Origin of the sequence: Streptomyces sp. GESEQ-35 (assembly GCF_017948485.1) — a bacterium.
Lineage (GTDB): Bacteria > Actinomycetota > Actinomycetes > Streptomycetales > Streptomycetaceae > Streptomyces.
In genome coordinates, this window is record NZ_JAFFSX010000012.1 from 115,344 (window position 1) to 172,054 (window position 56,711).

Consider the following 56,711-nt stretch of genomic DNA (forward strand, 5'->3'; position numbering starts at 1 on the left):
GCTCCGCGAGGTCTTCGACGTGCCGTACGGCGAGATCGCCGAGGCCGTCGGGAAGACCGCCGCCGCGGTGCGGCAGATCGCCCGGCGCGCCCGTGAGCATGTGGCGGCCCGGCAGCCGCGGGTGCGGGTGAGCCGGTCGGAGCAGCAGGCCGTGGTGGATCGGTTCCTGGCCGCGCTGCGCACCGGGCAGCTCCGGGAACTGATGGAGATCATGGCGCCGGACGTCGTCCTGATCACCGACGGCGGCGGGGTCGTGGCGGCCGCGCTCGCTCCGATCCACGGTGCCGGGGTGATCGCCCAGCTGCTCGCCCGGGCGAAGAGCCGGGTGGTGGCCGGCTTCGAGACGACACCGGTCTGGCTCAACGGCGCCCCCGCGGGCCGCCTCGACTTCGACGGCGAGCCCTCCGCGGTGAGCCTCACGGTGGAAGACGGCCGGATCACGCGGATCTACGTGGTGCGCAACCCGCGGAAGCTGACGCGGCTGGATCAACCGGCCGAACTCGCCAGGTGATCCCGCTGCCGCACCTCCGTACCGTTACGCCGTGTCCTGGGTCCCCGTCGCCGTGACCTCCCGTACCCACGGGGTCTCCGCGTCGACGCGGCTGCTCTTCTCGACGTCCCAGGTGCCGTAGCGCGGGTTGAGGTCGACGTTCAGTTCGTCGGAGGCCTGGGACAGGGCCGTCCAGAACGCGGGCTGGCTGGTGTCGGTGCCGAGTCTCTCGGCGAGTTTCTGGGCCTCGAGCTGGAGGCGCAGGTTCTCGTCGAGACGCTCCGGGGGGACGCCGTACTGCTGGAGCCAGGTCGTCTCCAGCGCCTCGGCGCCGCCGGCCTGTTCCTCCAGGGCGCCGCGCATCTGCTGGATCTCCTTGCGGGAGACGGTCACGCCCGCGTCCTGGGCGGCGCGGTGCAGCACCTGGTCGAGGACCATGCCGTGCAGGGTGTCGCGGGTGAGGCTGCCGGTCTTGGCGATGGCCTGCTCGTACTGGGCCTCGTCCGGTACGACCGCCCGCTGGGCCTCGCGCACCTCGCTCACCCTGTTCTCCAGCTGGGAGACGGTGATCCGCTGGCCGCCGACGACGGCTGCCGCGCCGGGATGCGCATCGTTTCCGCAGGCGGTGAGGAGAGGGGCCGCGGTGACGATCGCGGCGGAGAGGAGGAGCGCGGTGCGACGGCGGCGGTGCAAGGAAGCCTCCCGAGGAGATTGTGCGGCGGTGCACAAAGTCTTGCGGTGATCGATGTTAGGCAGTGGCCAAGCTCTGGCCAACCCATTCGACCAACGATTCACCAGGACTTCGGGCACCGGCGTACATATCGGGTGCGCCCGAACGCCGATGTCAGCCCCGTACCTGTCCCAGCCATTGCAGTGTCCGGCGGATGTCCATCGCGAGCGGGTGGCCGGGGCCGTTCAGTCGCTCCACGTCGAGCACCAGCCGGGCGAGTGTGTCGTGGGCGGCGGGGCGGTCGCCGAGGGCGAGGAGGAGGTGGCCGATGCGGCGGCGCACGTCGTGGGAGAGCCGGGGGTCGCCGGCGACGTACTGGTTCTCGTAGTACGGCAGCAGTGCGCGGTACTCCGCGAGCGCCGCCGCCGGTTGGCCGAGCTGTTCGAGGCACTGGGCGGCTTCGTAGCGGAAGCGCAGGGACTGCGGGTCGGACTGGCCGGCCTCGGCGGCGCGTTCGTCGGCGAGGAGGCGCAGTTCGGGCAGCGCACGCCGGTACTGGCCGTCGTCCATGAGCGTGGCCGCGTACTGCTTGCGCAGGGTGCGTACGACCGGGGAGTGCCCGCCGTGCTGTTCGGCGGCGACGGGCAGGATCGCGCCGAGGATGTCGACGGCCTGGGTGATACGGCCCTCGTCGAGGAGGCGCTTGACCTCGTCCACGGCGCCGGCGACGTCCGGTTTTTCGGCGACGGGTGTGACGGGGGCGGGCTGGGGCGCGGGCGTGCGGGCGCGGTCCGGCCAGGGGGCGTGCGGGCGCAGGAAGGGGCGGGTGGGGTCGAGGGGTGCACCGGTGGGCGTCCCTCGCGCGGGCAGGAGCAGCGCCAGGTGCTCGTACACCTCCTGCGCGGAGGCGGGCCGGTGCTGCGGGTCCTTGGCGAGCAGGCGCAGGACGAGTGCTTCGAGCGCCTCCGGCACCTCGGGGCGCAGCCGGCGCACGGGCACCGGCGGCTCGTACAGGTGCCGGTGCAGCACGCCGAGCGCCGTCGACCCGGAGAACGGCACGTCGCCGCTGAGGAGTTCGTGCAGCAGCACCCCCATCGCGTACAGGTCGGTGTACGGGCCGACCGCGCCGCCCATCGCCTGCTCCGGGGCCATGTAGGCGGGTGAGCCGATGGGTGAACCGGTGTGGGTGAGGCGGGTGGTGTCGGTCTCCATGACGGATGCGACGCCGAGGTCGAGGACGGTGACCGTGCCGTCCTGCTTCACCATCACGTTGCGCGGCTTGAGGTCGCGGTGGACGATCGGCACGGCGTGCACGGCGCTGAGCACGGCGCACAGTTGGGCCGCGACCGCGACGGTCCACTGCCACGGGTACGGGTCGTGCGCGGCGAGATGTGCGGCGACGTCGACTCCGTCGACGTACTGCATGACGAGGAACAGTTCGTCGCCCACGCTGCCCGCGTCGTGCACCGTGACCAGCCCGGGGTGGTCGACCTGCGCGGTCACCCGGCACTCGCGCTCGAACCGGCGGCGCAGCTCGTCGGCCTGCTCGCCGGCCACCTTGTCGGGGCGCAGCAGCTTCACCGCCACGCGCCGGTCGAGCCGTTGGTCGTAGGCCGTCCAGACCTGGCCCATGCCGCCCTGCCCGATGAGGGTGGACAGTTCATAGCGGCCGGCGACGACACGTCCTGTCGCCACGGTCACCTTCCGCCCTCGTGGTTGCCGTCGTGCTTGCGCAGGTAGTCACTGAGCTCGTCGAGTTCGGCGCGCACCTGGTCGATACGGGCGGGGGCGGGGCGCTGCGGCGGGGTGGGTATCGGCGGCCGGTCCGTGGGGGTGGCCTGGGGCATCGGGGGCGGGTGGTGCGGGGCGGCCGGGGTCTGCGGTGCGGTGGTGGCGGTGTACGGCGCCGGCGGCCGGGGGTAGCCGTGCCCCGGTACCGGTGTCTGCCCTGCGGCGTACGCGCCGTGGCGGAGCTGGTGGAAGTGGCGTACGTCCGCCGCGATGTAGTAGGCGATCGCCCCCGTCAGCGAACCCAGCAGCAACAGGAGGCCGAGCCAGCCGCCCACGGTGTGTATCTCGTCGCCGGGCTCGGAGCCGAGCAGCACGACCACGAGGATGTCGGTGACGATCAGGGCCCCGAGCAGCAGCCAGTCGCGCAGCTTGCGCGTCACGATCGCCAGGCGCAACAGCATCACCCAGGCGAGGAAGCCGAAGCTGATGATCGAGAGCGCCACGAACACCACACGCAGGAAGATCAGCCACAGCGTCGGGGGCGGCTGCTTCACCGGCTGCGCGTAGCCGTGGCCATGCATGACTGCTCCTGGTGCCTGAAGTGGGCGTACGAGACCCTCCGGCATCGTCCCGCGCGGGCGCGACGTCGGTGGTGCGATTGTCGGTTCGAGCGTATAGGCCGACACGGACAAGCGGTCCCCGGTTGTACCGAACCGTTGTCGTCCTGACCACTCCGGACGCCCTCGTACGTACGCCCCCCCCCGCACCGCCCCTCACACCATGTGCCGCATCCACACGTTGGGTTCGACGTACACGGCGTACCCCTGCTCCGGTTCACACCGCACGGGCACCAGTCCGCCCGGCACCTCGATGTCGCCGGCGGTGTCGAAGGGCAGGCCCGTCCAGCTGCGCCACTGCTCCAGTGATCCGGCGACGGTCATGGACGCCGGGGCGATGGAGTCGATGACGGCGCCGGCGCGGGCGTGGACACGCAGCCAGGGGTCGTGCGGGAGTCCGTCGGGGCGTACGCGGCGGGCGTACTCCTCGATGGGCGTGCGGGGTTCGAGGTGCTTGGCGCTGGGGCGGACCGGGGCGACGACCTCGGCGAAGCCGTGCGCGCGGGCGCCCGCGCGCATCGCGGACAGCATGCGGCCGGACACTCCGCGGCCCTGGACGTGCGGGGCGACGGTGATCGAGATGGCGCTGACGGTGTCGGGGCGTACGCCGCGGCGCAGATCGCCGAAGGCCCACACGAGCACCTCGTCCCAGCCGCGCGCCGGCAGCCGGCCGCGTCCCTCGGCGGCGAGCGCGAACGGCACGCTCTGGGCGTGCGCGACGATCTCACCCGTCTCGTCCTCGGCGAACAGCACATACTCGGGGAGTTCGGCCGCGATGCGCGGATAGTGCGCGTCGCCCACAGCGTCGTTGATCACGAACTCCGGCCAGCTGTTCGCCATCACGGCGACCCGCTCCCGCGCCTCGGGCCGCTCGGCGAGGCTCCATACCTTCAGCTCCATGCGGTCACCGTAGGCGCGGAACGAAAAATACCGGGATCGGTTTTTCGCGCGACCTTAAGCTCACGCCGTGACCGACCGAACAGCGCAGATCCTCTCGCAGCTCCCCCGTAAGAAGAACGTGACGCCGGTGAACGAGGAGGCGGACGCCCGACTCGCCGCCGGGGACGCCACCTTCGTCGGCGACCTGGGCGTCGCGCTGATGAAGGAGCACGCGGCGGACTCCGGCGTCTGGCAGTACCGCGGCGTCTTCGACCATCTACTGCAGCTGCTGGCCACGACGCCCGGCGACGGACACATCGAGCAGGCGCTGCGGCTGGTGACCGCCGCGGCGTCCGTCGTCCCGAAGCGCCATACCCGCTACGCCGCCTCTCTCCTCGCGTCCTGCAAGGAACCCGAGGAACTGGTCCGCGTCTTCGCCGGCGGGCAGGTCGGCGCTCCCGAGGAGCTGCGCGCCTGTCTCGTCCAGGAGTTGGTGCTCAGGGGCGTGGCGATCGAGGAGCTGCCGGAGGTCGCCCGGTGGGTGCGCTCCCCGCACGGGAGCCATCACCCGCTGCGCCGGCTGCCCTTGTCGCTGTCGGTCCTGGAACACGGTCCCCCGCTGCCCGGCTACAGCATCAACGGGAGCAGCGCTTCGCTGCCGTACGGCGACCGCGGCACCCCGGTGCGCCCCCACGGTCGTACGACCGTCCCCGCGGTGACGGAGACGACATCGGAGCCGACCGCTTCGGCCATCGGCGCGGCGGCGGCCAACTGGGCGGCGGAGTCCAACGGCCGTATCGAGGCCCGTACGTTCGAGTCGGCCGAAGCGGTCGACGCGGCTGCCGTGCCGGGTCTGCTGCGGGCAGTGGACCTGGAGTGTCTGCGGGGAGCCGGCGCGGGCAAGGGCGTGGCCGTCTCCTCCTGGGGTCCGGGCCGGGCCTGGGAGGTGCTGTTCGCGGCGGCGTCGAGCGGCGGTGCCTACAACCACGGGGAGTTCGGGGCGTACGGCCGGCTGGCCGCGTGGCGGTCGGTGGCCGGGCTGGTGGGGGTGGCCGAGGACGCGCCGTTCGACGTCGTGGAGCGGCGGGCGCAGGACGTTCAGTGGTACGGCTTCGGCACCGACACCCCGTGGTTCGAGAACGTCGCCTGGGACATCGCGCTGGTGGCAGTCGACGCGGGGCGCCGTGTCGCGGTGCTGGCCGCGACGGACACCGACTGAGCCCGGCCGGTCAGCCTCCGCACTGGCGCAGCATCATCTCCTTGTCGGGTGCCGTCACCGGCATCTCGTACTTCAGGGAGACCTGCGCGAAGCGGACCACGTACGCGCAGCGGATCTGCTTGCTCGGGGGGAGCCAGGACGCGGGGCCGGAGTCGCCCTTGGAGCTGTTGGAACGGCCTTCGGCCGGGATCAGGTTGAGCGGGTCGTTGGCCAGTTGCTCGCGTTTGTCCTCGGACCAGCGTGCGGCGCCCATCTGCCAGCTGTAGGACAGCGGCACCATATGGTCGATCTGCACTTCGGTGGCCTTCTGCTTGCGCCACTCGATGGTCGTCGCGGTGTACGGCTCGTGCAGCGTCATGGAGATGACGACGCAGTCCGAGCCGGAGCGGAAACGGACGTCCTCCCCGTCCCGTTGGAGGAGGTCGTTGCGGGTGTCGCAGCCGTTGCGGGCCAGCGGCACACCGTCCGCCGAGTCCATCCAGGCGTAGCCGAACTCGTCGCGTTCGTAGCCCGTTTTCGGGCCGCGGCCCTTGGTCGCCACCTTCTCGATCAGCGTCCGCGCCTTTGCCCGGTCGGCGTCGGAGGTGAGGGGCGCGAGGCCCGGTTTCGTCCCGTCCGGGTTGTCCAGTGGGCTGGTACCGGAGCCGGAGTGCTCGTTGGAGCTCGATGGCTCGCTGTCCGCCTCGGGCAGATCGACGTTCTCGCAGCCCGCGAGCAGTAGGGCCATGCCCAGCATTACGGCGGCGGTCGCCGCCCCACCCCTGAGTTGTTTCACGTTGTCCCACGGTAGCGGCCTAGAGGTCCAGACCATATAGGGCTTTAATGCGCATTTCGAACACGTCGGGCGTATCGTCGGTGCTGAGTCACCTCCGGAAGGAGATCTGGATGGGCATCTTCGACAGGTTCAAGAGCAACAAGGCGGCGCAGGAGAAAACCAAGGGCATGTCCGACGCCGCGGAAAAGAAGGTCAACGAGAAGACGGGCAACAAGTACGAGAGCCAGGTCGACCAGGCGCAGCAGAAGGCAGAGGGCGCCATGGGCATGGACCGGGACAGGCCCGAACAGCCGTAAGGCCACCAGACTCACGGAGGAGGCCGTCCGCGGAGACTCACCCCCGCGGACGGCTTCACCTGCTCCTTGGGGCCCTACGATCCCAGGATCGACGCCAGGAACTCCCCCACCCACCCGAGCAACTCCCGTCCGACCAACGGCTTCCCGCCCACCTTCGCGGTCTTCGGGCGCGGCACCAGCACCTGGTGGGCGGCCGGCTTGATGACGGTCCCCGGATAGAGCCGCTTCAGGCGCAGTTCCTGCGACTCGCGCAACTCCACCGGTGCGAAGCGGATGTTGTTGCCCTGGAGGACGACCTCGCCGACGCCGCACGCGCGCGCGAGCATGCGCAGTCCGGCCACCAGCAGCAGGTTCTCGACCGGCTCGGGCAGCTTGCCGTAGCGGTCGACGAGTTCCTCGCGTACGGACTTGACGTCCTCCTCCGTGTTGGCGGAGGCGATGGACCGGTAGGCCGCCAGGCGCAGGCGCTCGCCCGGCGCGTAGTCGTGCGGGACGTGTGCGTCGACCGGCAGCTCGATCTTGACCTCCAGCGGCGGCTCCTCCTCCACACCGCCCTCCAGTGAGGCCCGGTAGTCCGCGACCGCCTCGCCGACCATCCGTACGTACAGGTCGAAGCCGACGCCCGCGATATGGCCGGACTGCTCGCCGCCCAGGAGGTTTCCGGCGCCGCGGATCTCCAGGTCCTTCATGGCGACGTACATGCCCGCGCCCATCTCGGTGTGCTGGGCGATGGTCGCGAGCCGCTCGTGGGCGGTCTCGGTCAGCGGCTTCTCCGGCGGGTAGAGGAAGTACGCGTATCCGCGCTCGCGCCCACGGCCCACCCGGCCGCGCAGCTGGTGCAGCTGGGAGAGACCGAAGTTGTCGCCGCGCTCCACGATCAGGGTGTTGGCGTTGGAGATGTCGATGCCCGACTCCACGATCGTCGTCGAGACGAGCACGTCGTACCGCTTCTCCCAGAAGTCGACGACGACCTGCTCCAGTGCCTGCTCCGACATCTGGCCGTGGGCCGTCGCGATCCGCGCCTCGGGGACGATCTCCCGCAGCCGCGCCGCCGCCCGGTCGATCGACTCGACGCGGTTGTGGATGTAGAAGACCTGGCCCTCGCGCAGGAGTTCACGGCGGATGGCCGCGCCGATCTGCTTCTCCTCGTACGGCCCGACGAAGGTCAGCACCGGGTGGCGCTCCTCCGGGGGTGTCGTGATCGTCGACATTTCCCTGATGCCGGTGACCGCCATCTCCAGGGTGCGCGGGATCGGGGTCGCGGACATCGTCAGCACGTCGACGTTCGCGCGCAGCTTCTTCAGCTGCTCCTTGTGCTCGACGCCGAAGCGCTGCTCCTCGTCGACGATGACCAGGCCGAGGTCCTTGAACTTGGTCTCGGCGGAGAACAGCCGGTGCGTGCCGATGACGATGTCCACCGAGCCTTCGCGCAGGCCCTCCAGGGCGGCCTTCGCCTCGGTGTCCGTCTGGAAGCGGCTCAACGCCCTTACGTTGACCGGGAACTGGGAGTACCGCTCGCTGAAGGTCCCGAAGTGCTGCTGCACCAGGAGCGTCGTCGGGACGAGGACCGCGACCTGCTTGCCGTCCTGGACGGCCTTGAAGGCGGCGCGGACCGCGATCTCCGTCTTGCCGTAGCCGACGTCGCCGCAGATCAGGCGGTCCATGGGGACCGTCTTCTCCATGTCGTCCTTGACCTCGGCGATGGTGGTGAGCTGGTCGGGCGTCTCCACGTACGGGAAGGCGTCCTCCAGCTCGCGCTGCCACGGGGTGTCCGCGCCGAAGGCGTGACCGGGCGCCGCCATCCGCGCGCTGTAGAGCTTGATCAGATCGGCGGCGATCTCCTTGACCGCCTTCTTCGCGCGGGCCTTCGTCTTCGTCCAGTCGGCGCCGCCGAGCCGGTGCAGGGTCGGGGCCTCGCCGCCGACGTACTTGGTGATCTGCTCCAGCTGGTCGGTGGGGATGTACAGGCGGTCGCCGGGCTGGCCGCGCTTGGCGGGCGCGTACTCCACGACCAGGTACTCACGGGTCGCGCCCTGCACCGTGCGCTGCACCATCTCGATGTACCGGCCCACACCGTGCTGCTCGTGCACGATGTAGTCGCCCGCCTCCAGGGTCAGCGGGTCGATGGTCTTGCGGCGGCGGGCGGGCATCCGGGCGCCGTCCTTGCCGGCCGCCTTCTGCCCGGAGAGGTCGGTCTCGGTGAGGACCGCGAGCTTCAGCGCCGTATCGACGAATCCGTAGTCGATCGAGCCGCACGCCACATGGACGACCGACGGGGAGATCTCCCCGAGCTCCGCGTCGAGCCGGGCCGCGATGCCCTCGCCGCCCAGCACCTCGACCGTACGGGCCGCCGGGCCGTGGGCCTCGGTGACGTACACCGTGCGCCAGCCGTCGGCGAGCCAGCCCTTGGTGTCGGCGAGGGCACGCGCGGTGTCCCCGCGGTACGACTCCGGCGCGTGCATGCCGAGCTTGAGCGTGTCCGCGTCCAGCTCCTCGTCCGCCGCGAACGGCGACACCGACCACCACATCATGTCCAGCTCACGTGCCCGCTCCCGGACGTCCGCGATGGACCACAGGGAGGCCGCGCCGACGTCGATCGGCGCGTCGCCGCCGCCTGCCGTCGCCGCCCAGGAGGCCTGGAGGAACTCCTGCGACGTCGCCACGAGATCCGAGGCACGCGTGCGTACCCGCTCCGGATCGCATACGACGGCCATGGCGCCCTTCGGCAGTACGTCGATCAGCAGCTCCATGTCGTCGACCAGGACCGGCGCGAGGGACTCCATGCCCTCCACCGCGATCCCCTCGGCGATCTTGCCGAGCAGCTCGCCCAGCTCGGGGTGGGCTTCGGCGAGGGCACGCGCGCGTGCGCGGACGTCGTCCGTGAGCAGCAGTTCGCGGCAGGGCGGGGCCCACAGGCCGTGCTCGGCGACCTCCAGGGAGCGCTGGTCGGCGACCTTGAAGTAGCGGATCTCCTCGACGTCGTCGCCCCAGAACTCCACCCGCAGGGGGTGTTCCTCGGTGGGCGGGAAGACGTCCAGGATGCCGCCTCGTACGGCGAACTCGCCCCGCTTCTCGACGAGCTCCACGCGCGCGTACGCGGCGGCGGCGAGGGCGTCCACGATGGCGTTCAGGTCGGCGGTCTGACCGGTGCGCAGGGCGACCGGTTCGAGGTCGCCGAGGCCCTTGACCTGGGGCTGGAGCACGGATCGTACGGGCGCTACGACGACGGAGACCGGGCCCGTCTCGGGGTCGTCGGCCCTGGGGTGGGCCAGGCGGCGCAGGATGGCGAGGCGGCGGCCCACGGTGTCGCTGCGGGGGCTCAGGCGCTCGTGCGGGAGGGTTTCCCAGGACGGGTACTCCGCGATGCCCTCCGGGGGGAGGAGGGAGCGGAGGGCCGCCGCCAGGTCCTCGGCCTCGCGGCCCGTCGCCGTCACCGCGAGGACGGGGCGGCCGGACTCGCGGGCCAGGGCGGCCACCGCGAAGGGGCGGGCCGCCGGGGGGCCGACGAGGTCGACGTGCATGCGGTTGCCGTCTGCGGCCGCCTTGGTCGCTTCCGTGAGGGCGGTGTCCTTGACGATGGCGTCGAGCAGACCGTGCAGGCTCATGTGGAGGGGGCTTCCGTCCGGGGGGTGGGCAACGCGAAGGGCCCGACTCGTCGCACGGGCCGGGGGTCCTCCAGCGTACGTCGGCGGCGGCGCGGGCGTCGGGGGCTGTGGATAACGTCCGCTTCTTGGGTGCCCGGCGTCGGTGTCGGCCCACCACCCGACTCGGTCGGCTGAAAAGGTCGGCTCGAAAAGCCACAGAACGAGAGCCCGGCGCCGAAGAGTCCCCCAAGACTCCCCGGCACCGGGCCCTTCCCCCGCAACCCCCGTATGCGGTGGCTATTCGGTCGCGATGGCGTTCAGGACGTTCATGCGACCCGCCCGGAACGCCGGGACCAGTGCGGCGAACAGGCCCACGAAGGCCGAGCCGATGAAGACGCCGCCGATGGTGACCCAGGGGATCTCCAGGACGTTCAGGCCCTCCAGGGCGAGCAGCTTCTGCGCTGTCGCGCCCCAGCCCATTCCCAGCCCGAGGCCGAGCAGGGCGCCGAACAGGGCGATCACCACCGACTCCATACGGATCATCCGGCGCAGCTGGCGGCGCGAGAGGCCGATGGCCCGCATCAGGCCGATCTCCCTCGTGCGCTCCACCACCGAGAGGGCCAGGGTGTTCACCACGCCCAGGACGGCCACGATGATCGCCAGGGCGAGGAGGCCGTAGACCATGTTCAGAAGCTGGCCGACCTGGTCCTTCAGTTCCTGCTTGTAGTCGGTCTGGTCGCGGACCTGGTACTGCGGGTACGGCTCCAGGGACTTCTTCAGGGCGGCGTACGCCTGGTCCTGCTGACCGTCCTTGGCCTTGGCGAACATGATCTCGTTCGGCGGGATCTTGTCGGCGGGCACGTACTTCCGCATCGTCTCGATGCTGGTGTAGAGCGCGCCCTGGTCGATGGCGGTGTCGTCGTCGGTGATGGCGGCGACCTTGAGCTTCGCCGTCTCGCCGCCCTTGAAGGCGACGGTGATGGTGTCGCCGACGCGGACCCCGTGCTTCTTGGCGTAGTCGGTGCCGACCGACATGGCGTCCTTGCCGTACGCGGCCGTCAGGGTGCCCGCCGTGGTGGGGCGGCGCAGGTCCTCGGCGTACGTCGGGTCGGCGGCGGTGAGGCCGGAGTCGTCGGTCTTGCCGTCCGGGGAGGTGAGCGTGGCGTCGACGTCCTTGTAGGAGGTGACGTGGGCCAGGCCCGGGCTCTGCTCCATCGCCTTCTGGGCCTGCGGCACGATCCGCTGGTTGCCCTGGACGATGAAGTCCGCGCCGACCGACTTGTCGAGCTCGCTGGTGGCCGAGGCGACCATCGAGGAGCCGACGACCGACAGACAGGCGACCAGTGCGAGGCCGATCATCAGGGCCGCGGCCGTGGCGCCGGTACGACGCGGGTTGCGCAGCGCGTTCCGCTCGGCCATGCGGCCGACGGGACCGAAGGCCCGCAGCAGCACCGCGCTGATCACCCGGACGACCGCTCCCGCCAGCAGCGGACCGATCACGACGAAGCCGATGAGGGAGAGGACGATCCCGGCGCCCAGCATCAGCGCGCCCTCGCTCGCCTTGTCGGCGGAGGCCGCCGTGTACAGGGCGAGCCCGCCTGCGCCCGTGAGCACCACGCCGATCACGCCCCGGATCCAGCCCGCCTTCACATCGGCCGGCATACCGGCGTCGCGCAGCGCGGCCATCGGCGAGACCTTGCCGGCGCGGCGGGCCGGCAGGTAGGCGGCGAGGACGGTGACGACGACACCCAGGATCACACCGGCGATCGGGGTGCTGATCTTCACGGTGAGGTCGTCGGTGGAGAGGTTCATGCCGGCCATCGACATGAGCTTCATCAGGCCGATGGCGATACCGACACCGGCGGCCACACCGAGGAGGGAGCCGACGACGCCCAGGAACAGCGCCTCGACCAGCACGGAACGGTTGACCTGCTTACGGGACGAACCGATGGCCCGCATCAGGCCGATCTCGCGGGTGCGCTGGGCGACCAGCATCGAGAAGGTGTTGATGATCAGGAAGATGCCGACGAGGAAGGCGATCCCGGCGAAGCCGAGCATGGCGTACTTGATGACGTCCATGAACTCGCCGACGCCCTCGCGGTTCTCGTCCGCGGCCTCCTGCTGCGTCTGGACCTTGAACGTACCGTCCAGCGCCTGTGTGACGTTCTGCTTGAGCTGCGCGTCGGAGACACCCGTCGCCGCGGTGACGTTGAACTGCGTGAACCGGCCGGTGGAGCCGAGGAGTTCGCGCTGTGCGGTGGCGGTGTCGAAGTAGACGACGGAGGCGCCGGGGTTGGTCACCTTGAAGGTGGCGATGCCGACGATCTTCGCGGTGAAGTCACCGGTCTGCGCGATGGTGCGCAGTTCGTCGCCCAGCTTCAGGTCGTGCTTGTCGGCGGTGTCGGCGTCGACCATCACCTCGGTCGGCCCGCGCGGGGCGTGTCCGGAGGTGACCTCCATCGAACGCAGGTCGTTCTTCGTCCAGTTGCCCGCGATGGTCGGGGCGCCGGTCGTGGACCCCATGTTCTTGTTGTCGCTGTTGACGACGGTCACGTTCATCGAACTGACCGCGCCCTCGGCCGAGTTGACGCCGTCGGCCTGCCGGGCCTGCGCCAGCAGCGAGGCGGGCAGCGACTCGGGAACGCCGTTCTGCGGGGTCTCGTCGGTCTTGGCCTCCTTCGGGGAGACCGTCACGTCGGACGAGGTGGTCGCGAAGAGCTTGTCGAACGTCGTGTTCATGGTGTCGGTGAACACGAGCGTCCCGCACACGAACGCCACCGACAGCAGCACGGCCACGGCCGACAGGGCCATCCGCCCCTTGTGCGCAAAGAAGTTGCGCATCGAGGTCTTCAGGACGGTCATGACGTACGCCCCCGGGCGTCGAAGTCCTTCATCCGGTCGAGGACGGCGTCGGCGGTCGGCTTGTACATCTCGTCGACGATGCGACCGTCGGCGAGGTACAGCACGCGGTCGGAGTACGAGGCCGCGACCGGGTCGTGGGTGACGATCACGATGGTCTGCCCGAGCTCGTCGACGGAGCGCCGCAGGAAGCCGAGCACCTCGGCGCCGGCTCGCGAGTCCAGGTTTCCGGTCGGCTCGTCACCGAAGATGATCTCGGGCCGGGCGGCCAACGCCCGTGCCACGGCGACACGTTGCTGCTGTCCGCCGGAGAGCTGGGTCGGCCGGTGCTTGAGCCGGTCACTCAGCCCCACGGTGTCGACGACCCGCCCCAGCCACGCCTTGTCGGGCTTCCGCCCGGCGATGTCCATGGGCAGGGTGATGTTCTCTATGGCGTTGAGCGTCGGCAGCAGGTTGTACGCCTGGAAGATGAACCCGATCCGGTCCCGGCGCAGCTGCGTGAGCTTCTTGTCCTTGAGCCCGGTGATCTCGGTGTCGTCGAGGTAGATCTGCCCGGACGTCACGGTGTCGAGCCCGGCGAGGCAGTGCATGAGAGTGGACTTGCCGGACCCGGAGGGGCCCATGATCGCGGTGAACTGTCCGCGAGCGATGTCCACGTCCACCTGGTCGAGGGCGACGACACGGGTCTCACCGGACCCGTACGCCTTGACGACCTGCCGCGCCCGCGCGGCAACGGCCGTACGCCCTCCAGTGCCCCCGTGCCTGGGAATGGTCACAGCCGATGTCACGGTATGTCTCCTATGTCGGTCAGCGTATGAAGCGTGCTGGTTCAGCGGGTGGTGCGCTCGTGCGTGAGATTCGGTACGCCCATGAGTCTGGTGTCGGGAGGGTGTCCGGCGCGCTGGTGCCCGGCCCCGTCTTTTCCTGGGGAAAACCCCACCCCCGCGGGTTCGGTACAGCGCCCCCCTCGGCGTAAAGCCAGGTTAAGGACGACCGGCTCCCCATCTCGTCCTCCGCCGGTACGAACCCTCCCCGAGCCCTAGTGCGGAGAGACCCCTAGGGGCAGTCCACCCTTCGGTGGAGCGCATCTCGGGGTTCACTCCACCCTCGGGCGCACTGAGCCTCCACCCTCCCGCGACGTGAGGGTCAAGTGGGAGAGTGGTCGACGGCAGATAGATGCAGGGGGAAGGAATCCGGTGGGCGGCAGTACGACACCTGCGATACGCGACACCGACCAGCGCACCGGAACCGAGAGGCGGGGAGCCGTCGTAGCGGCCCTGATGCTCGCGATGGCGCTGGCGGCCCTCGACTCCACCATCGTCTCCACGGCCGTACCGCAGATCGTCGGTGATCTCGGCGGCTTCTCCGTCTTCTCCTGGCTCTTCTCCGGCTATCTGCTGGCCGTCACGGTCACCCTCCCCGTGTACGGCAAGCTCTCCGACACCTTCGGCCGCAAACCGGTGCTGATCGCGGGCGCGGTGGTGTTCCTGCTGGGCTCGTTGCTGTGTGCGGTGGCCTGGAACATGTGGGCGCTGATCGCGTTCCGGGTCGTGCAGGGCCTGGGCGGCGGGGCGCTTCAGGGCACGGTCCAGACACTGGCCGCCGATCTCTATCCCCTGAAGGAACGCCCGAAGATCCAGGCCAGGCTGTCGACGGTGTGGGCGGTGTCGGCGGTCGCGGGACCGGGGTTGGGCGGGGTCCTGGCGGCGTACGCGGACTGGCGCTGGATCTTCCTGATCAATCTGCCGATCGGCGCGGTGGCGCTGTGGCTGATCGTCCGGCACCTGCACGAACCCAAACGCGAACGGGCCGCACGCGCGCGTGTCGACTGGGCGGGCGCGCTCGCGGTGTTCGCGTGCGGCGGCGTGCTGCTGACGGCGCTGGTGCAGGGCGGGGTGGCGTGGCCGTGGCTGTCGACACCGTCGATCGCCCTGTTCGGTACGGGACTTGCGCTGGTGGTGGTGGTCGTCCTGGTGGAACTCAGGGCGGCCGAGCCGATCATCCCGGGGTGGGTGTGGCGTCGCCGTACGATCGCGGCGGTGAACCTGGCGCTGGGCGCGCTGGGGTTGCTGATGGTGGCGCCGACGGTGTTCCTGCCGACGTACGCGCAGTCGGTGCTGGGCCTGGCCCCGGTGGCCGCCGGATTCGTGCTGTCGGTCTGGACGTTGAGCTGGCCGATCTCGGCGGCGCTGAGCCAGCACGTGTATCGGCGCATCGGCTTCCGCAATACGGCGATGCTCGGCATCGGCACCGCGACACTGATCCTGTTCGCGTTCCCGTTCCTGCCGTATCCGGGTCAGGCGTGGCAACCGGCGTTGCTGATGCTGTTGTTGGGGGCAGCGCTGGGTCTCTTCCAACTCCCGCTGATCGTGGGCGTGCAGTCGACGGTGGGCTGGTCGGAGCGGGGTACGACGACGGCGTCGGTGCTGTTCTGCCGGCAGACGGGCCAGACGATGGGCGCGGCCCTCTTCGGAGCCGTCGCGAACGGCGTGCTGGCCTCCCGGCTCGGCGGCGCGAGCGACCTGGACTCGGTCACGCGGGCACTCGACTCGGCCACGGCGCCGGAAGCCACCCGGCGGGCCATCGCCGACGCGGTGCACGCCGTGTACCTGGGGGCGTCCTGCGCGGCGGCGCTGGCCTTCCTGGTGCTGTTGCTGCTGGCGCCGAGGCGCTTCCCGGTCCTTACGGAAGACGGACGGTGACCTCGGGGTTGGCCGGTGACGGGCCGTCGAGCAGGGGCTGCGGGATCCCCTTGAGGTGCAGGTCGAAGAAGGCCGTGACGTACGCGCGCGTGAGGGCCAGCGAGCGCTCGTAGGGCAGCGGTTCGGCATCCGGGATGCCGGCCAGCCGCGCGAGGAACGGTACGTCGGTGAAGGAGCCGTGGTCGGCTCCGGCGACGGTCAGCCAGCGCTTCCAGCCGTCGAGGTCGGCCCAGGCCTGGTCCCAAGTCCCGTCGAGGGCCCTGCCCTTGGCCCCGAACATCAGGAAGGGACGGCCGTCGAGGCCGGTGGCGGGGACCGGAGCGAAGAAGGTGCCGTCCATGTTCGCGCCGGCCCGCACGCGCGGGTCGGCGGCCATCGTCGCGGCGGCGGCGTTGCCGCCGATGGAGTGCCCGGCCATGCCGATGCGCTGCGCGTCGATCACGCGCGCGTACCGCCACGCCGGGTGGCGGCCGGTCAGCCGGTCGAGCACGAAGGAGACGTCCTTGGCCCGGCTCCCGGCGACGGTCGCGCCGCCGATCGAGGAGAACTCATCACAGATGGCGCAGGGCAGGGTCTGCCCGTCCGGGAGGGTCGTACCTGCGTTCTCGTACGGGTGATCGACCAGGGCGACGACGTATCCGCGACTGGCGATGTCCTCGGCGAGACCCGTGAGGGTCGAGCGCGGGAACGTGAATCCGGGCGAGAGCACGACGAGCGGGAACCTGCCGTGCACCGGCCGCGCGTCAGTGTGCGCCCAGGTACGGACGCCGCTGATCACCTCGGGCGGGACGGTGGAGTCCGGAGCCCTCAACTCCAGCAGGTGACGGGCCTCTTCGGCGGTCATGTAGGGAGCCGTCGGTCCGCCCGTCCCGGGCCGCGCGGGGTAGTACATGGACACCATCAGCTGACGCGGTCCGGCGGACGGCACCCACGGATCCGGGCGGTCGGCGTCGACGAGGTGCAGCGTGCTGCGGCCGACGGCATGCGGTCCGGTGGGGCGGGGCAGTTGGGCGGACGGGGTGACGGACTCGACGGACTCGGCGGACTCGGCGGACGACACGGGTGCGGCGGCCGCGGAACCCGCGCCCACGACCGGCAGTGTCAGGGCCGGTCCGAGCACGAGCAAGGCGGACGCCGTCAGCGCCGATAAGCGTGATCTGTTCATGCGGAGGACGCTAGGTCGCGGGCCCCGGGAAGGGCGTCACCCCGAGGGTCTAGGTCAGGAGTTCCGGACGGCGGACCCAGGTCCTCCCCCAGTCGGACAGGCCCCTGACGCGCCCTCTTACCCTGTCCCCATGCCGACCCTGGAACGTCTCCGCCCGGACCACGCGGACGCCCTGCTCGCCTTCGAGCGCGAGAACCGGGAGTACTTCGCCCGCGCGATCCCGGACCGCGGGGACGCGTACTTCGCCGACTTCGCCGCTCGGCACGCGGCCCTGCTGGCCGAACAGGACGCCGGGGTCTGCCACTTCCACCTCGTACTGGACGACGCGGGACTCCTCGTCGGGCGGGTCAACCTGGTCGATGTGGCCGACGCGTCCGCCGAGTTGGGCTACCGGATCGGAGAGCGGGCGGCGGGCAAGGGAATGGCCACGGCGGCGGTGGCGGAGGTGTGCCACCTGGCCTGTACGACGTACGGGCTGACGTCCCTGGTCGCCATCACCACCCTGGACAACTTCGCGTCCCGGACCGTCCTGGAACGCAACTCCTTCACCGCCGTGGAGAACATCACCGTCGACGCCCGCCCCGGAATCCGCTACCGCCGCTCGCATCTCGGACACTGACAGGGCGGAAAGCGGCCGGCGAGGTCGATGGGCGCGTCCTTCCTGGACGGCTGGTACGTCACTTCCGGCCCCCAGGTCCGCCCACCGTCCCGGGACACCCGCAACGTCATCGACGCCCCGATGAGCCCGTTTTCCTTCTCCTCGTCCCACTGCTCCACGCCAACGCCTTTCACTATCCGTGTTGTTGCCTGCACAGAGTGACGTCACCGTGGGTACGCTCGGAAGGTGGCTGAGCGTGACAACGGGGTCCGCACGGAGGGGGTTGCACGGGTGGCGATCGAGGACAATCCGCGTTCGCGGGAGCAGTACGGGGCCGAGCTGAAGCGGAGGCGGGAGGCGGCGGGGCTGACGCAGGAGGAGCTGAGCCAGCGTGCGGTGATGTCGCGCACGCACATTGCGCATATCGAGGCGGGGCGGCGAAGGCCGGATGTGGAGGATGCGCGGCGGTTGGATCAGGTGCTGGATGCGGATGGGTTCTTCGAGAACTTCCTGCCCATCCTGGACGGTCGCAAGGTGGCGGAACACTTCGAAGAAGCCCTGGAGTTCGAGGGCAAGGCCACTGAAATCCGGGAGTACGCACCCAAGTTGGTGCCGGGCATCCTTCAGACTCCGGCGTACGCGCGCGAGGTACTCAGCTCGGGTGCCTCGCCCAAGAGCACCGAGGAACGTGACGAGCTCCTCGTCACACGCCTGGAACGTGCCCGCATCCTTGAGAACTTCCACTCACCGAAGGTGTGGACGCTGCTCGACGAGGCGGTTCTACGGCGGCCCGTTGGCGGCCCGGCTGTGATGTGCGAACAGCTCTGTCACATCGCAACCCTTGGCGAGAGCCACCGCATTCGAGTCCACGTGCTCCCATTCTCGGTCGGCTACCACGCCCTGCTGGAGGGCTTCGTCTCACTTTTGTGGTTCGAGGACCTCCCACCCATCGCCTATGTGGAAGGCTTGAAGTCGGGCCGGGTCTGGGAACTCCCGTCCGTGGTCCGCCAATGCCAGGTGGCCTACGATCATGCGCTGGGCGACGCGTTGTCGCACCGCCAGTCCCTGGCGTTGATCAGGTCGGTCGCGGAGGATTACGCGAATGAAGCGCAACGAGCACAGCATCCCTGACGCCTCTGTCCTGACCTCGTGGCGCAAGTCGAGCTACAGCGGGGGGAGCAGCGGCGACTGCGTCGAGGTTGCCGACTGGCGCAAGTCCAGCTACAGCGGCGGCAGCAGTGACTCGTGCCTCGAAGTGAACGACGTGGCCCGCCCCACCCACGTCCCCGTCCGCGACAGCAAGACCCCCACCGGCCCAGCGATCGTCTTCTCGGCCTCCACCTGGACCGCCTTCGTCACGTCCCTCACCACGGCCCCCTAGGGACACTCATCCTTCGACGACGCCAGAGAGAAAGCCTGTCCAGCCACACCCGCCACGCCGGCTCCGGACCATCTGTCCAGTCATCCGGGCCGAACAGGACGAACCCAGCACCGAAAGCGACAATAACGCCATATCCCAGCGATGGTGCGAGAGCGACGGGTCCTCTGCCCATCACCTCCGTTCCGAGCTTCCACAGGCCGACTGCGGCAAACGCCCATCCAAAGACCTTGGGAAAGAGATCCCAGGCGAAGTACCCAAGCCCCCCGTTGCCCAGCAGCGACCAGAGCAGCAGACCGAGTCCCGCCCAGAGCAGGCCCAGTCGCCAAGCGAGATCCGCACCCATCGGCGTCAACTCGAACGTCTCCGCGCCAACCGCGATCTCGACGACGCGACCGTGCCAGATCTTGAGGTCCGCCTCGATGCCCACCTGTGCCGCGCTGTAGACCTCGCTGTGGACCTGGTGCATCTCAAAGCTTCCCGAGGCTCTCCGTACCGTCAGCTCGTAAATGGTCTGCTTGCTCTCCTTGTCCCCTTCCTCGTAGGAATCCTTCTGCGCGACTTCCCCGGTCTCCTGCCCGACGCAGTCCGCTGTTCGCGCAGCCTCGGCCGCCCCGCAGGACTGCGCCCGCTGGTACGCGCGAAGGTCCTGGAACGGCCCCCAGGACAGATACGCCCCCACCATCAGGGCGCCTGCGGCCAGCACGAACCCGACCAGCCTCAGTGCGGTGAAGTAGGGGGGATCCGGTCTCCTCCAGTGAGTGGCCGTGCCGCCGAGAGAGCGCGACTCCCCCACAAGGACCCCGCCGTCACGCCGCGGCACGTCGCGAACCCCGCTCGCGTTGCCTTCCGCCCGGTTCGCTCCGGCCATCGCCATCGCGGGTTCGGCCACCCGCTGCCTGCGCTCTTCCTCCTCGGTGAGGAAGTTCACCTGACGGCGGAGCGTCCTGACCTCGGCCTCCAGGCGGAGGATGGTCGCGGCCATGTACTCACGCTGCTCCTCACTGTTCTGGAGCTGGAGTTCCAGGTCTCGTACGAACGCGGAGGCCGCGGTCAGTTGCCGCTGCTGCCACTCGTTCTGCCGCCGCAGCTCCAGAACACCGGCTTCACGGGCGGTGGCAGTATCCCGGGCCGTCCTCAGCGCTCGGTTCAGATCGGCAACAGCGCTGTCGAGTTCCTCCCGCTCGGTGAGGGCGTCCGCCAGTTGCGTCCCCGCCTCTTCCAGCCGCCACTCCAGGTCGTAGCGGGCCCACCGCTGCTGGTAGGGCTTCTTGCCCGCGGGCCGCAGCGCGGCCTCGTCCTCCGATTCCTTCAGGGCGTCCATGTACAGGCCGAAGGCGCGCGCTCTGTCCCCGGCCGGCACCGGCACCCCGGCCACGCGTTCACGGGCCTCGTGAAGTGCGGTGAGCCATTCCTTCGCGGGCATCAGCTTGCCGGCCAGGATCCGCGACAACTCCGACTTCTCCGTGGCCAGCGCGCGGGCCGCGTCCTGCCGGGACGGCCACAACTCCCCCACCACGCCACGCGCGTACGTCGCCCAGCCCCGCACAGCCGGGCCGAGATCGGGATCGAGTTCCTTCAGCGGACGTCCCCGGCGCCGCCCGGGCTCGCGCCCCTGTAAGCCCGACGTCATTCCCGGTCCTTCAAAATTCCTGGCCACAACGGTAGTTGCGGCTTTCGCACAAATTCTCGGCGGGCTCATGCTCTCAGTTGTCCGCATCGGATGCGGCCGATCCGTGAACCCCGAGGAGCAGTGCGCCATGCGCAAGAACCCCCGCTGCGACCGCCGTCGCCCCCTATGTCTGTCCCGTACCGCGCTCAACGGCCTGATCACCGGCGCCGCCACGGCCGTCGGCGCCGCCGCGTGCGGCTGGCTCCTGTCGTGGCTCTACGACATCTTCTGAGAGGCATGTCACTGTCCGCGACGGCACCCGGGACACCCTGTCCCGACCGCTGCCCCCTAGGGCTCCCTCCCCACCCCCCTTCCGGGGTCGGCCCTCCCCACGCACGATGCCCGTCACGCCCGTTCGTCGTCTGCTGGAGGCATGGGAATCAGCAGGCGTACGGCGATGACGGCGGGCGTGGGAGCAGCGGCGGCTGTCGCGGTCGGGAGCGGCGGGGCGGGCGCGGAGGAGGCAGGCGCGGCGCCCGTCGTCATCTCCGTGCCCGGCGAGGCCCCGTTACGGACGAACATCCCGGTCGTCCGGGACCGCCGGGCCTCCGGGGGCCGTCTGCTGGCGCTGCGGACAGCCAAGAAGCCGTCGGCGCACGGCTGGTACGCCACGTACGCGGTGCACGCCCCGCACCCCGGCATCCACACCCTCACCGCCATCGCCACCGCCCCCGTCGAGACCCCGCACACCGAGGCCGTCGGCTCGTATCTCCGACTCGCCGTCAACGACGGCCCCTTCACCGACCTGGCCCGGTCCCAACCGCACTGGTACGAGTCGAAGCCCGCATGGGGCGACCTGTCCGTGCTCGACCTCGGTCGGGTGGAACTCCGGCGCGGGGAGAACACGTTGACCCTTCGTGTCGATGAACCCGCCGTCCTCGACACGACCACCGCCTACGCCCTCTCCCTCGACCACCTGACCCTCCGCCTCCTGCACCGTCACCCCGCCCTGCACCGGCTCTCCGTCCCCCGCCACCGCGACGGCGAACCCGCCCACCTGCACCTGTCCCTCGACGGCCACGCCACCCGCCCGCACACCGTCCACTACTCGGTCACCGACTACGACGGCCACCGCGTCGCCGCCGGACGCGCCACCGTCCCCGCAGGCCGGACCAGCACCACCGTCGCGCTCCCCGAGGGCCTCCCGCCCGGCCACTACCGCGTCCACGCCGACGACGTGACCGGCGCCTTCGCCCGCCTCCCCGCCCGCCCGGCGCCCACCGGCACCGCCAACCGCTTCGGCGTCAACGTCTGGCACTCCTCCCTCGTCCCGCCGTCCCGGCTCGCCGAATTCGCCGCCGCCGTAAGGGACATGGGCGCGGGCTGGGTGCGCGACGGACAGTCCTGGCCGACCGTCGAGCCCGTCCCCGGCGCGTACGACACCGCACGCCACGACCGTGCGATCCGCACCCTGCGCGCCCACGACCTCGCCGTCCTCGACGTCCTCTCCCCCGCCCCCGAGTGGGCGATGACCGACGCCTCGCTACCGCTGCCCGCCGACTTGCGGCACGCGTACCGCTACGCCCGCCGCCTCGCCCAGGCCGGCCCGGAGGCGCTCCAGCTCTCGAACGAACCCGACGTCGACACCACCCGCAGCACCGGCGACGCCCACGCCGCGTTCGTGAAGGCGGCCGCGCTCGGCGTCAGGGACGCCTCGGAGACACCGCCGCTCGTCGTCCTGCCGGGGATCGCGCAGGTGGGCCCCTTCCAGGACCTGATGCTGGCGAACGACGTCGTCCGGTACGCCGATGTCTGGGCCTTCCACGGCTACCCGGACCCGACCGTGCCGGGCGAGCCGCGGTTCCCGGGTGCGGCGGACGAACAGCACGCGCTCGCCCGGCGGCACGGGGCGGACGTACCTCTGTGGATGACGGAGTGCGGCGCGTTCCTGGAGGCACGCGCGCGTGCGGACCTGACCCCCGCGCAGGAGGCCGTACAGGCGCGGTATCTGGTGAAGTCCATGGTGGAGGGGCTGGCGGCCGGGAACGCGCGACAGTTCTGGTTCGCCGGGCCGCCGGTGCACGACGACGGCGTGTACTTCGGGCTGCTCGACCGTGAGTTCGCACCGCTGCCCGCGTACAGCGCCTTCGCCGCGCTGGCGTCGCTGCTGGGGGCGGCCCGGTTCGTGCGGGCCGGGCAACTGACGGGAGGCGTAAAGGCGTTCGTCTTCGACAGCGGGCGCGGTGAGCTGGTGACCGTTGCGTGGGCCGAGGCGAGAGGTGTGCGGCTGACACTGCCCGGTGTGGCGTACGACGTCATGGGGCGCCGGATCTCCGGGAGCGTGACCGCCTCGCCCGATCCGGTCTACGTCGTCTCACGTGCCGATTCCGAACCGTGCGGGACGCCTCCGGGCGGCCGTCCCCTCTCCCGGGCCGAGCACATCGTCCTCAGCCAGCGCTACTCCGCCCGCAACGCGGCCCCCGGCAAGGACAACGGGGACGCGCCGCCGCCGAACGGATATCGCCTGGGCCGTCGTACGCGCATGGCCGTCGACGTCTACAACTTCGGCACAGAGGCTTTGCATGTGACGGTCACAGGGCGTGCGGGCGGTGGGTGGTCGGTGCGGCCGCAGGGCGGCGCGGGGCGGGTCCGGGTGCCTGCCGGTGGCCGGGTGGGCGTCAACTTCTCTGCCATGGCGGGGAGTTCGGTACGGCGGCGGGTCGATCACCGGGTGATCTTCCGTGCGCGGCTCGACGATCACTCCGACGTACCCGACTCCGTAGCGCTCGTTCACCTCAAGTAATCGTAAAAAGTCTGAGTTAACGCGGGTAACACCCCAGGTCAGCGTAGCAAGCGCATACCGACCACTCAGTTTGCTGAAAACCTCGACCGTCCCGGCTACCTACGAGTAGCGTGCGCACTCCGCTCGCCCCCCACCTCCCTGCGGTCCGTCACCCAGCGGACCCGAACCGCGCAAGGAGCACCGGGATGTCCTACGACCCGTACACCTACCCGTGGGCACCATCGCCCCCACCCGAACCGCCCGCCGCCCGGCGGGTGCCGGACCGGCCGCCGCTCGGGCACCACCGCGATCTGCGGGTCCTGCGCACCGCCTACCGCTGGCAGCGGCGGGTGGCCACGCTCACCGCGCTGGGCTACTTCACGCTGTTCCTGATCCTGTCGGCCTTCGCACCGGGGTTCATGACCAGCACCGTCACCGACGGACTGCCCGCGGGACTGCTGCTCGCGCTGCTCCAACTGCCGGTCACCTGGCTGGCGATCGGGCTGTACGAGCACACGGCCCGCCGCCGTGTCGACCCGCTCGCCGAGCGCATCCGCAAGGAGGCAGCGCTGGACGCGAAGCGGGAGGGGACGGCGCGATGACGACGGACCTCGGCAACAGCTCCATGTCCCTGGTGGCGTTCTCCGCCGTGGTCACCATCACCCTGCTGCTGTGCGTGATGACCGGGCCCGACCGGGACGACCTCGACGAGTTCTACACCGGCTACGGCTCCCTGTCCGCCATGCGCAACGGGCTGGCCATCGCGGGGGACTACGTCTCGGCCGCGACCGTACTGGGCACCGTCGGGGTGGTCGCGCTCTACGGCTACGACGGCATCGTGCTGGCCCTCAGCACCGCCCTGTCGCTGATGCTGCTGATGTTCCTGCTGGCCGAGCCGCTGCGCAACGCGGGCCGGTTCACCATGGGGGACGCGCTGGCGCGTCGTATGCCGGGGCGGGGTGTGCGCGTCACGGCGTGCGTGGTGACCATCGCGGCGCTGCTGCCGCTGATGCTGGTGCAGCTGGCGGGGACCGGGCAGCTGATGGCGTACATCCTGGGGTTCTCGGGTGACTCGCTGAAGACGGGCTGCATCGTCGGGGTGGGTGCGCTGATGATCAGCTATGCGGCGATCGGCGGGATGAAGGGCACGGCCCTCATCCAGATCCTGAAGATCGTGATGCTGCTCGGTTCGGGCGGCGTGATCGCCGTACTGGTGATGAACCGGTTCGACTGGGACGCGGGCGCACTGTTCGACACGGCGGCGGCGCAGAGCGGCGTGGGGTCGTCGTTCCTGGAGTCGGGGCTCCAGTTCTCCGGCGGGCCGCATCCTCAACTGGACATGATCACGTCGCAGTTCGCGGTGGTGCTGGGCGGGGCGTGTCTGCCGCACGTCACGATGCGCATGTACACCGCGTCCAGCGCGCGTCAGGTGCGGCGTTCGATGTCCTGGGCGGTGTCGTCCGTGGTGCTGTTCGTGCTGGTCATCACGGTCGTCGGCTTCGGCGCGACCGCGCTGATCGGGCGGGCGGCGATCGTGCAGGCCGACCCGCAGGGCAACTCGGCGTATCTGCTGGCCTCGCGGGCGGTGTTCGGCGCGGACGTGTCCACGGCGGAGACCCTCCTCTTCACGACGGTCACCACGGCGATCTTCCTCACCCTGCTCGCCTCCGTCGCCGGCATGATCCTCGCCTGCGCCAACTCCCTGGCCCACGACGTCTTCGCGAGCCGCGTCAGCGAACTGTCGCCGCGCCGCGAGATGCTGCTCGCCCGTCTCTCCGCGCTGGCGGTCGGCGGCACGGCGATCCTGCTCGCCACGCTGGTCCAGCACCGCAGCCTGCAACCCCTGATCACCCTGTCCTTCTGCCTCTCCGCCTCTGCCATCGCCCCCGCCCTCGTCTACGGCCTCTTCTGGCGCCGCTACACCCGCACCGGCATGCTCTGCACACTCATCGGCGGCACGCTGACCGTGCTGCTGCTGATGCCGGGCACGAACCTGGTCTCCGGATCGCCGTTCTCGGCCTTCCCCGAGGCCGACTTCAACTGGTTCCCGTTCACCACCACCGGGCTGGTCTCCATCCCGGCGGGCTTCGCCTTCGGATGGCTGGGGACGGTGGTCTCCGGGCGGCGCAAGGCGGAGGAGCACCGGCGGCAGTACGAGGCGGTGGAGGGGTGGATTCTGGCGGGAGCGGTACGGCGGGGTGAGTGACCCGGGGCGGGGCCGGGGCGCACGACGGACTCCGCGCACCCCGGCCCCGCTCCCCGCTTCTCACTCCGCCGTCGCACGCCCCTTCAGCGCGTTCAACGCGGTCAGGCTGTTGCGTACGCGGTCGATGTGGGCGCGTACCTCGTCCCAGCGCTCCCCGTGCTCACGCAGCACGCGCTCGGTCTCGCGGGCGATACGGTCCTGGTGCGCCCGCGCCTCGGCGAGCACCTCGTCGGCCCGCACCCGCGCCTCTTCCTGGCACCGTTCCAGGGAGCCCTTGGCGTCTTCCGAAGCCTGCTCGGCCTCGGCGAGCGCGGCCTCGGCGAGCGCAACCCGTTCGGCGGAGCGCGCGTCCAGCGCGGCGACCCGTTCGGCCTCCTCGCTCTCGAACTCCTCCCACCGCCGGGCGTGCTCCTGGGCCTGCTCGGCCAGCACCCCGGAGGTGCGCTGCCGCGCCTCACGCAGCGGAGCGAGGGACTCGGTACGGCTGTCCCTCACCTCGCGCCGGGCCGCGAGACGGAGCTCGTCGGCCTCGGTGCGCGCGACGAGGAGGGTCTGGCGGGCGTGTTCCAGGGCTTCGTCGATTGCGGCGTCCGCGTCCGCCTGTGCCGCGGCGTGCAGGCTGGTCACGTACGCCTGCACCTCCTCCGCACAGCGCTGCGCCTCGTGGCGCGCGCCCTCCCGTACCGCGGTGCCCTCCTCCTCCACCAGCTGGAACAGGCGCTGCGCCCCCGCCCCGAGCGCGTCGTACGTCTGCGGGCACAGCTGCGACACCATCTCGCCCAGCCGTGCCGCCTCCGCGTCCATCTCCCTGGCGAGCACGGTGAGACGGGCCGCGCGTTCCCAGGCGGCGTCCCGGTCCTGGGAGAGCGCCGCGACGTACGCGTCAGCGTGTTCGGGACGGTAGCCGCGCCCCCGTACGGCCACGAAGCCATGTGGCGACACCGGTGCGCTGCTCATCCTGGGGACCCCTCTCCATCCGACAGTCACGAAAATACCTATTTCGCGCATATCCTGATGGATCGGATGGAAGTGTTCATAACGCGACACTCCGCGCAAGGGTCACGGTCGGCCCGCATCGGCCCCCTTCACCGCTCAGCCCCAGGTGGTGCCGGCGGGCTCCCTGATGGTGGTGTTGATGCGGTTGAACAGGTTCGTCAGCGAAATGGTGAGGATCAGCGCCGACAACTCCGTCTCGTCGAAGTGGTCGGCGACCTCGTTCCACAGCGAGTCCGGCACCGATTCCTCGGACAGGTCCGCGAGCCGGGTCACCGTCTCGGTCAGCTGAAGCGCGGCGCGCTCGGCGTCGCTGAAGAAGGGCGCGTGCCGCCAGGCGGCGACGGCCGCGATCCGCTCGTCGCTCACGCCGGCCTTGCGCAGGTTCACCATGTGCCCGTGCACACAGGCGCCGCAGCCGTTGATCTGGCTCGCGCGCATCCCGACAATCTCCTGTAGCTCCGTGGGCAGACCGCTCTGGGCGATCGCCTGGTTGAGGGTGCCGATGCCCTTGAGGGCGTTCGGCAGGACGTACGCCGGGTTCTTCATCCGTGCCTGCATGATGCTGCCTCCTTGAGTCAGTGCTGCGATGCGCTGCTTTCACTTCACTGACGGAGCGCGGGGGCCGACTGTGACGCGGTCCGCGAAAAATCCCGTGCCCGACCCCGCGTACACGAACGAGCCGGGCCCGGTCACAGGACCGGGCCCGGCTCGTCGGGTACGTACGTCTTCAGCGGCGCGTCACAGCAGCCCGTCCCACATCTGCTCCAGCAGCACCGACCACCAGCTCTCCGGCGAACCCAGCGCCGCCGGGTCGAGCGAGGCCAACTGCGCCTGGAAGTCGACGGTCCAGCGGCCCGCCTGCTCCTGGTTCAGCCCGAACCGCAGCCGCCACATCCGGCCGAGCAGGGCCAGGCACCGCTGGAACTCGGGCAGCCCCGTGTTCACGAACTGCGGCGGTACGGACCCACCGCCCGGCCCCGCCTCCACGGGTACGGCGACGATGTTCGCCGTCCCGTACTGCACGCAGATCGCCTTGCCGAAGTCGCTGCCCATGACGAGGTACGAGCCCGCGTCCGGGGCCGGCTGCACCCTGCGCTCGGCCGCCAGCTCCGCCAGCGTCGGGACCGGCCGGCCCGGCTGGGCCTGCGCCCAGAAGAACGGGCCCATGTCCATCGGCAGCCCCGCCATCACCAGCGAGTGCGCCACGACCGGCGGCACACCCTGCCGGGACACCGCGGCCTGCTCGAACCGGAAGATCCCCGGCCCGAACGCGCCCGCCAGCTCCTGCCCGACCCCCTCCGGCGGGATCGGCGGCGCGGACTGCACCTGCGGCAACGGCGCCCGTACGGGGGCGGGGCGCGCGGGCCCGTCGGCGACCTGGTGCAACTCGCCCTGGTGGACCAGCAGTTGCTGCATGCCCTGCTGCCTGCTCGCGTGATCCGTCCCGTACGGCGCGATGCTCGTGATCCGCGCCTGCGGCCACTGCTCCCGGATCATCCGCGCACAGTACGCACCCGGCAGCTCACACGACTCCAACTCCGTGTGCAGCTCCAGCACCTTGTCCGGCGGGATGTTCATCGCCCGCAGCTCATGGAAGATCTGCCATTCCGGGTGCGGTGTCCCCGGCGCCGAACGCCGGATCAATTGCTGCTCGGAACCGTCCTGCGCGCGGTAGCGCAACACGGCCTGGTAGCCGGGGCCGACGGTCGGCTGACCGACGGGCTGCTGCGGGTAGCCGTAGGCCGGGGGTTGCCCGGGTGCGGGCCCGCCGGGGGGCATGGGCGCGGGCGGTACCTGGCCGGGCGGGGCCGCGTGGGGGGCGCCGGATGCCATGCCGGGGGCGGCGGGGAAACCGGGGGCGCTCGGTGGCATGCCAGGAGCGCCGGGGGCGCCAGGGGCGGACGGTGCGCCCGGGGCTTGCGGCGGCGGAGGTGCGCCGGGGGCGCCCACCGGGGGCGCGGACAGCACGGTCTCCGCGTAGTGCACGGCTCCATCGCCGCCCCCCGAGGAACCTTGCGCGCCTGGGGGCTGGGGTGCACCGGGGGTCCCGGAAGCGCCGGGCGCCTGCGGAACGCCGGGGGCACCCGGAGGGCCGGGCGGCATGGGCGCACCCGGCGGATTCGGCGATGCGCCGGGTGCGTTCGGAGGGCCAGGCGGATGCGGCGTACCCGGAGCCTGCGGGGCACCGCCCGCACCGGCCGGTCCCTCGGAACCGTCGGGTCCCAGCGCCGACACGAGCTGGGTCGGCACATAGCCGGACGGAGGAGGAGGAGGAGGAGGCGGAGGCGTACCCCCGGCCCGCGCACCCGGCGCCCCAGGCGCACCCGGCGGAGGCGGCGGCACCGCCCCGCTCCGCGCACGACGCTGCGCAGGCGCCGCCTTGCTCGTGGCGGCGTCGGCGATGTCCTCGGCGCTCGGCGCAAGCGGCCGCCCCGGCGCACCCGGACCACCCGGAGGCTGAGGCGCCCCCGCAGCACCGCCGGGCCCCTGCGGATAGCCGTACGAGGGCGCACCCGGAGGCGACGTACCCGCACCCGCACCACCCGGACCCTGCGGATACCCATACGTCTGCGCAGGCGGCGGCGTACTCCCCTGCGGCGCACCCGGAGGCGGCGTACCCGGCACACCCGCACCCTGCGGATACCCATACGTCTGCGCAAGCGGCGGCGTGTTGCCCTGCGGCACACCCGGCGGCGGCGCACCCGGAACCCCAGGCACGGGCGCGCCCCCCGGTCCGCCCGGCGCACTCGAAGAGCCGTGCGCGTTCGGTGGCGGCGGTGTCTCGTCGTCGGCCCCGCTCAGCGGCGGGGAGAACACGGTCTCGGGCAGCGGCACCGAACGGTCGTCACCCGCATCCGCGTTGGTGTCGGTCCCGGCCCACGGAGTCGCCCCGGCAGGCGCACCCGCGCCTCCACCACTCCCCGGCACACCATCAACAGCACCGTCGGTACCGGCCGAGGCAGCCCCGTCACCCGCAGCCGAAGCCGCAGCCGACGCCCCCGAACTCCCGCCACCCCGCCGATCCGGAATGCCCAACTGATCCGCCGCCTCCTGCAACCACTCCGGCGGCGTCAGCAAGAACGACGTCTGGTTCAGGTCCACCCGCGCCGGAGCGGCCGGCGCGGGTACGGCGGCGTCGTCGGGGCCGCCGTACTCCTCCTCGTACCGGCGAATCACCTCGCCCACCGGCAGAGACGGCCACAGCGTGGCCTCACCGCTGTCCCGGGCGATCACCAACCGCTGGGCGCCGCCATCCGAACGCGGCCCGTCCGCACGGTCCTCCGCCCAGACCACGAACCCGAGGTCGAACTCCCGCACCTGCACCTCACGATGCTGGTACGACGGCACATCCCCGTTGACCCACTCTTCCGCACGCTCCTGCGCCTGCGCGAACGTCACCATCGCTTGAGATCACTCCCCCACCGCAGCCGCAGCAGTCGGTACCGCACGCGCGAACCCGCCGTCCACCATCAGATTCGCCACCGTCTCCAACTCCGGCGGCGACCCCGCCAGCCGGGACAGGAACACGTCGAAGTCGTCCCCGCACGGCATCAGCAACCGCTCCACCCGCTCGGCGGGCGCCCACGAAGGATCGACGTCCCGCGCGTCGTCGTACGCGCAGAACCACACCGAACCGATCCGCTCGCCCTTCACCTTCACGGCGAGCAGACCGCCCTGGACGAAGCCGACGCCCAGATAGTCCTTGGTCAGATGGTCGCGCAGGCACTTGTTGACGTACACCAGGTCATTGACCGCCGCCTCGTCCCGCACCGTGAAGAACGGCTGGTCGATCAGCAGGCCCAACTCCGCGTCCAGCGCGGTCCCCACCGGCGCACAGCCACCGGCCGCCTTCAGGAACGACCGATACGCACCCGGCAACCGGTACCCGAGGTCCTCCTCGACCCCCAGCGCCTGCGACTCCGACACCGCCACCGCCGACTTCGGCAGCCCGAAATGCGCCGGACGCGTCTCCTGCAACGGCCGCGTACCCCGCTTGTGCTGGTCCACCGCCGCCGTCGCCACACCGCCGTGATGCCGCAGCAACGCCTTCACCTCGACCGGAACCAACTCCAGCCGCCGCGAGGTCACCGCGTGATGCCACGTCCAGCCATGCGGCGTCGCCACCGAGGAAATCGTGTCCCACAACTCGTGCCCGGAGGCCGCCATCGCCGCGTTCGCCGACACATAGTCCGTCAACCGCAACTCGTCGACGCCGAAACCCTCCGGCGGATCGGCGATCTCCGCAGCCGCACGCGCATACGGCGAGAAGTCGGGGTAACCGCGCTCGTCGACCCGTACCCCTCTCGGGTGACGGGCCGCCCGGACCGGGTCCGGGAAGTGCACGACCTGTCCGGCGTAGGCCGCGTTCGGCGGCGCGGCTTGCTGCCCGAGCCGACCTGTCGTCATGGCGGTTGCCCCCTGCGGCACTCTGTACGACCCGCAGCGGCCACCAACGACCCGCCACGGCCCGTATTCGACTGTCTCCAACGCGTTGACCGCGCGCATCGCGGTGCGAACAGCCTATGCGGTACGACGAACCCGGTCACCGGCACCGGTCACCACCCCTCCGCTTCCGTGACCAGCCGTCACCCCCTCGTGACAGCCCGCCCAAACCCGGGCGTGTCGCGCCGCCCCAGCTTCCGCACCAGCCCCGCCGTTTGGCACTCTGTGTGATCCGGGGGGATGCACGGGAGGGGATGACGATCATGAACGCGACACAAACGGGGCCGCACCCGGGGCCCTACACAGGCACGAGCGGCGATCCCAGAATCGGCTGGAGCAGCACCGAAGCCCGCCATGCCCCCACCCTCCACCACCGCCGCGACGGCATACTCCCGACCGTCGCCGCCGCCCTCTCCGTCCGCGGCGCCACCCTCACCGGCACCGCCGCCCGCGGCGACCAGGCACCCGCGCTGCACCCCCTCGTCCAGGACTTTCTCGACGCGCTCACGAGCACCCAACGCGACCGCTTCACCGGCCGCTGCGCCGAGACCATCCTCATCTCGCGCCAGATCGCCGCCGCCGACGACGCCCGCAGCAAACGCGCCGGCCGAAAACCCATGACCAACGGCGAAGCCCGCAAGGCCCTCAAACAGGCCAAACTCACCGCCCGCCGCATCCGCGAGGACGGCGACCCCCTGCACGGCAGCTTCGCCGCCCCCTGCCGCGCCTGCACCGCCCTCAGCGCTCACTTCGGCGTCCACATCGTCGATCCCACGGCTACCGGCGGCTGACCGCCACCCCCAACACCCGCAAGATTGAGGGCAGATGCACGCCGACCGTTCGTCCAGCACACGCTTCCCCGTCCCCATCGACGCGGCCCTGCGCGCCGCCGGCTGGCAACCCGGACGCTGGGACATCAAACAAGCCGAGTTCTGGGCCGACACCCTCCGCGAGCACACCTCACCGGCGGGCCACCGCCACGCCGTCTCCCCCGCCGCCGTGGAAGCCTGGGCCGAGTTCGGCGGCCTCCACATCACGCCCGGCGCCCCCGGCCGCCAGATCGCCCCCGCGACCCTTCACCTCGACCCGCTGCACGGCCTGCACATGGCCCGCACCCTCGGTGACCTCGGCCGCGCCCTCGGCACCGACGTCAGCCCCCTCGGCGCCGAAACCGACACCCACTCCCTGATCGCCATCGACACCGAAGGCCGTATCTACGTCCTCGACCACACCGGCGACTGGTACCTCGGTCCGGACATCGACCAGGCCCTCGCCGGCCTCGTCTCGGGCATAGCCCCCGTGCGACTCACCGCAGGCTGACGCCCCGGAGAACGCCGGCCCGCTACGCCGCCGGAATCACCGCCGACACCCGGAAACCCCCCGCGTCCGTCGGTCCGGACACGAACACCCCGCCCAGAGCGGACACGCGCTCCTTCATCCCCACCAGACCGTTCCCCCCGGACGGCAGCCGCGCCGACGAAGCGGCCTCCGGCGGCGGTCCGTTCTCCACCTGCATCGCGATCTCCGAGACCCGGTGCGCCAAGCGCACATGCGTCTTCGCCCCCGCCGCATGCTTGTGGACGTTCGTCAGAGCCTCCTGGACCACGCGGTACGCCGTCTGTTCCACCTCCGGCGCATACAGCCGTGAATCCCCCTCCACCGACAGATCCACGGCCATCCCCGCAGCCGCCGACTGCCCGATCAGTTCATCCAACTCGGACAGGCACGGCCCCTCCGCGCCCTCCTCGTCGGCCGCCCGGGAAGCCGCCGCGGCCGCAGCCGCCCCCACCGCGGCCAACGGCACCCCGCGCTCACGCCGTTCCACCGCGTCCCCGGTGCGCAACACCCCGAGCATCTCGCGCAGCTCGGTCAACGCCTGTCGCCCCATGTCCCCCACCAGGGCGGCATTCCGCACAGCCTTCTCGGGATCCTTCCGGGCAACGGCCTGGAGCGCGGCGGCATGCACGACCATCAGACTCACCCGATGCGCGACGACGTCATGCATCTCCCGGGCGATCCGGGTCCGCTCCTCGTTCCGCGCCCACTCGGCCCGCTCCTCGGCCCGCTCGGCAAGCAGCTGGAGTTCCCGCTCCAACGAGTCGGCCCGCTCCCGCAGGCTCTCCATCAACCGCCGCCGGGCCCCCACATACAGGCCCAGCAGCAAGGGCGGCGCGGTCACGCCGAGAGACGCACTGATCGAAGCGAAGGGGACGAACCAGTCGCCCAGCGCCACATCCCCCGAGTCCATGTCCTGACGCACCCGCACAAACGTCACGATCAACGTCCCCACCAGCGACATCCCCGCCAGTGACGCGATGATCCGACGCGGCAGTTCCGACGCGGCCAGCGTGTACAGACCGACGATCGCCATCAGGAAGCCCATCTGGGCCGGCGTGATGGCGATCGAGACGAGTACGACGGCTATCGGCCACTTCCGCCGGATCAGCAGCACCGACCCGGCCAGCACCCCGAAGACCACCCCCGCGGCCACCGGAATCCCCGCATCCCGTGCGAACGGAATCCCCTCCACCGCACACTCCAGCGCGGACACGAACGCCAGGCTCCCGTCGAGCACGGCACTGCGCCACCTGGCCCACCACCAAGGCCCGGTCAGGGCCGGTACGTGGTCTTCCCCCGTCGTGGTCATGCATCCAGCCTACGGGCGCAAGGCCCCCCTTTTCCGGCGAGTTTTCGCGACTGGCCTACACCACCCTCCGTAACCGAACAGAAGCGAAACCGCCCGAAATCCCTCGAACTGCTGAATCACACACGACCCCCCTCCGGAATCCGACATTCCGACCCGGACACAACGGAGGTTGCCGGGTCATCTACGTCGCCGGGAGTGCCGACTTGTACCGTCGCATCGAGGGCGCCGGGTACGGCATAGTAGGAGGCGCCGCTCGGCGACCCGACTCAATGTCCGGTTCAGTCGAGGTTGTTCCCCCGTGGTGTAATTGGCAGCACTGTGGCTTTTGGTGCCATCTGTCCGGGTTCGAGTCCTGGCGGGGGAGCCTTGCTCGGTTCGGGCCCTGACTGGCACAGCTCAGTCAGGGCCCGCTCTCATGTCCCCCCTGATTCCCCCCGGTATCCTGCGGATGTCACCCCACCCCCTCCACAGCCGAAGGGCATCCCGTGAGCGCCATTCGCCCGGCAGCCGTCGTCGTACTTGCAGCGGGTGAGGGCACCCGTATGAAGTCGGCCACACCGAAGGTCCTGCACGAGATCTGTGGCCGCAGCCTCGTGGGCCATGTGCTCGCCGCCGCGCGTGAGTTGCAGCCCGAGAATCTGGTCGTCGTGGTCGGTCACGCCCGTGAGCAGGTCAGCGCGCACCTGGCCGAGACCGACCCGCATGTCCGTACGGCGGTGCAGGCACAGCAGAACGGCACGGGGCACGCCGTACGGATGGCTCTCGAGGAGCTCGGCGGTTCCGTCGACGGCACGGTGGTCGTCGTGTGCGGCGACACTCCGCTGCTCACCGGGGACACTCTCCAGGCGCTCGCCGCGACCCATTCCTCCGACGGCAACGCCGTCACCGTCCTCACCGCCGAGGTCCCGGACGCGACCGGCTACGGCCGTATCGTGCGGGACGGCGCCTCCGGTGCCGTCACCGAGATCGTCGAGCACAAGGACGCGTCCGACTCGCAGCGGGCGATCCGTGAGATCAACTCCGGGGTGTTCGCGTTCGACGGGCAGTTGCTCGCCGACGCCCTCGGGAAGGTCCGTACGGACAACAGCCAGGGCGAGGAGTACCTCACCGACGTCCTCGGCATCCTGCGCGAGGCCGGTCACCGCGTCGGTGCCTCCGTTGCCGCCGATCACCGGGAGATCGCCGGGATCAACAACCGGGTGCAGCTCTCCGAGGCCCGTCGCATCCTCAACGACCGTCTCCTCACGCGCGCGATGCTGGCCGGCGTCACCGTGATCGACCCGGCGACCACCTGGGTCGACGTGACGGTGACCTTCGAGCAGGACGCGGTCGTGCACCCGGGAACCCAGCTGCACGGCTCCACCCACCTCGGCGAGGGGTCCGAGGTCGGGCCCAACAGCCGTCTCAAGGACACCCGCGTCGGAGCCGGGGCCCGTGTCGACAACACGGTGGCGAACAGTGCGGACATCGGTCCGCAGGCGAGCGTCGGGCCGTACGCCTATCTCCGGCCCGGCACTCGGCTCGGGCTGAAGTCGAAGGTCGGTACGTACGTCGAGACCAAGAACGCCCTGATCGGAGAGGGGACGAAGGTCCCGCACCTCTCCTATGTCGGTGACGCGACGATCGGTGAGTACACGAACATCGGTGCCGCCAGTGTCTTCGTGAACTACGACGGAAAGGACAAACACCACACGACGGTCGGCTCGCACTGCCGAACCGGTTCGGACAACATGTTTGTGGCTCCCGTCACGATCGGGGACGGCTCCTACACGGCTGCCGGGTCTGTGATCACGAAGGATGTGCCGCCCGGTTCGCTCGCCGTGGCCCGCGGCCAGCAGCGGAATATCGAGGGTTGGGTGGCTCGAAAGCGTCCGGGGAGTGCCGCGGCGAAGGCGGCCGAGGCGGCGTCCCGGGAGGCCGAGGGCGAGGGCTGACCGGAAACTGGTGCGTCAAACTCGGCGTACCGTGATAAGTGCACACTCGCACACCCAGCTGAGACACCTCTGAGGAGACAGTGCTGTGACCGGGATCAAGACGACCGGCGAGAAGAAGATGATGTTCTTCTCCGGCCGCGCCCACCCCGAGCTTGCCGTGGAGGTCGCCCAGCAGTTGGGTGTCGGGGTTGTCCCGACGAAGGCCTTCGACTTCGCGAACGGCGAGATCTACGTCCGTTACGAGGAGTCGGCGCGCGGTGCGGACTGCTTTGTGATCCAGAGCCACACGGCTCCGATCAACCAGTGGATCATGGAGCAGCTGATCATGATCGACGCCCTGAAGCGTGCGTCGGCCCGCTCCATCACGGTCATCGTGCCCTTCTACGGTTACGCACGGCAGGACAAGAAGCACCGCGGACGTGAACCGATTTCGGCGCGTCTGATCGCGGACCTGATGAAGACCGCCGGTGCCGACCGCATTCTGACGGTCGATCTGCACACGGACCAGATCCAGGGCTTCTTCGACGGCCCGGTGGACCATCTCTTCGCCCTGCCTCTTCTCGCGGACTACGTGGGCAAGAAGGTGGACAAGGCGAAGCTGACCGTGGTCTCTCCGGACGCCGGCCGGGTCCGCGTGGCCGACCGCTGGTGCGACCGGCTCGGTGCGCCGCTGGCGATCGTGCACAAGCGGCGCGACAAGGACGTGGCGAACCAGGTGACCGTCCACGAGGTCGTGGGTGAGGTCAAGGGGCGGGTGTGCGTTCTCGTCGACGACATGATCGACACCGGTGGCACGATCTGCGGGGCGGCCGACGCGCTGTTCGCGCACGGTGCCGAGGACGTCATCGTGACGGCGACGCACGGTGTGCTGTCGGGTCCGGCGGCGGACCGGCTGAAGAACTCGCGGGTGAGTGAGTTCGTGTTCACCGACACGCTGCCGACCCCGGGTGAGCTCAGCGCCGACCTCGACAAGATCACGGTGCTGTCGATCGCGCCGACGATCGCGAGCGCGGTGCGTGAGGTGTTCGAGGACGGTTCGGTGACGAGCCTGTTCGACGAGCACTGAAGATCCTTTTGGGTACGGCCTCCTGGTCCGAGTAGACTGCTCCAGTTGCTCGGCGAGGGAGGCCGTACCTGTTCAGGCAGGTGTCGGCGGTCCGTTATCGACGCGCTCTTCGTAGCAGGCCGTTCGTGGCCGGGTGACCTGTTCGTTCTCACCCATACGAGGAGTGAAAGTCATGTCCGAGGTAAAGATCTCCGCCGAGACCCGATCCGAGTTCGGCAAGGGCGCCGCCCGCCGTATCCGCCGTGACAGCAAGGTTCCCGGTGTTCTGTACGGTCACGGTTCCGACCCGATCCACCTGACCCTTCCGGGCCACGAGCTCCAGCTCGCGCTGCGCCAGTCGAACGTCCTGATCGCCCTGGACATCGACGGCAAGAGCAACGAGCTGGCGATCCCGAAGTCCGTGCAGCGTGACCCGATCAAGGGCTTCCTGGCCCACGTCGACCTCCAGCTCGTCCAGCGTGGCGAGACGGTCACGGTCGAGATCCCGGTGCACGCCGAGGGCGAGCTGGCCGCCGGCGGCAACCTGCTCGAGTACGTCCTGAACGCGCTTCCGGTCGAGGCCGAGGCCACGCACATCCCCGAGTCGGTCACCGTCTCCGTCCAGGGCCTGGAGTCCGGCGCGTCCGTCCTCGCCAAGGACATCACCCTGCCGAAGGGCACCAAGCTGGCCGTCGAGGGCGACACCGTCGTCCTCCAGATCCTGGCCGCGCAGGCCGAGGAGTCCGAGGGCGAAGAGGCCGAGGGCGACGAGTCCGCCGAAGCCTGACCGGCGGCTTGGCCGTAGGGATATAAGCTCCAGCCGCTGCTCCTCCGGGAGCGGCGGCTGTTGCATAAGGAGAAACAGACGTGACGACCGATGCCAACGCCCCCTGGCTGATCGTAGGCCTCGGCAATCCCGGGCCCGAGTACGCCAGGAACCGGCACAACGTGGGTTTCATGGTGGCCGATCTGCTGGCCGAGCGGGTCGGCGGGAAGTTCAAGCGGGCCGGTAAGGCACAGGCGCAGGTGGTCGAGGGGCGGATCGGGCCGCCGGGTCCGGCGAGCCGGCGGGTGATCCTGACGAAGCCGATGTCGTACATGAATCTCTCCGGCGGTCCGGTGAACGCGCTGCGCGACTTCTACAAGGTGCCGGTCGCGAACATCGTGGCCGTGCATGACGAACTCGACATCGACTACGGCACGTTGCGGCTGAAGTTCGGTGGCGGGGACAACGGGCACAACGGGCTGAAGTCGATGACGAAGACGATGGGTCCGGACTATCACCGGGTGCGGTTCGGGATCGGGCGGCCGCCGGGGCGGATGCCGGTGGCGGACTTCGTGCTGAAGGACTTCTCGTCGGCGGAGCGCAAGGAGCTGGACTACTTCGTGGACCGGGCGACGGATGCGGTGGAGTGCCTGGTGATCGAAGGGCTGGAGCGGGCGCAGGGGACGTACAACTCCTGAGGCCGGAGAAACGTACGTACAACTCCTGACATCTCCCCACGGGAGTTGACCGAGCGCGCGAGCATGGCCAATGATCCCCGCCATGCCTTCTGCCGTCATTTCCCAACGGGGCGCCGAGACCGCGTTGCGGTTCGGCCGGCTCGCGGCGATGGGTGCGGTCGCCGTGCTGATTCTGATCGCCGGTGTGTGGGCGTCGTGGGGGACGGCGCAGTACGTGATGCTCACGAAGGGGCGGGAGCGCGGCACGGTCGAGGTGACGCGGTGCGGTGCGGATTCCTGTTCCGGGCCCTATACGCCGATCACGCCGGGGTCGCAGGCCCGCGAGAGCGTGGTCATCGACAAGACGGTCGCCGTGAAGAAGGGCCGGACGTACACGGTCGTGGTGAAGCCCGGCAGCAGTGACGTCGTGCGCTCCGGTCCCGCCGGTGTCCTCTACTCCTGGGCTCCGTTGGGTGGCGCGCTGCTGCTCGCGTCGATCGTGGTGGCGGGCGGGCTGGGGCGGATGCGGGCGGCGTGGGTCATGGCGGGGAGCGGAGTCGCCCTGCTCACGGTGGCTTTTGTGGTGCTCTGAGAGGCCTGGGTCCGCTGCGCTCTGTGGGAAATCTGTTCGTTGTCTGTTCGTGATTGACCTTGGGTCAGTCGGGGCTGGAAGCTGAGCCGCCCCCTCCACATCTTCCCTGCTCAACTCCCGAAGATGGACTGCCCATGCGTACCCTCACCCGCGCCGGCGCGTTGGCCGCCGGCGTCTCGGCCACGCTGCTGCTGGCCCCCGTCGCCTATGCCACCGCCCCTGGTGACAACGGCACCGTGAAGATCCACGACGCCTCGACCGGCGAGGAACTCCGCCGCAACGAGCCGCACGTGTGCACGTTCTATCTCGACGCGTTCGGCTTTGACGCCGTTCAGAAGGTCGGCTGGCACATCGAGGCGTGGGCCCCGACCGCCGCGACCAAGGGCGAGACGGTGAAGTCCGGCGCGATCACTCTGGACGGCGAGGGCCACGGCCGTACAGAGGACCTGTCGCTGCCGGACGGGCACTACAAGTTGTTCTGGAACTTCGAGACCGAGAACGGCTCGGCGAAGCACAAGGTGTTCTGGACGGACTGCGAGGACGACGAAGGCGGCAGCTCCGCGCCGAGTGTCTCCGCCGCCCCGACCGAGGAGCCGGCCGCGTCCTCCTCTCCCACGGAGAGTGCCCCGGCCGCCGCGCCGTCCTCGTCGCCCTCCGCGCAGGGCGGCAGCGAGGGCGACCTCGCGGAGACCGGCAACGGTGCTCCCGTCGGCCTGCTCTCGGCTGCCGCGGCGGCGCTGCTGGCGGCCGGCGGTTACCTGCTGTTCCGGCGCCGCAAGACCGGCTGACGCATATACGACCGTGCCCCCGAGCCTCTCAACAGAGGCCGGGGGCACGGTCGTACCAGGAGAGGTCAGCCGGTGTTGCGCAGCCCCGCCGCCACGCCGTTCACCGTGAGCAGCAGGGCCCGCGACAGCAGCGGGTCGGGCTGCTCGCCGGCCGCCGCCGCGTCCCGCTGGCGCTTGAGCAGGGTGACCTGGAGGTAGGAGATCGGGTCGAGGTAGGCGTCCCGGATGGTGAAGGTCTGCCTCAGGACCGGGGTGGCGTCCAGCAGTTCGCGCTCGCCGGTCACCTTCAGGACCTCGGCGACGGTCAGCTCGTGTTCGGCCTTGATGGTGTCGAAGACGTGCTTGAGGTCGTCGGGGACGAGGGTGTCGACGTAGTGGGCGGCGATTCGCAGGTCCGTCTTGGCGAGGGTCATCTCGACGTTGGAGACGAAGTTGCGGAAGAAGTGCCACTGTTCGTGCATCTCGGCGAGGACGGTGTCGAGACCGGCCTCGCGCAGGGCCTTCAGGCCGGAGCCGACGCCGAACCAGCCCGGCACGATCTGCCGTGACTGGGTCCAGCCGAACACCCACGGGATGGCCCGCAGACCGTCGAGTCCGGCGCCGGAGTCCGGCCTTCTGGACGGCCTGGACCCCAGGTGCAGGTCGGCGAGCTGGTCCACGGGCGTGGCGGCGAAGAAGTAGGCGGGGAGGTCCGGGTCTTCGACCAGTCGCCGGTACGCCGAGTGCGCCGCGTCCGAGACGACGTCCATCGCAGCGTCCCAGCGGGCCAGCGCCTCTTCCGGCTGGCGGGGGGCGGTGTGCAGGGCGGAGGCCTGGAGGGTTGCGGCGACGGTGAGTTCGAGGTTCTCGCGGGCCAGCGACGGCACGAGGTACTTGTCGGAGATGACCTCGCCCTGCTCGGTCACCTTGATCTCGCCCTCCAGGGTGCCCCAGGGCTGGGCGAGGATGGCGTCGTGGGAGGGGCCGCCGCCGCGGCCGACGGTGCCGCCGCGGCCGTGGAACAGCCGGAGGCGCACGCCGTAGCGGTGCGCCACGTCGCGCAGGCGGCGCTGCGCCCGGTGGATCTCCCACTGGGAGGTGGTGATGCCGCCGAACTTCGAGGAGTCGGAGTAGCCGAGCATGACCTCCTGGACGTCGCCCCGCAGCGCGACCAGGCGCCGGTAGGACGGGTCGGAGAGCATGTCCTCCAGGATGGTGTCCGCGGCCTTGAGCTCGTCGGTGGTCTCCAGCAGCGGCACGATGCCGATCTTCGCCCAGCCGGCGTGCAGATCGATGAGGCCGGCCTCGCGGGCGAGGACCGCGGCGGCGAAGACGTCGTCGGCACCCTGGCACATCGAGATGATGTACGACTCGATGACCTCGGGTCCGAAGACCTTCAGGGCCCGCTTGACGGTCTCGAACACGCCGATCGTCTTCTCACCGGCCGCGTCCACGGGGGCCGGCATCGGGGCCAGCGGGCGGCGCGAGCGCAGTTCCTTGGCGAGCAGCTTGGCACGGTACTCGCGGGGCATGTCCTCGTACCGCCAGGACTCCTCGCCGAGACGGTCGAAGAGCTGGCCGAGGGCGTGGTGATGGGCGTCGGCGTGTTCGCGTACGTCCATGGTGGCGAGCTGGAGGCCGAACGCGGAGAGCGTACGGATCGTACGGTTCATGCGGCCGTCCGCGAAGAGTCCCCCGCGGTGCTCCCTGAGTGACGTCTGGATCAGGGTCAGGTCCTGGAGCAGCTCGGAGGTGCCGAGGTAGTCGCGGCCCGGCTCGTGGGGCGTGCCCGTGGCGAGACGGTGCTTGGTGTTCTCGAGCTTCTGCCGGACGCAGGTGGCCTTGAGCCGGTAGGGCTCCTCGGCGTTGAGCCGCTTGTAGCGGGGGCTGATCTCGGGGAGGCGCTCCAGGTCGGTCTGCAACGACGTGAGCAGCTCTTCCGTCGCACCCGTGTAGCGGATGGAGTTCGACAGGAAGCCGCGGAGTTCGTCGACCGTGTCCAGGGCGTCGTTGATGCCGTGCTCGTGCTGGAGGATCAGCACCTCCCAGGTGACCGCGGGGGTCACGTTGGGGTTGCCGTCGCGGTCGCCGCCGATCCAGGTGCCGAAGGTGAGGGGGCGGGTGTCGTCGGGCAGCTGCACACCGACGCGCTCCAGCTCGGCGGTCAGGTCCTCCAGGACGTCACCGACGGCGCCGGCGTGCAGTTCGTCGAGGTAGTAGATCGCGTTACGGGCCTCGTCCGCGGGCTCGGGGCGTACGACGCGCAGCTCGTCCGTCTGCCAGACGAGGTCGATGTTCTCCGCCAGTCGGGTGTCGTAGCGGCGGCGGTCGGCCTCGATGACCGGGGTCTCCAGGAGCGCGGCGATGCGCCGGAGCTTGTTGAGGACCGAACGGCGCGCGGCCTCGGTCGGGTGAGCCGTGAACACCGGACGAACGTTGAGGTGCTTGACCGTCTCGCGCAGGTGCTCGGGGTCGGCGTCCTTCAGCCGGTCGGCCGTACGGGCGAGGAGACCGCCTTCGGCGGCGCGCTTGGCGCGCAGCTCGCGGCCGCGGTGGACCTGCTCGGTGACGTTGGCGAGATGGAAGTAGGTGGAGAAGGCGCGGACCAGCTTGGCCGCGGTGTCCAGTTCGATGCCGCGCAGCAGCTCAGCGGCGGCCTCGCCGTCCTCGCGGGTGAGGCGGCGGACCTTCTCGACGAGTTCGAGCAGCTCGGGGCCCTCCTGCCGGACGAGGGTCTCGCCGAGGAGGTCGCCCAGCCGCCTGATGTCGGCGCGCAGCTCACTGCTGGTCGTGGTCTGGTCGTCGGCACTGCTCACAGGTGCGGCTCCTTGCAGTGTTGAAGCTCGTCCGGGAGGGAACTATTCAGAGCGGACCGCGCTGTCCGACCGACTCCAGGATAGGTGTCCGGTAGGACGCGCAGGCTCACGGGCTCTTGCTGCTCGGCGACGCGCTGCCATACTTACGTCGCCGTAGGTTACGGAACCGTAGGGACTCCCGTCAGAGCCCTCGACAACCCTGGGTTCCCTGCCCGGGCACCTGCCTCGACCCACGACCCCACAGGGGACGCCCCATGACCACAAGCTCCGACGTGATCGACGACGCCCCGAAGGCGCCCGACGACACTCCACTCCCTGCGGCCACGCTCGGCGGCGAGAAGAAGGGATCGGTCGAGCAGTTCGCTCTCCTTCTCTTCATCGTCGTCCCCTTCATCGCGCTCGTGGCGGCGGTGCCGCTTGCCTGGGGCTGGGGAGTGAGCTGGCTGGACCTCGCTCTGCTGGTCTTCTTCTACTACCTCGGCTGTCACGGCGTGACGATCGGCTTCCACCGCTACTTCACCCACGGCTCCTTCAAGGCGAAGCGCCCGCTGCGCATCGCGCTGGCCGTCGCCGGTTCGATGGCGGTGGAGGGCCCGCTGGTCCGCTGGGTCGCCGATCACCGCAAGCACCACAAGTTCTCCGACGCGGAGGGCGACCCGCACTCGCCGTGGCGTTTCGGGGAGACCCTCCCGGCGCTGATGAAGGGCCTGTGGTGGGCGCACATCGGCTGGATGTTCGACGAGGAGCGGACGCCGCAGGAGAAGTACGCGCCGGATCTGATCAAGGACGACGCGATCCGGACGATCTCCCGTCAGTTCATCTACTGGACGATGCTCTCCCTCGCCCTGCCCGCGCTGATCGGCGGACTGGTGACGATGTCCTGGTGGGGCGCGTTCACGGGCTTCTTCTGGGGATCGCTCGTTCGAGTGGCCCTGTTGCACCACGTGACCTGGTCGATCAACTCGATCTGCCACGCGGTCGGCAAGCGCCCCTTCAAGTCGCGTGACAAGTCGGGCAACGTGTGGTGGCTGGCGATCCTGTCCTGCGGTGAGTCCTGGCACAACCTGCACCACGCCGACCCGACCTCCGCGCGGCACGGAGTGGAGCGCGGCCAGCTGGACTCCTCGGCCCGGATCATCCGCTGGTGCGAGCAGCTCGGCTGGGCGTACGACGTGCGCTGGCCGTCACGCTCACGTATCGATTCACGCCGTAACGACGACCAGGACAGCTCCCGGCGCGGGAAGGCGACCGCCGAGGCGGCATGATTGACGGCGTGGCGACCGATTCCAGCAGTACACCCAGCAATGAGAAGCCGCGGCGAGCGCGCCGTACCCGGATGACCGGTGCGGAGCGTCGCCAGCAGCTGCTGGAGATCGGTCGCACCCTCTTCGCGGAGAGGGGTTTCGAGGCCACGTCGGTGGAGGAGATCGCGGCGAAGGCCGGGGTGTCCAAGCCGGTGGTCTACGAACACTTCGGTGGCAAGGAGGGCCTGTACGCGGTGGTGGTGGACCGCGAGATGCGCCGCCTCCTCGACATGGTGACGAGCTCCCTCACGGCGGGCCACCCACGCGAACTCTGCGAACAGGCCGCCTTCGCGCTTCTCGACTACATCGAGGAGTACACGGACGGCTTCCGCATCCTCGTCCGCGACTCCCCCATCCCGCAGTCGACGGGTTCCTTCGCCTCGCTCATCTCGGACATCGCCACCCAGGTGGAGGACATCCTCGGCCGCGAGTTCAAGAGGCGCGGCTTCGACCCCAAGCTGGCCCCCCTCTACGCCCAGGCCCTGGTCGGGATGGTCGCCCTGACCGGCCAGTGGTGGCTCGACGTCCGCCGCCCGAAGAAGGCGGAGGTGGCGGCCCATCTGGTGAATCTCGCGTGGCACGGGCTGGACGGACTGGAGGCGAAGCCGCGCCTGATAGGACGCCGGAAGAGCTGAACCGACGGACCAGGAGGTGCGCCTTGTGAAACCGTGGGGGCATGACGGAGATGTCCATCAGCGAGGCCGCCCTCCAGCTCGACGACCTCGTCCGCCGGGTCGCATACCGCCGCGAGACCATCGCCCTCACCGACCATGGGCACGTGGCCGCGCTCCTCGTATCACCGCACGTGATCGAGGATCTCGAAGACACCCTGGCCGTCATCGACTAGCAGCGCCGCAAGGCTAAGGGCACGCTCGGAGAGGGCATCCCGCACACGGAGGTCAGACGCCTGCTGGGGCTTGACCCGGACCCGACGTCCTAAGCCGACGGCTCCAGGAACTCCAGCCGGTTGCCGACGGGGTCCTCGGAGTAGAAGCGCCGGTGGCCCGGCAGATTCTCGTCCCGGACGACGGTCGCCCCACGAGCTTCCAGCCGGGCGGCATACGTTTCGATATCCACGACCCGCAGCCCCGGGTGCGCTTTCCTCGCAGGCCTGAAGTCTTTCTCGATCCCCAGGTGCAGCTGCACCGGCCCCGTCCGGAACCAGCAGCCCCCTCGCGCGGCGAGCGCGGGCGGTTTGGGTATCTCGGTCAGGCCGAGGACATCGACGTAATACGACCGCAGCCGCTCCTCCGAGCCGAGCGGAGCCGCGAGCTGGACATGGTCCACGGCGGTGATCATCACGCCGTCTTGCGGGCGACGGCGAAGATGCGGCGGAACGGGAACGGGGTGCCGTACGGGCCGGCCGGATAGGCCTCGCGCAGGGCGGTCCGGTAGGCGTCGAGGAATGCCTTCCGCTCCCCCGGGTCGTCGGCGAGCGCCGTGAGGACGGGGCGCAGTCCCGTTCCCTTCACCCAGTCGAGGACCGGGTCCTCGCCGGTGAGCAGGTGGATGTACGTCGTCTCCCAGACGTCGGCGGTGCAGCCGAGCGCGGTCAGGTGCTCCAGGTAGGTCTCGGGGGCGAGGACTGCGTCGTCGTGGCGGAGGGTGTCGGCGAGGCGGTCCCGCCAGCGGGCGGAGTGGGCGAGTTCGCGCATCAGCCGATGGCTGGGGGCGTCGAAGTTGCCGGGCACCTGGAAGGCGAAGGTGCCGCCGGGAGTGAGGCCGGCGATCCAGTCGGCGAAACGGTCCACGTGCCCCGGGACCCACTGAAGCGTGGCGTTGCTGACGATCAGGTCGTACGGCCGTACGGGCTCCCAGGTGCGGACGTCGGCGGGGGCGAAGTCGAGGCGGCCGCCGCCCGGGGTGGGGCCCGCGTGAGCCTCGGCCCGGGACAGCATCTCGGGCGAGTTGTCGTAGCCGGTGATGTGCGCGGTGGGCCAGCGTTCGGCGAGCAGGGTGGTGACGTTGCCGGGGCCGCAGCCGAGGTCGGCGATGCGGGGCGGGGTACCGGGCAGGTCCGGGACGCGGGCCAGGAGGTCGGTGAAGGGGCGGGCGCGGTGGTCGGCGTGGCGCAGGTACTGGGCGGGGTCCCAGGTGGGCGCGGACATAGGGAGGCCTCCGGGAGGGCGATGACCGTGGCTGACAAGTACCCAGCCTGTCGCCATTTTTAGCTCGACGTCAAGAGACTTGATGTCAAGAGACTTCATGTCGACACAACCACTACACTGATCGTCATGGAGGACGAGGTCGATCGGCTGGTCGCAGCATGGCGCCGGGAGCGCCCGGACCTCGACGTGGATCCGCTCGAGGTGCTCAGCCGGGTGAGCAGACTGGCCCGGCACCTGGACCGCGCACGCCGGCTGGCCTTCTCCGAACACAGCCTGGAGCCCTGGGAGTTCGACGTGCTGACCGCGCTGAGGCGGGCCGGGACGCCGTATCAGCTCTCACCGGGACAGTTGCTGACCCAGACCCTGGTCACCTCGGGCACGATGACGAACCGCATCGACCGGCTGGCCAAGAAGGGCCTGGTGGAGCGGCTGCCCGATCCCAGCGACCGGCGCGGTGTGCTGGTCCGGCTGACCGACGAGGGGCGCGACCGTGCCGACCAGGCGCTTGCGGGGCTGCTCGATCAGGAGCGGGCGATTCTGGCGGAGTTGTCTCGCGCGCAGCGCGCTGAACTGGCCGCGTTGCTTCGGCAGTTGACTGCCCCGTTTGACAACATCCCTGGGTGAGCGCTCCGCGGGCTCGGTCGTCGTTCGGCTGCGGCGCCGTCGTGGCTGGTCGCGCAGTTCCCCGCGCCCCTTTCGGGGCGCTGCCCAACCGATCCTGATCAGGCGCTGCTGCTTTCCTCCACGCCGATCCGGCCGGCAGGTGCAAGGTCCACCGGGCCGACCCCCGCCCGCCGCGCCAGCGCTACCGCGGCCAGGGTCGAGTGGACGCCCAGCTTGCCGAGGACGTTCTGCATGTGTGTGCGGACGGTGTGCGGGGACAGGAACAGGCGCTCGGCGACCGCCTTGCGCCCCAGGCCCGCGACCATGCAGCGCAGCACTTCCCGCTCGCGCGGGGTGAGGGACTCCACCAGCCGTTCGCTCTCGGTGCGGTGCTTGCGCGCGGCCGTCAACTCCCGCAGGACGCCCGTGAGCAGGGCGGGCGGGAGATGGGTCTCGTCGCGCAGAACACCCCGGATGACCGTGAGCAGCCGGGACAGCGAACAGTCCTTGGCGACCCAGCCGGACGCCCCGGCCTGAAGGGCGAGCGCGGCCCGCCGTGGATCGTCCTTCTCGGCGAGGACGACGATGCGTACGGTCGGCTGTCCCGTGCGGACACCGACGACGAGAGAGATCCCGTCGACGAGCCCGTCCTCATTGTTCTCCTGCACCGGCGCCGGACGGACGCCCGGCACATTGCCCCCCAGATCGGCGTCGACGAGCAGCACGTCGTACCGGCGCCCCTCGGCGGCCGCGCGCTCCAGGCTGCGCAGCGCGGCCGGACCGCTGCCGGCCGCGGACACGTCGACGTCCGGCTCGGCGGCCAGTGCGGCGGCGAGCGACTCGGCGAAGATGCGATGGTCGTCGACGACTAGGACTCGGATACGAACCACTGAAACCCCCACTGGTCCGGGACACGACGACCGGTGCGGGTACGACGCCCAGGGGTGGGCGCAATCGCACGGCCGCCGCCGTGCAGAGACTGCTACCCCCACTGCGGGCGTCGTACCCGACTTGTCTCGCCCCCTGATCAGCACCGGCCCCCACCGGTGCTGTTCATCAGAGTACGGCCGGGGGCGGGGAGCGGAAGGTAATTTGCAGAACTGACTGTCCAGCGCGTTTATGGTGAGCCGCATGTTTCGCATTGAGACAGGAGTCGACAAGGAGTTGCGCGACTTGCTCCGTTCCCGTCTGCGCACCACCAACACGGCGGCCTCACCGATCTTGCGAGCGCTGCGCGGAACGCCTGGTGAACGGGAACTTCCGCTCCACGTCTGGGCGTTGGATCACCACGACGCTCTGGCGGGCGGGCTCGTCGGGTACACGTGGACCACGTGGCTGCACGTGACCTATCTGTGGGTGGACGAGCGGCTTCGGGGTGCGGGACTGGGCTCCCGGCTGCTGGCGGAGGCGGAGCACATCGCGTCCGCCGAGCGGGGCTGCCGCAGTGTGCGCCTGGAGACCTGGGACTTCCAGGCGCCGGCGTTCTACACGAAGCAGGGGTATGAGGTGGTGTGCGTGATCCCCGACTATCCGCCGGGGATCACGGAGTACACGCTGACGAAGCGGCTCAGCTGATCCTGCGCGCCCCCGCCGAGGGCACCGCCTCGAACGTCCGCGGGGCCTTGAAGCCTGCCGTCGCGAAGGCTTCCTCGACGGCCTTCGTGATGGTGTCCACGTCGGCCGTCTCCGCCAGCACGATCGCCGAACCGCCGAAGCCGCCGCCGGTCATCCGGGCGCCGAGCGCGCCCGTGGCGAGCGCTGTGTCGACGACCAGGTCCAGCTCGGGGCAGGAGATGCGGAAGTCGTCCCGCAGAGAAGCGTGGCCCTCGACCAGCACCGGGCCGATCGCGCGGGTCTCGCCGGCCTCCAGCAGGGCGACGACCTTCTCCACCCGCTCGTCCTCCGTGACGATGTGGCGGACCAGACGGACGGCCTCTTCGTCGTCACCGAGGCGGGCGAGTGCCGCGTCCAGACCGTCGTACGGCACGTCCCGCAGCGCGTCGACGCCCAGCAGGGCGGCACCCCGCTCGCAGCCCGCCCGTCGCTTGCCGTACTCGCCCTCGCTGTGCGAGTGCTTGACCCGGGTGTCCACCACCAGCAGGCGCATGCCCTCCACGGCCAGATCGAAGGGGATCTGCTTCTGGGACAGGTCACGGGTGTCGAGGAAGAGGGCGTGGCCCTGCTCGCAGCAGGCGGAGGCCGTCTGGTCCATGATGCCGACGGGAGCGCCGACGTACACGTTCTCCGCGCGCTGGCACAGACGGGCCAGCTGCCAGCGCTTGAGGCCCAGTTCGTACAGGTCGTTGAGGGCCAGGGCGACCACGACTTCCAGCGCCGCCGACGACGACAGGCCCGCGCCCGCCGGGACCGTCGAGGCGAGGTGGATGTCGGCGCCGGTGACCGGGTGGCCGGCCTCGCGCAGGGCCCAGACGACGCCCGCCGGGTACGCGGTCCAGTTGCGGTCCGAACCGGGGGCCAGGTCGTCCGGTCTCAGTTCTACGACGCCGCCCTCGACGTCCGCCGAGTGCAGGCGCAGCACACCGTCCTCGCGCCGCGCGACGGCCGCGACGGCGGTGTGCGGCAGCGCGAAGGGCATCACGAAGCCGTCGTTGTAATCAGTGTGCTCACCGATGAGGTTGACGCGGCCCGGCGCTGCCCAGACACCTTCGGGGCCGGTTCCGTACAGCTCCTCGAAACCGTCCCGCACCTGCTCTGCCCCCACTACTGCTCCCTTGCCGTGTTTGCGATGTGCTGCGCGAATTCCCACGCGTCCGCGACGATCCCCGCGAGGTCCGCGCGGGACGGGTTCCAGCCGAGCCGCTCGCGGGCGGTGTCGGCGGACGCGACCAGGACCGCCGGGTCGCCGCCGCGGCGCGGGGCCATGACCTCGGGGATCGGGTGGCCGGTGACCTGGCGGACGGTCTCGATGACCTCGCGGACGGAGAAGCCGTTGCCGTTGCCGAGGTTGCAGATCAGGTGCTCGCCGGGCTGGGCGGCCTGAACGGCCAGCAGGTGGGCCTCGGCCAGGTCGGCGACGTGGATGTAGTCGCGCACGCAGGTGCCGTCCGGCGTCGGGTAGTCGTCGCCGAAGACGGAGATCGCCTCACGCCTGCCCTGGGCGACCTGGAGGACCAGCGGGATCAGGTGCGACTCGGGGTCGTGGCGCTCGCCGTACGCGCCGTAGGCACCCGCCACGTTGAAGTAGCGCAGCGAGACCGCGCCCAGGCCGTGCGCCGCCGCCTCGCCGGTGATCATGTGGTCGACGGCGAGCTTCGTGGCGCCGTACGGCGACGTGGGCGCCGTCGGGTCGGTCTCGGTGATCGGCGAGCTGACCGGCTCGCCGTACGTGGCCGCCGTGGAGGAGAAGACCAGCTTGCGGACGCCTGCTTCGCGCATCGCGCCGAGCAACGCCATGGTGCCGCCGACGTTGTTGTCCCAGTACTTCTCGGGCTTCGCGACCGACTCGCCGACCTGCGAGAACGCGGCGAAGTGCAGAACGGCGTCGAAGGAGGAGTCCAGCCACTTGGCGGCGTCGCGGATGTCACCCTCGACGAAGGAGGCGCCCGCGGGCACGCCCTCGCGGAAGCCGGTGGAGAGGTTGTCGAGGACGACGACCTCGTGGCCCGCCTCCAGCAGATGCTGGGCGACCACGCTGCCGACGTATCCCGCGCCACCGGTCACCAGGTACTTACCGCTCATGAACTCGCTACCTCTCGCAGTCGCTCGGCCGCGCGCTCGGGCGGCACGTCGTTGATGAACACGTTCATGCCGGACTCGGAACCCGCGAGGAACTTCAGCTTGCCTGACGTACGGCGGATGGTGAAAAGCTCGAGGTGCAGGGCGAAATCGTCCCTGCTCACACCGTCGAACTCGTCCAGCGCGCCGAACGGGGCCTGATGCCAGGCCGCGATGTACGGCGTGGGCGGTTCCCCTTCGCCGAAGATCCGGTCGAAGCGCCTCAAGACTTCCAGATAGACCTGGGGAAATTCTGTGCGCGCCGCCTCGTCGAGACCGAGCAGATCGGGCACGCGGCGCTTGGGGTACAGGTGGACCTCGTACGGCCAGTGCGCGGCATACGGCACGAAGGCGACCCAGTGTTCACCCTCCAGGACGACCCGCTCGCCGGCGAGTTCACGCTCCAGGACGGCGTCGAAGAGATTCTCACCTCCCGTCGCTTCCTTATGAGTTGCGAGTGAACGCAGCATCAGCGCGGTGCGCGGCGTGGTGAACGGGTACGCGTAGATCTGGCCGTGCGGATGGCCCAGGGTCACGCCGATCTCGGCGCCCCGGTTCTCGAAGCAGAACACCTGGTCGACGGAGGGCAGATGGGACAGTTCCGAGGTCCGGTCGGTCCAGGCGTCGAGCACCAGGCCCGCCTGTTCCTCGGTCAGGTCGGCGAAGGACGCGTTGTGGTCGGAGGTGAAGCAGACCACCTCGCAGCGGCCGGAGTCGCCGGCGAGGGAGGGGAAGCGGTTCTCGAAGACCACGACGTCGTACGAGGAGTCGGGGATCTCGCTCAGCCGGTCGCCCTGGGACGGGCACAGGGGGCACTCGTTCGCCGGCGGATGGTAGGTGCGGCCCTGGCGGTGCGAGGCCACGGCGATGGAGTCGCCGAGCAGGGGGTCACGCCGGATCTCGGACGTGGTGACGGTCCGTTCCAGCGGGCGGTGGTCCACGGCGTCACGGACCTTGTCGTCGCGCAGGTCGTAGTAGATCAGCTCGCGACCGTCGGCCAGCCGGGTCGAGGTCTTCTTCACTGCGGACTCCCCTGTCAGGGCCACTCAACCAACCAACATAACTCAACATATCGAAACACAACTCACCAGGAGCGTCAACATCACAATCAAACAAAGAGCACCATCCGAAGTGTTCAATTACTGAACACAGAGGCGTAGGTTCCGCTCTGGATCAGTTCGCGCAACGAAGCGAGTGCTTATGCAAACCCCCACATATCTGGCCGCCGAGCTACGACTCCCCACCAACTGGCTCGACTACACGATCCTCGGCATCTACTTCGTCGTCGTTCTCGGCATCGGCTTCGCCGCCCGCCGCTCGGTGAAAACCAGCCTCGACTTCTTCCTCTCGGGCCGCTCGCTGCCTGCCTGGATCACCGGGCTCGCGTTCATCTCGGCGAACCTGGCCGCCACCGAGATCCTCGGCATGGCCGCCAACAGCGCTCAGTACGGCGCATACACCGTGCACTGGTACTGGATCGGCGCCATCCCCGCCATGGTCTTCCTCGGCCTGGTGATGATGCCCTTCTACTACGGAAGCAAAGTTCGCTCGGTTCCCGAGATGCTGCTGCTGCGCTTCGACAAGTGGGCGCACCTGCTCAGTTCGATCCTGTTCGCCTTCGCCGCCATCCTGATCGCCGGTGTGAACCTCTACGCCCTCGCGATCGTCGTGGAGGCACTGCTGGGCTGGCCGCAGTGGGTGGCGATCGTGGTCGCGGGCGCCTTCGTGCTGGCGTACATCACCCTCGGCGGCCTGTCGTCCGCGATCTACAACGAGGTACTCCAGTTCTTCGTGATCCTCGCGGCCCTCATCCCGCTCGTCGTGCTGAGCCTGAAGAAGGTCGGCGGCTGGGACGGTCTGACCGACTCCCTGACCAAGACCCACGGCGCCGACTTCACCACCGCATGGGGCGGCACCGGCATCGGCAGCGACAACCCGCTGGGCGCGAACTGGCTGACCATCGTCCTCGGCCTCGGCTTCGTGCTGTCCTTCGGCTACTGGACGACGAACTTCGCGGAGGTCCAGCGAGCGCTGTCGGCGAAGAACCTCTCGGCGGCCCAGCGCACCCCCCTCATCGCGGCCTTCCCCAAGATCTTCATCGTGTTCCTGGTGATGATCCCGGGTCTGGCGGCCGCCGCCCTGATCCCGGGCTTCGGCGCCGAGGGCTCGGACTACCAGTACAACGACGCGATCCCGTACCTGATGGAGGAGCTGCTGCCCAACGGTGTCCTCGGCATCGCGGTGACGGGCCTCCTCGCGGCCTTCATGGCGGGCATGGCGGCCAACGTGTCCTCCTTCAACACGGTGTTCACCACCGACATCTGGGCCCGCTATGTGGTCAAGGACCGCGAGGACGGGTACTACGTGACGTTCGGCCGCCTGATCACGGTGATCGGCGTGTGCGCCTCCATCGGCACCGCGTTCCTGGCGTCGTCCTTCTCGAACATCATGAGCTATCTCCAGACGCTGTTCTCCTTCTTCAACGTGCCGATGTTCGTCGTCTTCATCGTCGGCATGTTCTGGAAGCGCGCGTCCGCGAAGTCCGGCTTCTGGGGTCTGCTCGCCGGCACCGTGACCGCGATGGTGAACTACTTCTGGATCTACAAGCAGGGCATCATCGACATCCCCTCCGACCAGGGAGCCAACTTCGTCTCCGCGATCGCCGGGTTCGTGGCCGGTGCGGTCGTCATGGTCGCCGTCTCCCTCTTCACGGCCCCGAAGTCGGCCGAAGCACTGGCGGGCCTCGTCTACGGCACCCGCTCCCCCGGCATGGAGGAGCCGCCCGCCGCCGGCGACGACGCCTGGTACCGCAGGCCGGCCCTGCTGGGCTGGGGCGCGGTGATTCTGGCGGCGGCCTGCTACATCCCGTTCTCGTTCTGATCGCCTTCAGAAAGGGGAGATTGAGGAACCATGTCTGAGAACCACGGCTTTTCCGAGCAGGACCTCCAGCGGCAAGTCACCGAGCTGGAGGGCAAGTCCACGACGGCCGCACGCCTCTTCGACATCCGCCGGATCATCGGCGGCCTGTTCGTCCTCTACGGCGTGATCGTCACGATCGCCGGGATCACGGCCTCCGACGCCGACATCGACAAGGCCGAGGGCGTCAACATCAACCTGTGGACCGGGTTGGGGATGCTCGCGCTGGGGCTGTTCTTCCTGGCGTGGCTGTGGCTGCGGCCCACGGCTGCGCCGGTGCCGGACGTCCTGCCGGACGAGTCCGCCGAGTGACGCTCGCCGGTGAGACGGGGCTGGAGTTCCTCGGGGCTCCAGCCCCGTTCTGAGTACCGGTACTCATGCCCACCCCGCCGCTCGCGCCCACACTTCGAGCATGAGGCGACACTCCGGGCAAAACCCGCTCACCGGTCGTATCGGCCATCCCTCCCGCGTCCTGTACGGCGCGGCATCGACGGCGCTGTGTGCGCTCGTCCTCACCGCCTGCGGCACCGAACGGCCGGACGGCCAGGGCCCGGCGGCAGGATCCGACGACCGGGTCGCGGCCGAATCGCCCCCGCTCCCCCGCACGGAGACGGAGGATGCCGGGACCGAGAGCCCCGAGGACGACGAGACCGGGAGCACCGACTTCCTCCTGTTCATGCAACTCCTCATCTCCGTCGCCGAGCCGTGCCCCGATACGCAGGCCGAGGCAGCCCAGGAGGAGGCGGAGCTGAGCTCCGTGGAGAAGTGCGCGGCCCGCGGTCACGTCCGTCGCATCACGAAGGCCCTCAAGGACATCGCCGACCCGACCCCGGGCCAGGTCGGCGATGTCCTGCGCGACCTCGGCTACATCGACGAACGCGTCGACGGCCCGCAACGCTCCGGTGAGCGCGTGGAGTTCACGCTCGACCTCCGGGTCCTGGGCGGTCAGCTGTGCCTGGACGGCAGCGTCACCGGCACCGGGACCGCCATCGAGCCGTACGGTGCGTCGCCCGAGGTCGAGTGCCTGGACGTGCGGCGCACGTCCTGATGCCGGCCGCGAGTCAGTCCGTCCCCGTCTCCGGAGGCGAGTGCGGTACCGGGCCCGCGCGGTCCAGCAGACCTGTCCTCGCCGCCAGCGCCGCCGCCTCCAGTCGGGAGCCCACCCCCAGCTTCATCAGCACCCGTTGGACATGGGTGCGGGCCGTCGACGGAGCGATGCCCATGCCGGCCGCGATCAGCCGGGTGTCCTCGCCGTCCGCGACCCTGACCAGGACCTCGACCTCTCTGGGCGTCAGCATGTGAAGCAGGCGCTGGCCCTCGTCGTCGGGCTGGACGGCCGGGTTGAGGAGCTCACTGAAGGCGCCCTGAAGGAGTTGCGGGGCCACGGCCGCCTCGCCCGCCCTTGCCTTCATGATCGCCCGCTCCACCCCCTCGATGCGCTCGTCGTGCCGTACGTAGCCCGAGGCGCCCGCGGCGAAGGCGGCGGCGATTCCGCGTGGTGAGGGCACGGGCCCGAGGACCAGGACCGCGACCTGCGGACGCTCTCGTTTGATCTTCACCACCGGGTCGAATATCCCGGGCTCGGCAGGTGTGGCCGTGCCGAGCAGGCACACCTCCGGCGCACGGGTGATCACCAGTTCCGCCGCGCCCGCGGCCGGTGCCGCCGCGGCGAGGACACGATGGCCCCGCAGTTTCAGCGCCGAGGCCAGTGCCTCGGCCAGCAATCGGTGGTCGTCGACCACCATGAGCCGCACTCCCATCGAGCAACCCCCCAGTCCCCCCAATGGATGCCCCACTATGCATGCCCACTGGTCCGCGCGGCCAGAAGCCCCCACCCGGCTCCCCCGCTCTTCATGCCCCCGGAAGCTACACGCTTGTTCGACGCTGCGCTGCCCCTACCGGTGAGAAGTGCCCCGGATCGCCGAAATTCCTCGCATTCGAGGGTGTTGGGCGGTACGTGCACGGCCCCTTCTCTGAGCAGGGACGGGACCGTCAACACGGGCCGGTGGTTCAGCCGTTCGTGCCGAACGCGATCGCCAGGTACTGCTTCTCGGGCGAGCCGGACAGCCTGAAAGCGTGCGCCTGGGACATGTAGAGACGACCGTCGCGGAAGAGGATCTCGGAGTACTCGGGGAGCAGGGTCCGGGTGGCCGGGTTCTCCAGCAGCTCGGTCTCCTTGACGGTGACGCCGTCGATGCTGACGATCCGGCCGCCCTGGCCATAGGCAGGACGCTTGTACGCGATCACGTTGCCGCCGTCCATCCGCAGCGGGGAGATCGTGTAGCCATCGCCCGCGTCGGCGCGTTTGCCGGTCTGTTTGCCGGTGGCCAGGTCGAAGGCGACGATCTCGTTGGCGTGCTCCTGGGTCGGCACATAGAGCCGGTCGTTGCCGACCACCAGCCGACGGCAGTTCTCGACCTCGCCGATGGCGTCGCACCGTGCCGCGTACTGATCGTCCGGCAGCGAGATCCGGGAGCGCAGTCTGCCGGTCCTGTTGTCGACGGAGAAGAGGTCCGATGTGGGACTCGCGGTGTCGCCGGCTTCGGCGGCCACGACCAGGGGGTCGGTCGACACCACGTCGGCGTGCTCGATGCCCTGTGCCATCCCGTACTCCGAGATCACCGTCCCGGACGTCGGGTCGATGGTCTGGATGTGCAGCTGAAGCCGGTCGGACGAGCCGCATCTGCGCACCGCGACCAGCTTCGTGCCACCGCCGTAGCCCGCGTCGTAACAGGTGTCGGCCGGCTTCGGGGCCCACAGCGGCCGGGCGGAGGCGATGTCCCAGGCCGCGCCGCCGCCGGTGCTGCCGGCGGCGACGGTGTTGCCGCTGACGGTGACGTTGCTGAAGGCGATCAACCGGTCACCGGTCTGTGCGGTCCTGGTCCACAGCCGCTTGCCGGCGTCGAGGTCGATCGCCGCGACCTGACTACAGCCCGCCGAGGCGTTCCCGGCCGGCATCCTGGGCTGGAAGACAACGGCCGTCCTGTTGTCCTCGGTGGTGTTCCGGCTGACCGTGCACACCGGGCCGGGCAGCGGGATCGTCCACAGCCTGGTGCCCTTGTCGGCGTCGTAGCCGACGATCTCGGCGATGCCGCTCTTGACGTACACCTTGTCGGTGAGCCAGGAGCCGGGGACGACGACACCGCCGACGTCCCTGGTCTCGGGCATCGGCACCTGGAAGAGGACCTCGGCGCCGGTGTCGGCCGGCACCTTCTCGTCGCCCTGGCCGCCGGTGTCCCCGCCAGCGCCGACGGAGTTCGCGGTGGCGTGTTCTCCTTCGTCGCGACCGGAGTTCGCGTACCAGACGCCGCCGACGACGATCAGCGCGATCGTCAGGAGCGCCGCGACGACGACCGTCAACCGCGCCTGGGTCCGCCGCCCGCCGGCCATGGCCGACTGCGGGTGGCCGTACCCGTACCCCGGGGGCAGCTGCGGAGCGCCGTAGCCGGGCGGCGGCAGGGTGGGCGGCGGGCCGAAACCTGCGCTCTGCGGTGGGTGGTTGGGCAGTGGGGGCGGCGGCTGGGTCATGACGTGAGTACCTCGTGAGCGGAAGCGTGGGGGGGCGAGGGGAGCGAGGGGAGCGGAGGCGGCCAGGAGGAGGTCACTTGCCGTAGGCGAGTATCAGCTTCTCCACCGGGTCGTCGTTGCCGGTCAGCCGCGTGGCCGAGAGGTAGAGGCGGCCGTCGGCCCAGTCGATGGCCGTGGCGGGGAAGCCGTCCTCGACGTCCGCCGCGGCCTGCGGGTTCCGCAGCAGTTCGGCCGGTTTGTGGCTGCTGCCGGTCGTCGGGATCGACACGAC

General features: G+C 70.1%; 52 protein-coding genes and 1 tRNA gene (2 of these 53 cut by a window edge). 28 read left to right on the forward strand and 25 right to left on the reverse strand.

Annotated features, from left to right (window positions below; all coding sequences use genetic code 11):
* Positions 1-511, forward strand: partial view of an RNA polymerase sigma-70 factor gene (locus tag KCH87_RS23815; protein ID WP_210588248.1) — the 3' portion only. 359 nt of this gene lie to the left of the window's left edge; the window shows 511 of its 870 coding nt (coding positions 360-870); its start codon lies off the left edge, out of view; the stop codon is at positions 509-511.
* Positions 512-535: 24 nt separating this feature from the next.
* Here KCH87_RS23815 and KCH87_RS23820 read toward each other — a convergent pair whose 3' ends face one another.
* From KCH87_RS23820 to KCH87_RS23835, 4 genes are all read right to left on the reverse strand, one after another.
* Entirely contained in the window at positions 536-1,183 is a 648-nt protein-coding gene (locus KCH87_RS23820) for a SurA N-terminal domain-containing protein (protein WP_210588249.1), read from the reverse strand.
* A gap of 151 nt (positions 1,184-1,334) precedes the next feature.
* The gene (locus KCH87_RS23825) at positions 1,335-2,819 is read right to left on the reverse strand and encodes a serine/threonine-protein kinase (RefSeq protein WP_282612980.1); all 1,485 of its coding nucleotides are present in this window, start codon (positions 2,817-2,819) and stop codon (positions 1,335-1,337) included.
* 38 nt (positions 2,820-2,857) lie between these two features.
* The gene (locus KCH87_RS23830; RefSeq protein WP_210588251.1) at positions 2,858-3,472 is read right to left on the reverse strand and encodes a hypothetical protein; all 615 of its coding nucleotides are present in this window, start codon (positions 3,470-3,472) and stop codon (positions 2,858-2,860) included.
* 192 nt (positions 3,473-3,664) lie between these two features.
* Positions 3,665-4,408 carry an N-acetyltransferase gene (locus KCH87_RS23835; protein WP_210588252.1) on the reverse strand — a complete coding sequence of 248 codons (744 nt, stop codon included), beginning with the start codon at positions 4,406-4,408 and terminating at the stop codon, positions 3,665-3,667.
* A 67-nt stretch (positions 4,409-4,475) separates the two neighbouring features.
* On the opposite strand from KCH87_RS23835, the gene KCH87_RS23840 reads away from it, so the two are divergent.
* Complete coding sequence (locus tag KCH87_RS23840) at positions 4,476-5,606, forward strand: DUF6183 family protein (protein ID WP_210588253.1); 1,131 nt, start codon at positions 4,476-4,478, stop codon at positions 5,604-5,606.
* 10 nt (positions 5,607-5,616) lie between these two features.
* On the opposite strand, the gene KCH87_RS23845 is transcribed toward KCH87_RS23840, so the two are convergent.
* Positions 5,617-6,342, reverse strand: coding sequence for an HNH endonuclease family protein (locus KCH87_RS23845; RefSeq protein ID WP_210588399.1), 726 nt, complete (start codon positions 6,340-6,342; stop codon positions 5,617-5,619).
* Positions 6,343-6,491: 149 nt separating this feature from the next.
* Here KCH87_RS23845 and KCH87_RS23850 point away from each other — a divergent pair, with 149 nt between their 5' ends.
* Positions 6,492-6,677 (forward strand): antitoxin, encoded by a 186-nt coding sequence (locus KCH87_RS23850; RefSeq protein WP_210588254.1) that lies wholly within the window; start codon positions 6,492-6,494, stop codon positions 6,675-6,677.
* Between the two features lie 74 nt (positions 6,678-6,751).
* On the opposite strand, the gene mfd is transcribed toward KCH87_RS23850, so the two are convergent.
* The 3 genes from mfd to KCH87_RS23865 form a co-directional block, all read right to left on the reverse strand.
* Positions 6,752-10,282: a transcription-repair coupling factor gene (gene mfd / locus KCH87_RS23855; protein WP_210588255.1), complete on the reverse strand. Its 3,531-nt coding sequence runs from the start codon at positions 10,280-10,282 to the stop codon at positions 6,752-6,754.
* A gap of 276 nt (positions 10,283-10,558) precedes the next feature.
* Entirely contained in the window at positions 10,559-13,123 is a 2,565-nt protein-coding gene (locus KCH87_RS23860) for an ABC transporter permease (protein ID WP_210588256.1), read from the reverse strand.
* The gene (locus KCH87_RS23865) at positions 13,120-13,908 is read right to left on the reverse strand and encodes an ABC transporter ATP-binding protein (protein WP_210588257.1); all 789 of its coding nucleotides are present in this window, start codon (positions 13,906-13,908) and stop codon (positions 13,120-13,122) included. The genes KCH87_RS23860 and KCH87_RS23865 overlap by 4 nt, the downstream gene beginning before the upstream one ends.
* Before the next feature lie 408 nt (positions 13,909-14,316).
* Between KCH87_RS23865 and KCH87_RS23870 the strand changes: the two genes are divergently transcribed.
* Positions 14,317-15,822, forward strand: coding sequence for an MFS transporter (locus KCH87_RS23870; RefSeq protein ID WP_210588258.1), 1,506 nt, complete (start codon positions 14,317-14,319; stop codon positions 15,820-15,822).
* On the opposite strand, the gene KCH87_RS23875 is transcribed toward KCH87_RS23870, so the two are convergent.
* Positions 15,803-16,987 (reverse strand): alpha/beta hydrolase, encoded by a 1,185-nt coding sequence (locus KCH87_RS23875; RefSeq protein ID WP_210588259.1) that lies wholly within the window; start codon positions 16,985-16,987, stop codon positions 15,803-15,805. The genes KCH87_RS23870 and KCH87_RS23875 overlap by 20 nt on opposite strands.
* Positions 16,988-17,117: 130 nt before the next feature.
* On the opposite strand from KCH87_RS23875, the gene KCH87_RS23880 reads away from it, so the two are divergent.
* The 3 genes from KCH87_RS23880 to KCH87_RS23890 all read left to right on the forward strand — a co-directional run bounded on the left by KCH87_RS23880 (position 17,118) and on the right by KCH87_RS23890 (position 18,966).
* A complete protein-coding gene (locus KCH87_RS23880) occupies positions 17,118-17,606 on the forward strand; it encodes a GNAT family N-acetyltransferase (protein WP_210588260.1) in 489 nt (162 codons plus the stop codon).
* 270 nt (positions 17,607-17,876) lie between these two features.
* The gene (locus tag KCH87_RS23885; protein WP_210588400.1) at positions 17,877-18,716 is read left to right on the forward strand and encodes a helix-turn-helix transcriptional regulator; all 840 of its coding nucleotides are present in this window, start codon (positions 17,877-17,879) and stop codon (positions 18,714-18,716) included.
* On the forward strand, positions 18,688-18,966 hold the full coding sequence (locus KCH87_RS23890) for a DUF397 domain-containing protein (protein ID WP_210588261.1): 279 nt from the start codon (positions 18,688-18,690) through the stop codon (positions 18,964-18,966). Before KCH87_RS23885 ends, KCH87_RS23890 begins: the two co-directional genes overlap by 29 nt.
* On the opposite strand, the gene KCH87_RS23895 is transcribed toward KCH87_RS23890, so the two are convergent.
* Positions 18,950-20,596, reverse strand: coding sequence for a hypothetical protein (locus tag KCH87_RS23895; RefSeq protein ID WP_210588262.1), 1,647 nt, complete (start codon positions 20,594-20,596; stop codon positions 18,950-18,952). The two genes, KCH87_RS23890 and KCH87_RS23895, sit on opposite strands and share 17 nt — an antisense overlap.
* A 127-nt stretch (positions 20,597-20,723) precedes the next feature.
* Between KCH87_RS23895 and KCH87_RS23900 the strand changes: the two genes are divergently transcribed.
* From KCH87_RS23900 to KCH87_RS23915, 4 genes are all read left to right on the forward strand, one after another.
* A complete protein-coding gene (locus tag KCH87_RS23900; protein ID WP_210588263.1) occupies positions 20,724-20,867 on the forward strand; it encodes a hypothetical protein in 144 nt (47 codons plus the stop codon).
* Positions 20,868-21,008: 141 nt separating this feature from the next.
* Positions 21,009-23,378, forward strand: coding sequence for a hypothetical protein (locus KCH87_RS23905; protein WP_210588264.1), 2,370 nt, complete (start codon positions 21,009-21,011; stop codon positions 23,376-23,378).
* Between the two features lie 185 nt (positions 23,379-23,563).
* Entirely contained in the window at positions 23,564-23,959 is a 396-nt protein-coding gene (locus KCH87_RS23910; protein WP_210588265.1) for a DUF485 domain-containing protein, read from the forward strand.
* On the forward strand, positions 23,956-25,563 hold the full coding sequence (locus tag KCH87_RS23915) for a cation acetate symporter (protein WP_210588266.1): 1,608 nt from the start codon (positions 23,956-23,958) through the stop codon (positions 25,561-25,563). Before KCH87_RS23910 ends, KCH87_RS23915 begins: the two co-directional genes overlap by 4 nt.
* Positions 25,564-25,623: 60 nt before the next feature.
* Here the strand turns inward: KCH87_RS23915 and KCH87_RS23920 are convergent, their stop codons facing one another.
* From KCH87_RS23920 to KCH87_RS23935, 4 genes are all read right to left on the reverse strand, one after another.
* Positions 25,624-26,520, reverse strand: coding sequence for a cellulose-binding protein (locus KCH87_RS23920; RefSeq protein ID WP_210588267.1), 897 nt, complete (start codon positions 26,518-26,520; stop codon positions 25,624-25,626).
* Positions 26,521-26,655: 135 nt separating this feature from the next.
* Positions 26,656-27,117 (reverse strand): carboxymuconolactone decarboxylase family protein, encoded by a 462-nt coding sequence (locus KCH87_RS23925; RefSeq protein WP_210588268.1) that lies wholly within the window; start codon positions 27,115-27,117, stop codon positions 26,656-26,658.
* A 180-nt stretch (positions 27,118-27,297) separates the two neighbouring features.
* Positions 27,298-29,961 (reverse strand): SUKH-4 family immunity protein, encoded by a 2,664-nt coding sequence (locus KCH87_RS23930; RefSeq protein WP_210588269.1) that lies wholly within the window; start codon positions 29,959-29,961, stop codon positions 27,298-27,300.
* Between the two features lie 9 nt (positions 29,962-29,970).
* Positions 29,971-30,966: an HNH endonuclease gene (locus KCH87_RS23935; protein WP_210588270.1), complete on the reverse strand. Its 996-nt coding sequence runs from the start codon at positions 30,964-30,966 to the stop codon at positions 29,971-29,973.
* Between the two features lie 290 nt (positions 30,967-31,256).
* Here KCH87_RS23935 and KCH87_RS23940 point away from each other — a divergent pair, with 290 nt between their 5' ends.
* Both KCH87_RS23940 and KCH87_RS23945 read left to right on the forward strand, forming a co-directional pair.
* Entirely contained in the window at positions 31,257-31,793 is a 537-nt protein-coding gene (locus tag KCH87_RS23940) for a YwqJ-related putative deaminase (RefSeq protein ID WP_210588271.1), read from the forward strand.
* Between the two features lie 34 nt (positions 31,794-31,827).
* The gene (locus tag KCH87_RS23945; RefSeq protein ID WP_210588272.1) at positions 31,828-32,322 is read left to right on the forward strand and encodes an SUKH-3 domain-containing protein; all 495 of its coding nucleotides are present in this window, start codon (positions 31,828-31,830) and stop codon (positions 32,320-32,322) included.
* A gap of 22 nt (positions 32,323-32,344) precedes the next feature.
* On the opposite strand, the gene KCH87_RS23950 is transcribed toward KCH87_RS23945, so the two are convergent.
* The gene (locus tag KCH87_RS23950) at positions 32,345-33,649 is read right to left on the reverse strand and encodes a sensor histidine kinase (RefSeq protein ID WP_210588273.1); all 1,305 of its coding nucleotides are present in this window, start codon (positions 33,647-33,649) and stop codon (positions 32,345-32,347) included.
* A gap of 292 nt (positions 33,650-33,941) precedes the next feature.
* Here KCH87_RS23950 and KCH87_RS23955 point away from each other — a divergent pair.
* From KCH87_RS23955 to KCH87_RS23985, 7 genes are all read left to right on the forward strand, one after another.
* Positions 33,942-34,013: transfer RNA gene (locus KCH87_RS23955), tRNA-Gln, on the forward strand.
* A gap of 121 nt (positions 34,014-34,134) precedes the next feature.
* On the forward strand, positions 34,135-35,583 hold the full coding sequence (glmU, locus tag KCH87_RS23960; protein ID WP_210588274.1) for a bifunctional UDP-N-acetylglucosamine diphosphorylase/glucosamine-1-phosphate N-acetyltransferase GlmU: 1,449 nt from the start codon (positions 34,135-34,137) through the stop codon (positions 35,581-35,583).
* A gap of 85 nt (positions 35,584-35,668) precedes the next feature.
* A complete protein-coding gene (locus KCH87_RS23965) occupies positions 35,669-36,649 on the forward strand; it encodes a ribose-phosphate diphosphokinase (RefSeq protein WP_210588275.1) in 981 nt (326 codons plus the stop codon).
* 172 nt (positions 36,650-36,821) lie between these two features.
* A complete protein-coding gene (locus KCH87_RS23970) occupies positions 36,822-37,415 on the forward strand; it encodes a 50S ribosomal protein L25/general stress protein Ctc (protein WP_210588276.1) in 594 nt (197 codons plus the stop codon).
* Positions 37,416-37,495: 80 nt separating this feature from the next.
* Positions 37,496-38,092, forward strand: coding sequence for an aminoacyl-tRNA hydrolase (gene pth, locus KCH87_RS23975; protein WP_210588277.1), 597 nt, complete (start codon positions 37,496-37,498; stop codon positions 38,090-38,092).
* A gap of 70 nt (positions 38,093-38,162) precedes the next feature.
* Positions 38,163-38,663: a hypothetical protein gene (locus KCH87_RS23980; RefSeq protein ID WP_210588278.1), complete on the forward strand. Its 501-nt coding sequence runs from the start codon at positions 38,163-38,165 to the stop codon at positions 38,661-38,663.
* Between the two features lie 134 nt (positions 38,664-38,797).
* The gene (locus KCH87_RS23985) at positions 38,798-39,451 is read left to right on the forward strand and encodes an LPXTG cell wall anchor domain-containing protein (protein ID WP_210588279.1); all 654 of its coding nucleotides are present in this window, start codon (positions 38,798-38,800) and stop codon (positions 39,449-39,451) included.
* Positions 39,452-39,516: 65 nt separating this feature from the next.
* Here the strand turns inward: KCH87_RS23985 and ppc are convergent, their stop codons facing one another.
* On the reverse strand, positions 39,517-42,246 hold the full coding sequence (ppc, locus tag KCH87_RS23990; protein WP_210588280.1) for a phosphoenolpyruvate carboxylase: 2,730 nt from the start codon (positions 42,244-42,246) through the stop codon (positions 39,517-39,519).
* 254 nt (positions 42,247-42,500) lie between these two features.
* Between ppc and KCH87_RS23995 the strand changes: the two genes are divergently transcribed.
* The 3 genes from KCH87_RS23995 to KCH87_RS49220 are packed head-to-tail and all read left to right on the forward strand — an operon-like array spanning position 42,501 to position 44,397.
* Positions 42,501-43,511: a fatty acid desaturase gene (locus KCH87_RS23995; protein WP_210588281.1), complete on the forward strand. Its 1,011-nt coding sequence runs from the start codon at positions 42,501-42,503 to the stop codon at positions 43,509-43,511.
* Positions 43,508-44,185: a TetR/AcrR family transcriptional regulator gene (locus tag KCH87_RS24000; protein WP_210588282.1), complete on the forward strand. Its 678-nt coding sequence runs from the start codon at positions 43,508-43,510 to the stop codon at positions 44,183-44,185. The genes KCH87_RS23995 and KCH87_RS24000 overlap by 4 nt, the downstream gene beginning before the upstream one ends.
* A gap of 41 nt (positions 44,186-44,226) precedes the next feature.
* Positions 44,227-44,397 carry a type II toxin-antitoxin system Phd/YefM family antitoxin gene (locus KCH87_RS49220; protein ID WP_247196681.1) on the forward strand — a complete coding sequence of 57 codons (171 nt, stop codon included), beginning with the start codon at positions 44,227-44,229 and terminating at the stop codon, positions 44,395-44,397.
* Between the two features lie 89 nt (positions 44,398-44,486).
* Here the strand turns inward: KCH87_RS49220 and KCH87_RS24010 are convergent, their stop codons facing one another.
* A complete protein-coding gene (locus KCH87_RS24010) occupies positions 44,487-44,849 on the reverse strand; it encodes a VOC family protein (protein ID WP_210588283.1) in 363 nt (120 codons plus the stop codon).
* A complete protein-coding gene (locus KCH87_RS24015) occupies positions 44,849-45,658 on the reverse strand; it encodes a trans-aconitate 2-methyltransferase (protein ID WP_210588284.1) in 810 nt (269 codons plus the stop codon). Before KCH87_RS24015 ends, KCH87_RS24010 begins: the two co-directional genes overlap by 1 nt.
* 126 nt (positions 45,659-45,784) lie before the next feature.
* Between KCH87_RS24015 and tamR the strand changes: the two genes are divergently transcribed.
* Positions 45,785-46,282, forward strand: a complete 498-nt coding sequence (gene tamR, locus KCH87_RS24020) for a MarR family transcriptional regulator TamR (protein WP_210588285.1) — start codon at positions 45,785-45,787, stop codon at positions 46,280-46,282.
* Positions 46,283-46,380: 98 nt separating this feature from the next.
* Here the strand turns inward: tamR and KCH87_RS24025 are convergent, their stop codons facing one another.
* Positions 46,381-47,151 carry a response regulator transcription factor gene (locus tag KCH87_RS24025; protein WP_210588286.1) on the reverse strand — a complete coding sequence of 257 codons (771 nt, stop codon included), beginning with the start codon at positions 47,149-47,151 and terminating at the stop codon, positions 46,381-46,383.
* 229 nt (positions 47,152-47,380) lie between these two features.
* On the opposite strand from KCH87_RS24025, the gene KCH87_RS24030 reads away from it, so the two are divergent.
* Positions 47,381-47,836: an N-acetyltransferase gene (locus KCH87_RS24030; protein ID WP_210588287.1), complete on the forward strand. Its 456-nt coding sequence runs from the start codon at positions 47,381-47,383 to the stop codon at positions 47,834-47,836.
* Here the strand turns inward: KCH87_RS24030 and galK are convergent.
* Genes galK through galT form a run of 3 tightly spaced genes read right to left on the reverse strand, consistent with a single transcriptional unit; the run spans position 47,829 to position 51,018 of the window.
* Entirely contained in the window at positions 47,829-48,983 is a 1,155-nt protein-coding gene (gene galK, locus KCH87_RS24035) for a galactokinase (protein ID WP_210588288.1), read from the reverse strand. The genes KCH87_RS24030 and galK overlap by 8 nt on opposite strands.
* Positions 48,983-49,960, reverse strand: coding sequence for a UDP-glucose 4-epimerase GalE (galE, locus tag KCH87_RS24040; protein WP_210588289.1), 978 nt, complete (start codon positions 49,958-49,960; stop codon positions 48,983-48,985). Before galE ends, galK begins: the two co-directional genes overlap by 1 nt.
* The gene (galT, locus tag KCH87_RS24045; protein ID WP_210588290.1) at positions 49,957-51,018 is read right to left on the reverse strand and encodes a galactose-1-phosphate uridylyltransferase; all 1,062 of its coding nucleotides are present in this window, start codon (positions 51,016-51,018) and stop codon (positions 49,957-49,959) included. The genes galE and galT overlap by 4 nt, the downstream gene beginning before the upstream one ends.
* 178 nt (positions 51,019-51,196) lie before the next feature.
* On the opposite strand from galT, the gene KCH87_RS24050 reads away from it, so the two are divergent.
* The 3 genes from KCH87_RS24050 to KCH87_RS49225 all read left to right on the forward strand — a co-directional run bounded on the left by KCH87_RS24050 (position 51,197) and on the right by KCH87_RS49225 (position 53,960).
* Positions 51,197-52,876: a sodium:solute symporter family protein gene (locus KCH87_RS24050; protein ID WP_210588291.1), complete on the forward strand. Its 1,680-nt coding sequence runs from the start codon at positions 51,197-51,199 to the stop codon at positions 52,874-52,876.
* A gap of 30 nt (positions 52,877-52,906) precedes the next feature.
* Positions 52,907-53,224 carry a hypothetical protein gene (locus tag KCH87_RS24055; protein WP_210588292.1) on the forward strand — a complete coding sequence of 106 codons (318 nt, stop codon included), beginning with the start codon at positions 52,907-52,909 and terminating at the stop codon, positions 53,222-53,224.
* 100 nt (positions 53,225-53,324) lie between these two features.
* The gene (locus tag KCH87_RS49225; protein ID WP_247196682.1) at positions 53,325-53,960 is read left to right on the forward strand and encodes a hypothetical protein; all 636 of its coding nucleotides are present in this window, start codon (positions 53,325-53,327) and stop codon (positions 53,958-53,960) included.
* Positions 53,961-53,973: 13 nt separating this feature from the next.
* On the opposite strand, the gene KCH87_RS24065 is transcribed toward KCH87_RS49225, so the two are convergent.
* From KCH87_RS24065 to KCH87_RS24075, 3 genes are all read right to left on the reverse strand, one after another.
* On the reverse strand, positions 53,974-54,672 hold the full coding sequence (locus KCH87_RS24065; protein WP_210588293.1) for a response regulator transcription factor: 699 nt from the start codon (positions 54,670-54,672) through the stop codon (positions 53,974-53,976).
* Between the two features lie 250 nt (positions 54,673-54,922).
* A complete protein-coding gene (locus KCH87_RS24070; RefSeq protein ID WP_210588294.1) occupies positions 54,923-56,440 on the reverse strand; it encodes a PQQ-binding-like beta-propeller repeat protein in 1,518 nt (505 codons plus the stop codon).
* Between the two features lie 73 nt (positions 56,441-56,513).
* On the reverse strand, positions 56,514-56,711 hold the 3' portion of the coding sequence (locus KCH87_RS24075; protein WP_210588295.1) for a PQQ-binding-like beta-propeller repeat protein. 1,212 nt of this gene lie beyond the right edge of the window; the window shows 198 of its 1,410 coding nt (coding positions 1,213-1,410); its start codon lies beyond the right edge, outside the window — the gene reads right to left on this strand; it ends in the stop codon at positions 56,514-56,516.

Coding starts and splice junctions, on each gene's coding strand:
- KCH87_RS23830 (WP_210588251.1), bottom strand. CDS start 3,472: ATGCATGGCCACGGCTACGCGCAGCCGGTGAAGCAGCCGCCCCCGACG.
- KCH87_RS23835 (WP_210588252.1), bottom strand. CDS start 4,408: ATGGAGCTGAAGGTATGGAGCCTCGCCGAGCGGCCCGAGGCGCGGGAG.
- KCH87_RS23845 (WP_210588399.1), bottom strand. CDS start 6,342: ATGCTGGGCATGGCCCTACTGCTCGCGGGCTGCGAGAACGTCGATCTG.
- KCH87_RS23850 (WP_210588254.1), top strand. CDS start 6,492: ATGGGCATCTTCGACAGGTTCAAGAGCAACAAGGCGGCGCAGGAGAAA.
- mfd (WP_210588255.1), bottom strand. CDS start 10,282: ATGAGCCTGCACGGTCTGCTCGACGCCATCGTCAAGGACACCGCCCTC.
- KCH87_RS23860 (WP_210588256.1), bottom strand. CDS start 13,123: ATGACCGTCCTGAAGACCTCGATGCGCAACTTCTTTGCGCACAAGGGG.
- KCH87_RS23875 (WP_210588259.1), bottom strand. CDS start 16,987: ATGAACAGATCACGCTTATCGGCGCTGACGGCGTCCGCCTTGCTCGTG.
- KCH87_RS23880 (WP_210588260.1), top strand. CDS start 17,118: ATGCCGACCCTGGAACGTCTCCGCCCGGACCACGCGGACGCCCTGCTC.
- KCH87_RS23890 (WP_210588261.1), top strand. CDS start 18,688: ATGAAGCGCAACGAGCACAGCATCCCTGACGCCTCTGTCCTGACCTCG.
- KCH87_RS23895 (WP_210588262.1), bottom strand. CDS start 20,596: ATGACGTCGGGCTTACAGGGGCGCGAGCCCGGGCGGCGCCGGGGACGT.
- KCH87_RS23900 (WP_210588263.1), top strand. CDS start 20,724: ATGCGCAAGAACCCCCGCTGCGACCGCCGTCGCCCCCTATGTCTGTCC.
- KCH87_RS23905 (WP_210588264.1), top strand. CDS start 21,009: ATGGGAATCAGCAGGCGTACGGCGATGACGGCGGGCGTGGGAGCAGCG.
- KCH87_RS23910 (WP_210588265.1), top strand. CDS start 23,564: ATGTCCTACGACCCGTACACCTACCCGTGGGCACCATCGCCCCCACCC.
- KCH87_RS23915 (WP_210588266.1), top strand. CDS start 23,956: ATGACGACGGACCTCGGCAACAGCTCCATGTCCCTGGTGGCGTTCTCC.
- KCH87_RS23920 (WP_210588267.1), bottom strand. CDS start 26,520: ATGAGCAGCGCACCGGTGTCGCCACATGGCTTCGTGGCCGTACGGGGG.
- KCH87_RS23925 (WP_210588268.1), bottom strand. CDS start 27,117: ATGCAGGCACGGATGAAGAACCCGGCGTACGTCCTGCCGAACGCCCTC.
- KCH87_RS23930 (WP_210588269.1), bottom strand. CDS start 29,961: ATGGTGACGTTCGCGCAGGCGCAGGAGCGTGCGGAAGAGTGGGTCAAC.
- KCH87_RS23935 (WP_210588270.1), bottom strand. CDS start 30,966: ATGACGACAGGTCGGCTCGGGCAGCAAGCCGCGCCGCCGAACGCGGCC.
- KCH87_RS23940 (WP_210588271.1), top strand. CDS start 31,257: ATGACGATCATGAACGCGACACAAACGGGGCCGCACCCGGGGCCCTAC.
- KCH87_RS23945 (WP_210588272.1), top strand. CDS start 31,828: ATGCACGCCGACCGTTCGTCCAGCACACGCTTCCCCGTCCCCATCGAC.
- KCH87_RS23950 (WP_210588273.1), bottom strand. CDS start 33,649: ATGACCACGACGGGGGAAGACCACGTACCGGCCCTGACCGGGCCTTGG.
- KCH87_RS23970 (WP_210588276.1), top strand. CDS start 36,822: ATGTCCGAGGTAAAGATCTCCGCCGAGACCCGATCCGAGTTCGGCAAG.
- KCH87_RS23980 (WP_210588278.1), top strand. CDS start 38,163: ATGATCCCCGCCATGCCTTCTGCCGTCATTTCCCAACGGGGCGCCGAG.
- KCH87_RS23985 (WP_210588279.1), top strand. CDS start 38,798: ATGCGTACCCTCACCCGCGCCGGCGCGTTGGCCGCCGGCGTCTCGGCC.
- KCH87_RS23995 (WP_210588281.1), top strand. CDS start 42,501: ATGACCACAAGCTCCGACGTGATCGACGACGCCCCGAAGGCGCCCGAC.
- KCH87_RS24000 (WP_210588282.1), top strand. CDS start 43,508: ATGATTGACGGCGTGGCGACCGATTCCAGCAGTACACCCAGCAATGAG.
- KCH87_RS49220 (WP_247196681.1), top strand. CDS start 44,227: ATGACGGAGATGTCCATCAGCGAGGCCGCCCTCCAGCTCGACGACCTC.
- KCH87_RS24010 (WP_210588283.1), bottom strand. CDS start 44,849: ATGATCACCGCCGTGGACCATGTCCAGCTCGCGGCTCCGCTCGGCTCG.
- KCH87_RS24015 (WP_210588284.1), bottom strand. CDS start 45,658: ATGTCCGCGCCCACCTGGGACCCCGCCCAGTACCTGCGCCACGCCGAC.
- tamR (WP_210588285.1), top strand. CDS start 45,785: ATGGAGGACGAGGTCGATCGGCTGGTCGCAGCATGGCGCCGGGAGCGC.
- KCH87_RS24030 (WP_210588287.1), top strand. CDS start 47,381: ATGGTGAGCCGCATGTTTCGCATTGAGACAGGAGTCGACAAGGAGTTG.
- galE (WP_210588289.1), bottom strand. CDS start 49,960: ATGAGCGGTAAGTACCTGGTGACCGGTGGCGCGGGATACGTCGGCAGC.
- KCH87_RS24050 (WP_210588291.1), top strand. CDS start 51,197: ATGCAAACCCCCACATATCTGGCCGCCGAGCTACGACTCCCCACCAAC.
- KCH87_RS24055 (WP_210588292.1), top strand. CDS start 52,907: ATGTCTGAGAACCACGGCTTTTCCGAGCAGGACCTCCAGCGGCAAGTC.
- KCH87_RS49225 (WP_247196682.1), top strand. CDS start 53,325: ATGAGGCGACACTCCGGGCAAAACCCGCTCACCGGTCGTATCGGCCAT.
- KCH87_RS24065 (WP_210588293.1), bottom strand. CDS start 54,672: ATGGGAGTGCGGCTCATGGTGGTCGACGACCACCGATTGCTGGCCGAG.
- KCH87_RS24070 (WP_210588294.1), bottom strand. CDS start 56,440: ATGACCCAGCCGCCGCCCCCACTGCCCAACCACCCACCGCAGAGCGCA.